Genomic DNA, 57,671 nt, shown 5'->3' with positions numbered 1-57,671 from the left:
ATGCCTACAATGAGAATGGATGCAGCGATCAGGAGTTCAACCCCTGGCAAACTCAGTCCAATCAGGTGTAGTCCTGCTCCTAGCATTGCCGACAAGATAAACGCGATTGGAATCATAATCCCTTGTCGTTTCGCGACAGCTAAGAGTGCGATCGCGACGACGAATGCAAAGTGATCCACGCCAATGAGAGGGTGTGCTAGCCCCGACAGAAAGCCTTCAAAGAAGTTCCTCGGCATTTTTCCGTCCATCGCATGGTGAGCCATTGCGGGAGATGCAATCAGCAAAACACTGGCGATGCTTAGAAGAAGGACTCGCTTTGGTTGCAGAAGTTGACTGAAGGAAGCTAGTCTAGAAACCTTGCTTTGATTGATCATTCTGACCTCATGTATCGTACTTAGGATGTTATTGAATTGCAGAGAGAGCAGTCTTCTCTTGAGCAATCATTTCAGCCGTTCGCTGCTCTAGTTCTTCTGGCGAAATCAGATCAGAGTCTAACGTTAATCGCTCTAAAGCCAATAGCCAACGCATGTAATAGTCCCAATCCGGATCGTCTTTACAGTGAGTTGCTTCCCACTCTGCGATCGAAGTAATTAAGCCTTGGCGAAAATCTTCCCACTCATAGTGTCCTTTTTTAGAGAGCGCGATCGCCATCCCAAACGCGCGTCCTTCCCAAGGCCTTGCAAATAAAAGTTCTCCATTGCTGCGAGGCGGAGCATTCGGATCAACTAGCATACTCGCAGCCGCAAACTGCTCAAATTTGACCTGCATTTAACTCTCCCTCCGCTTTCTAAGCGGGAACAACAACTTTAGCTGCCCCTTGCATTGATTCAGGGGTAATGATGGCAGCAAGCTGCTCCTCTGTCCAACCCTCGGTTCCATCTGGGCGTTCTGGAACCACAAACCATCGGATTTGGGCGCTCGTATCCCAGACTCGAATTTCAGTCGATTCGGGAATGTCTAGCCCAAATTCTTGCAAGACTTTGCGAGGTTCGCGAATTGCTCTCGCTCGAAACGTCGGATCTTTGAACCAGTAGGGCGGCAGTCCTAATACAGGCCACGGGTAGCAGGAACACATCGTACAAACAATGAGATTGTGAACGTCATCAGTATTCGCAACTGCTTTCATGTGTTCACCTTCTGCACCTGCCATGCCACGCGGAAAATTCATCAATGCGATCGCAGACGGCGTATCTTCGAGCAATTGCTGCTTAAACTCTGGATCAACCCAGGCTTTTGCAACAATTTTGGCACCATTAAACGGTCCCATATCTTTCTCAAAAAACTCGATTACCTTGTCAACCGTTGCACTGGTAATGACCCCTTTCTCAATTAGCAACGACTCTAACGCTCTCACACGAGCAGCACTATAAGTTTCGCGATCAATGCTATCAGCCATGTCTCACATCCTTAATCAAACAAAATCAAGCGCACCCAAATTAAGCCGGATCTTCTAGATAGCCTTCAAAAATTTGGACGTAAATCCATGTTTTTGGCTCGGTCAAATTGCCCCAAATTTCGTGAGAATCAAATTTGACGTTGTAGATGGGCATCGGATCGCCGACTCCATCGCCTGTTGGGAAGTAATAGTTATAAGCCCCTTCATAGACCACATCAATCACTCCCTGCTTCGTGCGGAGGTAGCCTGGTAGCTTGCAGTGATCGGTTGGAGGTGGATTTCTGACCGTGACCACATCGCCAACCTTGAACTTCGGCTGAATGGCAACGTCACACTTCGGCGAATCTCCAACCCGCAAGTATTCCATCACTTGATCGTCGATCGCAGGTTCTTCTGCTTGAGGGAGCGGTGCATCTAGCTGTTCTAGGTAAGCTGCTGTTTTTGAATCCAGTTCTTCTTTAGAAACATAGCCAGATTCAACAAAGAAACCAGAGATGCCACCGAGCCACTTTTCGTAGTAGCGGTACTTGAAATAGTCGAAGGGGTTTAAACCTTCAGCACCTTTGCGAAGATGTCCCCACGTCCAGAAACTCTTAAACTGAGTCGGAACTGTCTTGACTGCTTCTAGATGATTACTTAACGCCATCATTGCCACATGAATGCCAAAGATGCGCTCTTCCCAAGGTTGCACAAAGACTCGCTTTTCAAAGCTAGAAGGTTCAAGTCCCTCAAGTCCACCCAGGTAGTGCTGTAGCTTCATTTTTTCGTTTCTCCTAATTGAACACGCAAAGGTGAATCACGATTTATCTAAACGCGGGACTGCTCTCTGGCGGAGATGGGTTGTGTGGTCATCGCATCTCCCCACATTTCGGAGAGATAGCCGAAGATTCCGCCTAAAATCATTGCTGCTGCTGCGACCAGTGCTGGATTTTCTAGTCCTGGAGTTGTAATCGCTTTCCCAGTTGCAATCGTAGTTCCAACGGTCGAGGCAAATCCCCAAACGATGGCAGGAATCGCCCTAAGTAGAGGAACTTTGGAAGCCTGCACCATCGCTGCACTGCCGATACCAACGCAGATCGCCGCGATCAAAGGATTGCTTCCCAAGGCTGAAATCGAGAGCAGTGTCAAAGATGCGATCGCGATTCCGGTGAGGTTAGAAGCAATGCTCTGCTTTAAGCCAGAAGATTTGCCCCCTAAGATAAAGAAGGATGCCCAAGCAATGAATGTCACCCACACGGGGACAAGAATCAATGTTGCTGTGAGATAAGTATCCAATGCTCCTAAAGCACCAATACTGACACTGTACGCATCTAGCTTTTTCATACCCTTACTCCCTGTTTGTGAATGGTTTAGAGAACCTTACCTAAGCGAAACTTAGGACAGACATGATTGAAATCCACTTTTCAGTTCTGATTCCGGCAACTCCCGCCCGATGAAAACCATCTCATTTCGGCGCAGTTCGTCAAATTTCCACGGGCGTCCCGGTCTTCCTTCTAGAAGCATATGAACCCCTTGCAGCACAAACCGTCGATCTTCATCGTCTACATTCAAGATGCCTTTCATCCGAAAAATATTTTGCCCTTGCATCTGAATGAGTTGATTGAGCCAAGTTGTGAGCTTATCGCCATTGACGACCCCCGGTTCAACGATTGAAATCGAGAAAACAGTGTCATCATGCTCATGCGCGGCTTCATTGAGAAACTCTGGATCAATTGATAAAGCATTCTTGAGGTCAAAAGCTTTGACTCCTAAAATCGAGTCAATTTCTACATCACAGTTGTGAGTTCGATAGATCTTGGCAAAGGCATTCATCGATCGAATTCGGTTTTCTATTGTTTCGATTTGTTGAGGAGAAACGAGATCAATCTTGTTGAGTAAGATAACATCTGCAAAAGCGACTTGTTCTTGAGCTTCACTGCTGTCCCAATGTTCCTCAATGTGTTTAGCATCGACAACCGTGACCACTGCGTCTAAGTGAGTTTTAAATCGCATGGTTTCATCGACGAAAAATGACTGAATCACAGGTGCTGGATCAGCTAATCCAGTTGTTTCAATCACCAAATGATCAAACTTTTCGCGCTTCTCCATCAAGCTGCCGATAATGCGAATTAAATCCCCCCGGACTGTACAACAAATGCAGCCATTATTCATTTCTAATATTTCTTCATCTGCATTCAAGACAAGCTGACCATCGATTCCCACATCTCCAAATTCGTTCACAATCACAGCAACCTTTTTGCCATGTTCATAATGAAGAATGTGATTGAGCAGTGTCGTTTTTCCTGAGCCAAGATAACCTGTAATGATCGTAACGGGAATAGAGCTACTCAGCATACACAAATGCCTATAATTGCGAGCGGTTGAACGACTAAGTGGCTTGAAAGAATTTACTAACTGCGCCTTTTGCTTTGCTGTATCTTACGCCTATTGATCTCATTAATGCTGGTTGAAAAAAGTAGTGGCTGAGACAAAAGAATTAGAAGGTTAAATTGTGTCTAAGATGAACAAAAAATTCAACTTTATTCATCATGAAACAATAATTTCTCCTTTCAGTTCTGATAACAAAGCCTTCTTTAAAAACTTTATCTCCTGATTTGACTGCAAGTTTTATTTCTCAATGTCGAAAAGCTTAATTGAAGCAATAAATAGAAGTCAAAGCATTTTTGATATCGTATCTATCATCAAAATAGATAGATACGATACCTTCTCTTTGTCCATTGTCTGAAAAAATCCTGTTTACTACCATTCACACCCCTTTTCCTGGACTTATGGAACGAAAGCGTCAAAGCAAGATCAAGCTGGCGCAACTTCATGCTTTTATTGCAGTTGCAGAACACAATAGCTTCAGTGAGGCGGCTCTTGAGTTGGAGGTGGCGCAGTCAGCCGTAAGTAATGCGATCGCAGCACTCGAATCAGATCTCGGGATTGTTTTATTTTCTCGTGGGCGTTATGGTGCAGAACTGACTCCCGCCGGAGAGAGGGTGCTTACCCATGCTCAACAGATCGTACATCTGCAAGGACAAATCTTGAAAGAGGCAAATTTGCTGCGGGGTCTTCAAGGAGGCAAGGTGCGCCTGACCTCGATTCGCAGCGTTGCAACTCACCTGCTTCCAACAATTATTGCCCAGTTTCAACGACAGTTTCCAGGAATCACGGTGAGTGTGATCGAGCAGTTTGATGAACAGAGCATTGAGGATGATTTGTGTAAAGGACATGCTGACATTGGGTTTACAGATGACTTGATGACGGATGAGTTTGAAACTTGGGAGTTTTTGCAGGATGAGTTTGTGGTGCTACTTCCCTTGTCTTACACAGAACCACCCTTCAAGTTGGGGTGGGAGCACCTAAAATCCTATCCCCTGATCGTCGCGACGAATGGATTCACCTCTGACAAGTATGCTTACGAACACTGTGCGAGATTTTGCAGATCGATTCAACCTGTCTATCAAGCGAAATCTGACTCAACTGTTGTCAATATGGTTGCCCAAGGTCTAGGCGTTGCGATTCTGCCTCGTCTAGCGGCTGAACCCATCCCGCCCAATGTTGAAGTTCGTAGCTTGCCGATCCCCTTTTTTAGAACCATTCGGATGGCGATCGTCGCAAATCGTCCCCTTTCTCCTCATGCCTTTGCATTCATGGAATCCTTGAAATCCTCGACAGGTTGCTTCAACTCATCTTCTCTAGGACGGGCTAGCTAGTACAAATTCTGCTCCCGATTTGCACAATCTACAGCTTTCACAAGCCGAACTATCAACCCTCTCTAACTTCAATCCACTCAGTCGTTTCCAGACTCTACTAGGATAGAATGTTAGCTACTATCGCTTTGTTTTAAATTGAAATGAGCATGATTGAACCAGTCATCCGGCAGCAGTATGACCAAATGTCGGCGATCTATGATCAACGCTGGAGCCAATATATTTCCAATACGCTCAATTTTTTGAAAGCTTGGGCAGAGCTTGCCCCAACTGACAAAGTGCTGGATGTCGCCTGTGGTACTGGAGAGTTTGAGCAGTTGATTCTGACCGAACACTCAGAACAAAAGATGGTCGGAGTAGATATCTCTGAAAAAATGCTAGCGATCGCACAACAAAAACTGCAAGCTTATCCAAACGTCACGCTTTCTCTAGCATCTGCGGAACACTTACCCTTTGCGGATCAAAGCTTTGATGTCATTGTTTCTGCAAGTGCTTTCCATTATTTCGAGAATCCCGCGATCGCGCTTGCAGAGATGAAACGGGTACTGAAACCGAATGGGAAAATCATGATTCTCGATTGGTGTAAAGACTATTTACTTTGCCGGATCTGTGATCTGATCCTAAAAGTCACTGATCCGGCGCATCAGCAGTGCTATACCCAAGCTGAATTGCACGGTTTCCTGAAGGCTTCAGGCTTTGACATTACTCGTGCAACGAAAGTTCGGTTTGGTCTAGTCTGGGGAATGATGGTCGCAACTGCTTCGCCAAAGTTAAACTAGCACCAGGATTGTTCGTCGGGTGGATTGTGCAGCAATTCTCGAATATTTGCTTCGATTACGCGATAGCCCACATTGCCATTGAGCCTTTGTCGCCCTTCGTTAAAGATCAGCGTTGGACTCACTTCAACCGTATGCTCTTTTACTAAGTCAAGATCTTTCGAGAGTTGGGCATAAGCTTCCCCACTATCAATTTGTGCCTGAATCTCTGAGATCGGCAGTCCCAATTTCTCGGCAATTTCTAATTGAACTGCGCGATCGCCAACATTTGCCAAGTGCGTGAAGAACTGTTCTCGGAACGTCCAGATTGCTTTTTCAAAGACCTTTTCTGACTTTGGAATGATGCCCTTGAGTTCGAGTAACTGAATCGCGTGAAGAAACAAGTGACAAGAGGTGGAGGATGGAGGAACTACTGCTGTCCAAATCTCAGGGTGAACGGTAATGTGATTGAACTTTCCCGCCACATCTTGAACATGCTGACTATATCCTTGGAAGCCACCTTTATCCCGCCAGCGTTGCTCTAACTTTTCCCGAGCATTACCAAAAATGGGAACGAAATGATACTCGATCGCAATCTTGTCTTGAAAATTCGTTTTCAGTTCATCTAAACGAACTTGAGCGATGTAGGCCCAAACGCAAAGAACATCTGAGAAGTAAGAGATGCGAATAGGTTGCATGAGCTTCTCCAATAGCAGTCATGATTACTCTATGCTTTTAATGCTGATCGTAGCAACTGACGGACGGCATCAAAATGGCGCTGCAATCGGGTAGGCTCACTGTATAAGCGCCCAAGCAATAGCGCACCTTCGATCATGACGAGTAATTGTTCTGCTAAACTATCGGGGTCGATGTCCGGCTTGAGCTGATTTTGTCCGGCTTTCAGCGATCGAGCAATGGTAGCTTGCCATTCGTCAAACACTTGCATGAGATGATGCTGAAACGCGACATCTTGCTTGACGACTTCTACGATTAAATTTCCTAAAAAGCAACCTGCGCAATCAGGTTCAGCTAAATGTTTGGCTTCAAGTTGATCAATCATCCAAAAGACTTGAGCGATCGGATCATTCGAGGATGCTTGCGCGGGGTCAAGCACAGCAGTTTTGATCTGATTCCATTTAAAGTCAATCAGCGCATGAGCCAATTCATCTTTTGACCCAAAGTAGTTGTAGAAACTACCCGAGGACATGCCGCTCGCTGCGAACAGTTCCTTCAGTCCGGTTGACTGAAAACCTTGATGATGAATCAGAGCCTCAACAGCAAACAAAATATCTTCACGGGTACGTTTCAGATTGACCATGCGCTTGTCATTGAACGACGGTTAGCTTCTCCAATATTATGGCAGACACGAGCCTCGCTGCTTTCGTTTGAGCTATTTAAGACTTCAACGAGAAGAGCGAGTTACCTTTCCTGATTTACCACTTCTTATAGGGTAAGAACTTTCCGTTCATGATCACTTTGACGCGATCGCCTTTTGGATCTTCGATTTTTTCGATGTCTAACGTGAAGTCGATCGCGCTCATGATTCCATCTCCGAATTTTTCGTGGATGATCTCTTTCATCGGCATTCCGTAGACTTGCATGATTTCGTAGAACCGATAAATCAAGGGGTCGGTGGGAACGATCGGACCTAATCCTTTTGACGTAGAAGCCGTGAGTTCTGGTACGAGATCTTGGCTCAAATCCAACGCATGGAGTAACTTGCTTGCTTCGTCTTCAGAGGCAGTCGCTTGCCCATAAAACAGGGCGGCAATCCAAACTTCGTCACGGTTGAGAATCGTTTCTAAATCCGTGAAACTGATGCCTTTTGCTTTTTTAGCTGCAAGCAATTTCTGAGTCATTGCCGGAAATTCGGTACTTGACATAGTTCAATTTCTCCAAATCACAGATCAATCGTCTAGTTACACTTCAAAGCGCTTCAGCAGATCAAGATCAGCTACGGTTTTGGAGCCGGGATTCTTCGATCGCGCGCGTTTCACGAGATAAGTGGTGTTCGAGTTCTGCTTTCAGTTCATGGTAGCGCGGGTATTGGTCTAAGGCTTCACGACTGCGCGGACGGGGAAAGGGAACATCCAGAACTTCAACAATTTGGGCAGCGGGTCCACGGCTCATCATTACAATTTTGTCAGACAGCAATAAAGCTTCTTCGATACTATGCGTGATCAGAACGACCGTTTTGCGGTGCTGCTCCCAAATCCGTTCGATTTCGTCTTGTAAAAAGCCTCGCGTTAGTGCATCAAGTGCGCCGAAGGGTTCATCCATCAACAGAATTTGGGGATTGATCGACAAGGCTCGGGCAATGCCGACGCGCTGCTTCATCCCACCCGATAATTCATGCGGATGCTTGTGCTCAGCACCATGCAGTCCCACCAAGTCGATGTACTCTCGAACAATGTCTTTTTGCTGCGCGATCGAGAGATTCGGCTGCACCGTTTCAATGGCAAACCGAATGTTCTCAGCCACTGTCATCCAAGGCATCAGAGAATAGTTCTGAAACACAACTCCACGATCGGGGCCTGGACGATCGACCGGAACCCCATTGAGTAACACTTCTCCATGAGTGGGCTGTGTTAATCCAGCGATGATGTTGAGCAGGGTAGATTTCCCGCAGCCTGATGGACCAATAATCGAAACGAATGTATTGGGTTCAATCGTGAGATTAATCTCCGAGAGTGCAATGAAATCCGAAGAGGATCGCTTGAGTAACTTGTCTTGCCAGGTTTGCCGACCTGGAAAGACTTTGAATACATCCTTGAGAACAAGCTGAGCGCTAATTCCGGTTGTCGAAGTGGATAAATCAGTGTGCGAAGAAATCATAGCCCCTAGTGCCCTAATACAGTGTTGAGTCGTAGTTCGAGAAAGTCATGGAAGCGCTTGAGAGATGCCTATTGGGTTCGTTGTCCAAATGACACCCAGTTATGCAGTAGCCCGAGTAGACGATCGAGACAAACTCCTGCCAGTCCAATCACGACGATCGCGGTAATGATACTGGTGACATTGAGATTGTTCCACTCTGCCCAAACAAAGCTTCCTAGCCCTGTTCCGCCGACAATCATCTCGGCTGCTACAATCACGAGCCAAGAAATCCCAATACTAATTCGTAAGCCAGAAACAATACTGGGCGCAGCGGCAGGCAGAATGACCTTGCAAATGGTACGCCAGCGGGAAGCCCCAAGTGTTCGAGCGACATTGAGATAGTCGGTTGAGACGTTACTCACCCCAAATTTTGTATTGATCAGCGTCGCCCAAATGCTACTAATCGCGATTACAAACAGCGCTGTGCCCTCCGAACTTTTGAGGATGCCTAACCCCAGGGGAAGCCATGCAAGTGGAGAGACAGGACGTAGAAGTTGGATGAATGGATCAACGGCTTTAGAAGCAACGTCAGATAATCCAATCAAAATTCCTAGCGGAATCGCGATCGCGGAACCGAGTAAGAATCCCAACAGTACCCGCTGTAGGCTAGCGAATAGATGAGTTCCAATGCCTTTGTCATTGGGACCGTTATCGTAAAACGGATCGGAAATCCAACCCAAAAAATCTGAGATCGTGCGACTTGCAGGAGGCATCACCGGAGAAAAAATTTGATACTGTACGCCCAGTTCCCAGATGATTAAGATCCCAGAGAGCAATAGCAAAAACAGAATCAATGCCTGAATATTCTGATTTTCAAACCAAGGTTTGGACTTTTGCTGTTTTGATCCGAGCGATCGCGAGTTTGTGAGAGATGAGTTTGCCATGGCACTTACTAGACTCCAAATTGCTTCACTTGATCTTGAACATAGCTATCGACCTTGGCAGGATCAAAGGTGTCAAACTTGAGCGTTTCTACTCTAGTGGGTTCTGTCGGAGGAGTCTGTCCTAGCTCTTTTGACAAGTCTCGGGCTAAGTCAGTCATGTAAATTTGGTCAGCGATTTCTTGGAACTTAGCTTTGTCGGTCGGCATTAAGTCCCAACGTACCATCTGGCTGGAAATCCACTTCGCGAAGCTCTTCCAAGGATACGGATCAAACTTAATGCGATCGGGAACATCCAAGGATTCACCCAAACCATTGTCAAATTTCCCGGTCATCACAGCTTTGAGCACTGGCTCTGGCTGATTGAGATATTTCCGGGCTGCCATCTGTTGAGAGACACTTTCCCGGTTCTTCGCATCATCGGCATACGCGGCAGCTTCAATGATCGATTTATTGATCGTGCGGAAGGTGTTGGGATTCGCATCAATCCATTTCTGACTCGCTGCAAAAGCACAGCAAGGATGACCATTCCACAGGTCTTTGGTCAGCATGTGAATGAAGCCGACTTTCTCAAAAATAGCGCGTTGCCCAAAGTTGTCGGGCATTAAAAAGGCATCGATTTGTCCGGCTGCCATTTTTGCAACAGAGTCAGGCGGTGGAACAATTTCCAGCTTGACATCTTGATCTGGGTTCAAGCCTCCAGAAGCGAGGTAGTACCGCATCAGCAGATTGTGCATTGAATAGGGGAACGGCACCCCGATCGTCATTCCCTTAAAGTCTGCTGCACCTTTTACTCTGTCCTTGTGCTTCATCGCGACTGCGATCGATTGTCCATTGATGTTTTCAATGCTGGCAAGTTTGATCGGAAAGACCGAGGAGCCTAGCCCTAATGACATCGCGATCGGCATCGGAGAAAGCATATGATAGGCATCGAGTTCACCTGCGATCGCCGATTCTCGCACTGCTGCCCAGTTTGGCATTTTCTTCAGTGTGACATTTAAGCCGTATTTCTTGTAGATTTCAGCAGATTCAGCAACCAAAATGGGAATCGAGCAAGCAATGGGAATAAAGCCGATCGTCAAGTCTTTCTTCTCTAAATTTCCGGTGGTTGCTGTCGTGGAAGAAGTCGTGTTCTGCTGATTATTACCACCCGCGCAACTGGTTACAGTCACAACCGCAGCAGCAGCAGCAACTTTAATGAGAAAGTCACGACGACGGAACCGACTCAAGCGAATCGCATCCCCTAGAAACTCGGTTGCATTGGGACCAAATGCTGCTGCTAGCGCTTCGTCGAGTCCACCAGCGAGTTTGATCAGTTCATTACAGAGTTGGCGCTGTTCTGGAGGAGCTTGATCGATCGCTTTTAATAAAATCGCTTTACGAAACTCAGCATGGGTCAATGCTTGACCAAACTGCAAAGCATCTTCTGAGTAATGCCCCATTTGCACTAAGTCATCGACCAAGTCCACTGGATCTTGAGGCATTCCCTCGATGAATTTCCAATGGTCTTCTGCAACATGAGTCCCGCCACATGGACAAAACATTGAGCTTGTCAAAGGATCGAGAGAATAAGTCCGATCGGATTGAGAAAGATCCAGAGAAGTGGGCATACAGTATGAAAAATATATAGTGAATCAGAGTAGAAACATCTTACAAACTTGATCAAAGAAATAGTGTAGTAATGAATACGAAATAGTTCATAAAAGCAAATTAGATGTATCTGTGAAACGGGAGTCTTCTTATCATAAATAAATTTTTTATAGACAGGCTTAATCTCTTAAATTCCAAATCAGATCGCCGAAACCAGCCTTCTAATTCGGAAGCGCTGAATTTGAAAAATTCTTGCGATTTTTTCTGATGAAAATATCGCAAAACCTGTGAAAATAGGGTATTTGAAAAGATAATTTTGTCTTTTCAAATACCCATCTTGCTTAAAAAAATAGTTCTGTTCTAGCTGATCTTGTCGAGATCATGCAACATTTTTTTAAGCTGTTTAAGCGCAGGAGTGACAATTGCGACGAAGTAAGCTTCTCTCAGTTTTCGTTCAACTTTTGAACCGTGAAGATAGGCTCTTGCGCCAGCATGTAACATCGCTGATTGAGCTGCTCTTAAAGATAATTCTGAGCCAAGAATTCTGGCTTTAATGACTTCCTTAAACAGCGATTGCTCAATTTTCTCTTGACCTACTAACTCATCTGCTAAAGCATAAGTTGTCTGCCGAGCCGTTTCTAATTCTGCGGTTAATTCCTCAGCTTGATCGGGTAAAAATTGATTGACATGTCCATAGCGTTGATTCGATCGCTCAATCAAATCAATGCAGCTTTCGACGAGTCCTAATCCCATACCGACCTGAGTCAAAACAAAGCCAGGACGAATCCGAGCAACATAATTCTCACAAGGTGCTGCCAAAATCCATTCATCAGGCACAAACACATCGCGAAAGACACAGCTAAAGGTATTACTTCCTTCTAGTGCAATGAAATGAGCATTGCACCGAAGCGTTAAGCCTTCTAGCTCATCCGATACGATCGCCATCAGATAGTCATCGCTGTCTGCCATCTGAGCCGCAATGCCAAAGTAATGTCCTGCCCCAATGTTCGACACCCAAGGCAACATGCCATTCAGCTTGTAGCCGCCAGCAACTCGTTCTGCTATCAGCGCAATTTTCTCAATCCCGGCAAAGTGCTTCATCGGGTTCGATAGTCCTGTGCCTCCCAAGGCTTGTCCAGTTGCAACTAACGGCAGAATTTGCGTTTTCAAATAGTCGTTGTCGCTATTTTCCATGTACCAAGTGCAAGCAACTTGGCACCAACTCATAAATCCTGTGCAGAGACACTCCTGCGAAATTGCTTCGATCGCTTGAATTGCCCCGCGCAATCCAGTCCCAACTCCGCCATATTTTTGGGACACTGCTTGCCCAAAGCCTCCGACTTCTCCAACCCGGTGCATAAATGCACGCGGATATACGCCTTGTTGATCGATCGCTTCAACTTGCGGTGCGAGATCTGATGCGATCGCGCTCTGCAACTGGGCGAGCATCAAATCAACCGATGCAGATGTCTCACAACTGGGATCGACTCTCGAATGGATCATTGAATCAGTCATGGGATCGATCGTCGAATCGATCATTGTCCTGGAAATTGCTTGCATATTCTTGATGACTTCAATAATGGATTCTGACCTGATCAGATTGGATTTTTAGTATCGAACCTGATCAGGAACCGAGTCGGTCAAAAGCATTACTTCAAGGAAACATCCATATTGACCGGGAGCCGCAACGTGTTCGCAACAGGCGACCAAACATTAGAGTGAGCAACCAGATCGTCTAATTCCTCGCGGCTAGCATCGCCTTCTAAATCGACTTTGACGCGAATATCGGTAAAGCCCAAGCGCTTGTCCGATAAGTCACCGATGCCCCAAACGCCCGTAATATTGATGTCTCCTTCAAGTTCAAGCTCTAGCTTTGTCAGAGTGATTCCTCGCATGGTTGCATTGGCATGGATGCCCACCGATAGACAAGAGCCAAGACATGCTAACACTGCTTCAGAAGGGTTCGGTGCAGTGTCTTCTCCTAAGAGTCCAGGCGGTTCGTCAATCACGTGCGCGGGCAAATCCCGAACATAGGTCAAATTGCGAAATTGACCTTCGCAGACAGTCTTCACTTTGAGCGCTTTCACAACCGTCGGGTCAGCTTTAGCGGTTTCGGCTAATTTGTCGAGTCCGACTTTGCTAATCGGGCGGAGGGGAGTTTTGACCTGAGCGGTGACAGTCGTATCAGCCATAGCGATTTCATCTAAATAGAATGTTCTATCTAATTGAATCAGAGATGGCTTGGCGAATCGGTTCGTTTCGTTACAAAATTGCATTCATGACACTGAATTCTCAAAAATTGCCAAAATCCCCAGAGCCGTCCTTAAACTTCAGTTGGTTCACTTGAACCAAGGTATCGAGCCGAAGGATGGTTCCGCTTTGCAGTCGCAAAAATTCTTGCTTGTTTTGGGAATACACATCGACGATTTGAGCTTCGAGAACAATTTTCTGATGGGCAGCATCCTGGTAAACGATCGTACAAGACTGATGACGCATTGCCAGTAATACAAGCTCGTCATACAAATCGCAACGAATAGGCTGATAAGGTTGCATCGGATTAAAGCGGAACAACACTGTTAAAAGGCTAAATGATTTGGCATCTGAAGAGGTTAAAACTTGCTCTGAAACAGAATGAGTTTTGTCGGTTCGAGTTCACCCATCAGAAGGCAAACTTCTCTTCATTTGACAGTTCAGTACTTTGCCCAATTCGTCAAAGAACTCCGTAGGTCATCACTTCGATCGTCGTATGTGTTGGGGACGACTTCCAACTTATAACAGTTCTTGGGAGGATAAGTGTTACTGACTTCTAATCAAAAAATATGCCTAGGGCAAAACAAACCGCTTCGAAGTTCCACCTCGACGACCCCCAGTACTATCTCAACCGAGAATTGAGTTGGCTAGAGTTTAATCGCCGCGTTCTGCATGAAGCGATCGATATACGCACTCCTCTACTAGAGAGAATTAAATTTACGGCGATCTTCAGTGCCAATCTTGATGAGTTTTTCATGGTACGGGTCGCCATTTTAAGAGAACAGGTCGAAGCGCAAGTTGGCACGTTAACGCCCGATGGTCGTACTCCCGAGCAACAGCTTGCTGAAATTAGCCAACAGCTTCGTCCTATGCTGGTTCAGCAGCATCAGCTATTTGAACAAGACTTACGCCCACAGTTAGCCAAAAACAGCATTCATATTCTTAATTACATCGATCTCAGTCAAGACCAGCAGACTTATTTACACCAGTACTTTGAGAAACGAATTTTTCCAGTTCTGACCCCGCTTGCGGTTGATCCTGCCCATCCTTTTCCGCAGATGTCGAACCTCAGCCTCAATCTAGCGGTTGTTATCAAAGACCCAGATACCGGAGAACAGGACTTTGCTAGAGTCAAAGTTCCAAGCAATCTGTCTCGATTTGTGACTTTTCCCAAAGAGTTACAGCAATACAAAGGAGAGTCATGTTTGTGGCTCGGGGTTCCCCTAGAACAAGTAATTGCTCATAACTTATCGCTATTATTTCCAGGAATGGAGATTCAGGAATACTATCCCTTTCGAGTCACGCGGGATGCTGACTTGGATGTGCAGGAATATGAAGCGGATGATTTGCTGCTCGCGATCGAACAAGAATTACGGAAACGACTGCGAGGCGGCTCGGTCTTACGACTGCAAATTCCAACCTCTACCTCTGAGTTTGTCCGCCAAAAATTGATGCAAGGCATGAGTCTAACCGAACTAGAAGTGTACGAAACCGAGGGACTGCTTGGGCTAAAAGACTTAATGGCATTGACAGCAATTCCTTGCCCATCGCTGAAAGATTCGCCTTGGACACCAGTGATTCCCGCGCGGTTGAAAGGGCTAGCCCCCCAATTAGACACTCGAATTGATGCGGACGATCGTGGCGATGGGCTAGATATCTTCTCTGTCATTCAACAGCAGGACTTACTGGTACATCATCCCTATGAATCGTTTACCGCTTCGGTTGAAACGTTTATTACCCATGCGGCAACTGATCCAGATGTTCTAGCGATCAAAATGACTCTTTATCGTACCTCTGGGGATACCTTACCCAAAGCGCTCATGCAGGCAGCAGAGAATGGTAAACAAGTGGTCGTCTTAGTCGAACTGAAAGCACGATTTGATGAAGAAAACAACATTAACTGGGCGCGTCGATTAGAAGACGCAGGGGTGCATGTTGTTTATGGCTTAGTTGGATTTAAGACCCATACGAAAGTCGTGCTCGTGGTTCGCCAAGAAGCGGATCAAATTCGTCGCTATGTTCATATCGGCACTGGAAACTACAGCCCAAAAACCGCAAAACTCTACACGGATTTAGGATTGTTGAGTTGTCGTGAGGATCTTGGTGCCGACTTAACTGATCTCTTTAACTATCTCACTGGGTTTTCCAAACAACGATCGTATCGGAAATTGCTGATTTCACCCATGACCATGCGCGATCGCATAACGGCAATGATTCGGCGTGAGATCCAACATTGTCAACAGGGGCAACCGGGTCGCATCATTGCTAAGATGAATTCCCTCACGGATGTTGAGATGATCCGCACCTTATACGAAGCATCACAAGCGGGTGTGCAGATTGACTTGATTGTGCGCGGGATGTGCTGTTTACGTCCTGGTATTTCAGGAATTAGCGAAAATATTCGAGTGGTGAGTATTGTCGGACGATTTCTCGAACACTCTCGAATCTTCTACTTCCATAACAATGCGGAGACTGAACTCTATTTAGGAAGCGCGGATTGGATGCGACGCAATCTCGATCGACGAGTGGAAGCTGTCACGCCCATAGAAGACCCATCCATTAAGCACACCTTAACAGACACTCTGCATCTGCTGCTGTCGGATACTCGCCAAGCTTGGCTGCTTCATGCCGATGGTCGCTATACCCAATTACGCCCGCAAGAAAATGAGGCAGAGTGTAGTGCCCAACAACGGCTGATGGAACTGACTCAACATCATTAATCAATAGGATTAGCTCACAACGCGAGTCTAGATGCCATAATCTGAAGACAAGCTGACCAGAGCAGGATTTTTGAAATCTTTCGGAATCTCTGGCAAGCTTTTGTTTTCCGGTGCGCCATCTAGCCTATTTTCTATTGAACCAATGTCGTTGTCACAGTCGTTCGGTTCCGATGATCATTCCGTTCAGCCATCATCTGACTTCATCTTAGTGTGTGGCTTGGGGAGTTTGGGTCAGCAATGTGTGCGCTATCTCAAAGAATTTGATGCGCGTGTGATTGCGATCGAAGAAGCGAGCAGCAGAACTTGGGAACTTCCAGAACTGCCAATCCTGCTAGATGAATTCGTGATTGGAGATTGTCGGCAACTCGAAGTGCTAGAGCGAGCGAAAATTGCTCAATGCCGCGCGATTTTACTGGTGACGAGTAGTGAAACTGTCAATATCCAAGCAGCTTTGGCAGCGCGATCGCTCAATCCAGCTATTCGATTGGTGATTCGTTCTGACCAGCAAAATCTCAATCAGCTTTTGGGACAGCAACTCGGTAACTTTGTTGCATTTGAAGCTACTCAGCTTCCAGCACCTGCGTTTGCTTTGGCAGCATTACACCAGGAAACGATCGGATTATTTCGATTAGGCAATCAACTGGTGCGAGTTGTTCAACAGCAAATTGAACCAGAGCATCCTTGGTGCGATCGACGCAAGATTTATGAGCTAAACAACTCAACTCGAACGGTTCTCGCTCACAATCAAGTCTCACCTCGTTTCTATCAGTGGGAGCAAGAACAGACAATTTTTTCAGGAGATACGATCGCTTACGTTGAAGTAAATGAAATTCCACATCATCGATTACCTGATAGGTCGTGGAGGAGAATCAAACTATCAATTGCTTTAAAGGCACTGATCAGTTCACTACAGAAACAGAATTTAACGCAACTCCTATATCAATTCTGGCAAGATAGTAATCAAACTCAGAAAGTCACGATCGTTTCAGGTGCAACAATTGGTGGATTAGCGTTATTAGGCACGCTACTGTTTTGGTTGAACTACCCTGACATTACGCTACAAGACGCATTCTTTACAACAGCAGTCTTATTACTCGGCGGTTATGGTGACTTATTTGGGCAGGTCAAACTAGAGCTACCGATTCCGTTGAGCTTAAGACTGTTTAGTTTGCTGCTCGCGATCGCAGGTACTGCCTTTGTTGGTGTATTATATGCTCTCTTAACGGAACGTTTGCTCACTGCAAAATTTCAACTTCTCAAGCGCCGTCCTCCAGTTCCGAAAGAAGAACACATTGTCATCGTTGGTCTCGGACGAGTCGGACAGCGAACGGCAACCCTGCTCCAGGAAATGAGACAATCCTTGGTTGGTCTCAACAGCACCAATCTCGATCCGACTATTTTGCCGACGATGCCTTTATTAACGGGTAAACTGACCAGCACATTAGCAAAAGCAAATTTGCAAACCGCAAAAAGCGTAATTGTGTGTACCGATGATGAAGTCGCAAACTTAGAAATCGCATTAACAGCTTGCCAACAAAATCCAGGGCTGAATTTGGTGATTCGGGTCTTTGATCCTCGCTTTAGCAAGAGTATCGCCCAACTCTTACCTTATGCAAAAGTATTGGGCGCTTATCGCTTGTCTGCGGCAGCATTTTCAGCCGCCGCATTTGGGGAAAATATTCTGAGTCTATTTCGGCTCAATCAACAAACAGTTCTAGTAACCGAGTACCAAATCACCGAAACCGACACGCTACACAGACATCTTCTTTCAGATGTGAGCTACGGCTATGGCATCGTTCCTATTTTGTATCAATCTGCCCAACATGAGCCTGAACAATGGATGCCTTCGGGGGATATTCGAGTGGGGAGCGGCGATCGCTTAGTCGTGTTAGCCACAATGGAAGGATTGCGAAATGTAGAACAGGGGAAAATGACGGCGAAAACCTGGCAGGTGCGGGTTACAAAAGTCCTGACTCAGGATGCACAGTTTGAAGCAACAATGGCGATCGCACGAATTTCGGGCTGTGAGATTGACGCAGCAACCCACGCTCTGAAGACCTTACCGACAACACTCCCGATTGACCTTTACCCCCATCAAGCCCAACGTTTAGTGCTGCAACTTAGACGAGTGCAAGTCGTTGCTGAAGCATTCCCCAATTCCTCAAGTCATGATTAGAAGGTCTGATGTTCTGCTTTATGCTCTAGAACGGCGACGGTTCCACTTCAGCAACTCAATCAGCAAGTAAACTCCTAGCGAAGTTGCCAAAATCACGCCCCATTCACTTGGCTGTACTGGAGCCGTTCCGAACACTTGGTTCATCCACGGAGCATAGGTAAAGAGCATTTGGAGTGCAATCATCACCCCAACTCCTAGCAGTAAAATCGGATTCGAGAATATCCCTAACTGAAACATCGAGTACGAGAGCGATCGACAATTAAACAATAAGAAAATCTGACCAAATACGATCGCATTCACTGCGGCCGTACGAGCCGATTCGATACTTGCCTGATTGCGAATCGCAACTTCATAGACCACAAACGCGAAAATACAAAGGAGGATGCCTGCCAATGCGATAAATCGCACCATTGATGGTCGTAGTAATGGAGATCGAGGTGGACGCGGCGATCGCGTCATAATCTCTGGTTCTTTCGGTTCAACTGCTAGTCCTGTACCGAGTAAAACGGCGGTCGTCGTGTTAATCCACAAAATTTGCAGCGGTAAAATCGGTAAAGTAATCCCCAACAAAGTCGCGACAAAAATGACTAATCCTTCACTCAGATTGGTCGGTAACGCCCAGACAATAAACTTGATAATGTTATCGTAAACGCCTCGTCCTTCTTCTACAGCCGCTTCGATTGTGGCAAAGTTGTCATCTGTCAAAATCATCGAAGCAGCTTCTTTTGCAACTTCCGTCCCTGTAATTCCCATTGCAATGCCAATATCAGCTTGACGCAAGGCAGGCGCATCATTCACACCGTCTCCCGTCATCGCAACCACATGCCCTCGGGATTGCAAAGCTCTGACTAGGCGTAATTTCTGTTCTGGAGTCACTCGTGCAAACACAGCCGTATGTTCTGCGATCGCTGGAAGTTCTTGATCGGATCGCTTGGAAATCTCAGTTCCGGTCATGGCGGCTCCGGTGCGATCTTGGGGCGGTGATTTTGCGAGTCCAATTTGTTCTCCGATCGCGGCGGCTGTGCCAATATGATCTCCGGTGATCATTTTCACTTTAATGCCAGCATTTCGACAGGCTTGAACAGCTTGAACAGCTTCTTCGCGAGGCGGATCAATCATGCCTTGCAATCCTAAAAAGGTTAAGCCGTGATCTAAACTTTCATGCGTCAGAGAGGGCGGAACAGTTGGCAGGTCTAATTTTGCAAATGCTAAGACTCTTAATCCTTGGGTGGTCATTTGCTCGACACATTGATGAAGTCGATCGACTTCTAACGCGATCGTGTCTCCCGATGCAGACAATTCTCCGGTGCAACGAGGAAGCAGGCTTTCTACAGAGCCTTTAATATAGATCAATGCCTGATCTGCAACCGGATGTAAGGTTGCCATATATTGATACTGTGACTCGAACGGAATACTATCGTGTCTGGGCAACTCTTGTGCAAGCGTATGACGATCTAACCCTGCTTTGTGAGCAACGGTAATCAGCGCGGCTTCAGTCGGATCACCAACAATCGTCCAGCCTTGATCTTCCTCAACAATGCGAGAATCATTACACAAGAGTCCTGCTTTCAAACATTCGATGAGCGCTTGATTTTCACCTGAAGTCGAAAGCTCTCCTTTTGGTGCATAGCCAACGCCTGACACCCGGATGACTTGATCTCCTGCATAAATTTCTTGCACGGTCATTGCATTCTGCGTCAAGGTTCCAGTCTTGTCAGAACAGATTACCGTTGTGCTACCCAAGGTTTCGACTGTTGGGAGTTTGCGAATGATGGCATTGCGTTTTGCCATGCGATTGACCCCGATCGCTAACGTGATCGTGACCGCAGCAGGCAATCCTTCAGGAATTGCGGCGACTGCTAACGCAACGACGCCTAAAAAATTATCGTCCAAAGAGTAGCCTCGCAGTGCACCTGCCACAAATGCGATCGCAGATGCTCCCAAGACGACATACATCAAAGTCTGACTGAATTGGTTAATTTTACGAGTCAGAGGAGTCGTGAGGACATCGGCGGAAGAAATGAGTTCGTTAATATGTCCGATCTCGGTTCGATCTCCAGTGGCAATCACGACTCCCGTTGCCGTTCCATACGTAACCAAGGTGGAAGCATAGGCAAGATTTAAGCGATCGGCTAAAGCAGTTTCGAGATCGAGTTGTGAGATCGTATTCTTTTCAACCGGAACAGATTCACCCGTCAGCGCAGATTCATCAATCTGAAGATCGCGCGATTGCAAGAGTCGCAAATCTGCTGGTACTTTATTCCCAGATTGAAGTGTTACGAGATCACCTGGAACTAATTCAGTCGCTGGAATTTGTTGCTTTTGCCCGCCGCGAATAACAGTAGCATCACTTTGCGCCGTTTGCGCGAGCGCTTGCATGGCTTTGATCGCTTTGTATTCCTGAGCAAACCCAATCAAAGCATTGATCACAACTACTGCTAAAATCACCCACGTTTCAACCCAATCTTGCAATAGGGCAGTAATTCCAGCAGAAACTAACAAGATATAGATCAGCGGCTGATTAAACTGTTCGAGCAGCAAAATGAGCGGGTTTTTTCCGGCTTTCTGCGTCAATTGATTCGCACCATATTTTTGCTGACGCTGTTCTACTGCTAGAGGATGCAATCCCTGATCCGGATGAGTTTCCAACCGAGTCACCACTTCAGGAGGAGGAAGATGATGCCAGTCTGAAGCAGATTGTTCAATATCGGACGAAGACTCACGCGTGATCATAGTTGCTCGTTAAGGCAAAGTACAACAACTCTTCTTTTGTGGAGAGAGTTTAGCCTCAAGACTATCTTGGGGCTAAAATTGCAACCTCAGCCTTAAGACTTAGGCATTGCTCAGCCAAAGACAGATGTAATTCTAGAAGGGCAAATCACTTGCGAAAATTAGTCTTTCTGGAGTTACACCTGCCTTACAGCAGATACTCAAAATTCTTCTGTATGATAATATCGCTGAATTTAGTCAGTGAAGAGTAGGATTACCTTGACTCAATCGCAGGACAATTCATCGATCGCGGCACTTCAACGAGTGCTGCAAGGTCTAAGATCGCATCGGTACGTAGCGCTTGGAGCAGTGTTAAGTCTGATCTTGCTGACGATCGCAACAGCGGTCACTCCGCAGATTTTTCGATGGGGAATTGATCAAGGGATTGCTGCGAAGAATTCTACTGTCGTCTGGGAAAGTGCAGCCCTGATGGTCGTTGCTGCGCTCGCGCGCGGATTGTTTAACTTTGGGCAAACATTCTGGTCAGAATCGACTTCACAAGGCGTGGCGTATGATCTACGCAATCAGCTTTTTATTAAGCTGGAAACGCTGAGTTTTAGCTATCACGATCGCGCGCAAACCTCACAACTGCTGACTCGTGCGACGAGCGACATCGAGCAGATTCGGTCGTTTATTGGCACAAGCTTGATTCAAGTCATTGGAGCCGTCATCACACTGGTGACGATTTCAACGATTTTGCTGATTATGAATTGGCAATTAGCGCTGATGACGCTCGCAGTTTTGCCGATCGCGGCTTGGATATTGACGCGGTTTTTCACTCGGAATGGCAGTGTGTTTCAGCGAGTCCAAGAGCAACTCGGCGACCTCAATGCTGTTCTGCAAGAAAATCTAATCGGTGTGCGGGCTGTCAAAGCTTTTGTGCGGGAGTCCCAAGAGGCAACTCGCTACACTGCATTGAACAATGAACTGATTGCAGTCAGCATGAAAACGCTGTATGCGATTCGGAACACGTTTCCAATCATTTTTCTGCTCAGCAATTTGATTACAGTTGTGGTGATTGGCTATGGCGGCGCACAGGTGATTCGGCAACAATTTTCTATCGGTGAACTCGTTGCGTTTAATTCATACCTACTCTTCATTCTTCAACCGATTTTACTGATTGGATTTGCTGCACCTGCGATCGCTCAAGCCGCAGCTTCTGCCCAACGCGTCTATGAAGTGCTGGATGCAGAAGTCGAAATTCGCGATCGACCGAATGCGATTCCGTTTCGGACTTGTGGGGGCAGGATTACATTTGAGAATGTGTCATTTCGCTATCCAGGCGCAACAGTCGAAGCCTTGAAAAATGTTTCTTTTGAGACGAAGCCGAACGAATTGATTGCAATTCTCGGCATGACTGGATCAGGAAAAAGCACGATCGTCAATTTGCTCCCTCGATTCTATGATCCAACCGAAGGTGCAGTCCGCATTGATGGGCATGATGTTCGAGAATTTAACCTGATGAGTCTGCGATCGCACATTGGCATTGTGTTTCAAGAAACAACTTTGTTCTCAGGGACATTGCGAGAAAATATTGCGTATGCAAAGCCGGATGCGACCCTTGCAGAAATCATTGAAGCAGCGAAAACAGCCCAAATTCATGACTTTATTTCAGAGCTTCCAGAAGGCTATGACACGGTAGTGGGCGAGCGGGGAGTTGGATTATCCGGAGGACAGCGCCAGCGAATTGCGATCGCTCGCACGTTACTCACCAACTATCACATTCTGATTCTCGATGATAGTACTTCCGCCGTCGATGCGAAAACTGCTACACAGATTCAAACAGCACTCGATGATTTGATGGAGCAAAAAACTTGTACTGCCTTTGTCATCGCGCAGCGGATTACAACCGTTCGCAATGCCGATCGTATTTTACTAATGGATCAAGGGTTGCTCGTCGCACAGGGAACCCATGAAGAACTCATGCGAAACAGCCCATTGTACAGCGCGATTTTAGAATCTCAGGTGAAACCAACATGAGCAGTGCTTTTGGAGCAACCGAAAAGTCTACCCGCCAAGTGTCTACACTGCGGCGATTTTTACGGTATGTTCGACCCTATCGAAAACAAGTTCCGATCGCATTATTGTGCGTATTGATTGGTGCTGCATCTCAAGCTGTTGGACCATTCTTTATTGGATGGTCGATCGATCATTTAATTGCACAGGGCAATCTGCAAGGGTTACTTCTCGCTTTACTCGCCTTGACTACGATTTACGTGCTCGGTATCCAAGCCATTCGGGAGCAGATTGTCCGGGTCGGTTGGATTGTGCAGCATGTTCTTGCGCAATTGAGGCAAGATATTTTTACTAAGGTACAAAGCTTACCCTTGAGCTATTTCGATCGCAGTGAAGCAGGCGATTTGATGAGTCGGTTGCTCAATGATGTAAGTACCGTCAACCAAGCCTTTGGTCAAACGATCGCGCAAATGTTGGGGAATTTGTTTAGTTTGATCGGCATTATCATTGCGATGTTGTCAATCAATCTTCAGCTTGGATTAGTTAGCAATTTTGTTGTGCCGTTGATGATTCTCACGACTGCGCTCTTTTCACGATGGGCGCGATCGCGATTTCGAGTTACACGTAAAACGATCGGGGAACTCTCAACCAAGCTCGAAGAAGATATTGGAAGTGTCCGGGAAGCGCAAGCATTTAACCGGGTGCAGTTGAATATTGACGAATTTGATCAATTGAATGCGGCAAATCGCGATGCCAATATTGAAGCTGTTGCGATTACGGCTGCATTTTTACCTTCGATCGATTTTCTCAATACTCTAGCAACTGCGGGTGTCCTTGCCTATGGTGGGTATTTAGCCGTCAGCGGGCAAGCAACTGTTGGAGTCGTCACGGCATTCTTGATTTATGTGCAGCAGTTCTTCAGACCGATTCAGATTTTGAGCCAGTTTTATACTCAGGCACAATCGGCTTTAGCAGGACTGGAACGAATTTTTAGTTTACTGGATGAACCCTCGCAGTTAAACGATGCACCGAATGCGATCGAGATGCCCCCGATTCAAGGTGAGGTCAAATTCCAGAATGTTGCTTTTGGCTACACGCCTAACCAGCGCGTTTTGAATCAAGTGAACTTGCTAGCAAAACCTGGACAAACGATCGCGCTCGTCGGTGCGACTGGAGCGGGAAAAAGTACCATCATTAATTTAATTCTGCGCTTCTATGATGTGACCGAGGGAGCAGTGCTGATTGATGGAATTGATGTTCGATCAGTGACTCAAGCGAGTTTACGTCGTCAGATTGGCATTGTTTTACAAGATACGGTCTTGTTTAGCGGCACGGTTGCCGAAAATATTGCGTTTGGTCGTCCAGATGCCACTCACGCTGAGATTGAATCTGCCGCCCAGATTGCCAATGTGCATGAACTGATTACTACCTTACCCAAAGGGTATTCGACCTATCTCGGTGAGCGAGGAGCAATGCTCAGTCAAGGTCAACGCCAGTTGATTAGTATTGCGCGTGCTGTGTTGATTCAGCCTCGGATTTTGATTTTAGACGAAGCAACCAGTAGCATTGATACGCGGACTGAGGCACTGGTACAAGATGCGATCGCTCGGTTATTGCAAAATCGAACGAGTTTTGTAATTGCTCATCGACTCAGTACAGTGACTCAAGCAGATCAAGTGCTGGTCGTACAAGGTGGACAGATTGTAGAACATGGAACCCATCAAGAATTACTAGACCAGCAAGGGATCTATGCCAATCTCTATGCGTTACAGCTTGGGTCAACGACACCCGTGAATACAGCACCTTAAGTCGATAGCCAAACCCGCAAGAGCGAGATCAGTTGATCTAAATTGAGCGGCTTTGTAATGTAATCTGACGCGCCTGCTGCTAAACATTGTTCTCGATCGTCTTTCATTGCCTTTGCCGTCAGGGCAATGATGGGCAGCGATTTGAAGCGGGGTTGTGCTCGAATTGCACGAGTCGCATCGTACCCATCCATTTCTGGCATCATAATATCCATCAATACAAGATGGATGTCTGGATTCTGATTCAAGACTTGCAGCCCAGTCCGACCATTCTCTGCATAGAGGACTTCCATGTCATATTCTTCTAGCAGACTCGTAATCGCAAAAATATTGCGGACATCATCATCGACAATTAAGACTTTTTTTCCAACCAGAATTGCATCAGAGGGCTGCAATGACTGAGTGAACGATTGAGATTGAACTGATTTGAGTTGAACTTGATGGAGAAAGAGCATCATTTCATCAGACAAGCGCTCGGGCGATCGCGCATCTTTGATAATGATGGTTTCGGCGAGTCGCTTCAGTCGAGCTTCTTCTTCAAGCGTCAATTCTTTTGCGGTATAGACAACAATTGCCAAGGTTGGATAATGAGTTTTGATGTCTTCAAGTAACTCAAATCCGTCTCGATCCGGCAGCATTAAGTCTAAAACAGCACAATCAAATTCTGTCGATTGCAGCATTTCTAAAGCTTGTACTCCGGATCGGGCGATCGCAATTTGTACCTGATCCTGTTTGAGCAATTCACATAGACTTTCAGCCTGCGTTGGATCGTCCTCAATGATTAAAAGCTGCTTGACTCGATCAGCTAAAAACTGTTTGAGGATCGAAAAAGCCTCATTCAGTGCAGTTAGCGTAGCGGGTTTTTGCAAATATGCGATCGCACCAAGCTGTAAACTGCGCTCTAAATAGTCATCTCCTGACAGCACATAGACAGGCAGATCATGTTGAGGATTTGATCTCAAGTAGTTTAAGATACTCAATCCGTTGCCATCCGGCAGGTAGACATCCAGCATCATTGCCACAGGTTGAAACTGTCGTAAAAGTTCAAGCGCTCTATCACTTTGCGTCGCAATTAGCCCCTTAAAGCCTTGTTGATGAGCGATTTCTAGCAAGCTGTAGGCAAAGTTTAAGTCATCTTCAACAATCAGCAAAACAGCATCCTCCGGTTGCAGTGATGCGAGATCGTCTGCAACGACCCTAGTCATAGAACGCTCACTGGTCTCAGGCACGATCGCAGGCTGCACCGTTTCAACAATCGGCAAATAGAGCGTAAACGTACTGCCCTGATTTTCTTGACTCGTAACCGTCAATCTTCCCCCCAAAAGCATGGCGAGTTCTCGACTAATCGACAGTCCTAATCCTGTCCCACCATACTTACGACTGGTCGTTCCATCGGCTTGCTGAAATGCCTCGAAAATCGCAGTCTGCTTATGAGCCGGAATCCCAATTCCGGTATCTTTTACTGAGAATGCAATCTCAGAGGATTCAGCCGCTATGCTGATCTCAATGCTGCCTCGTTGAGTAAACTTAAAAGCATTCGATAATAGATTTCTGAGAATTTGTTGAAGGCGTTTTGGATCGGTCGTAAAGTTGGTTGGCAGGTGCGGATCGAGCGCGATCGTAAAGTCTAATCCTTTACTCAAAGCGACCTGCTGAAAGATTTGTTCGAGGGCTATCTTCAAATTGGGGAATGAGATGGGTTGTAGCTCGATCGACAATTTACCCGATTCAATTTTGGCAAGGTCTAAAATATCGTTGATCAGATCGAGCAAATCATTGCCCGCCGCATAAATGGTTTGGCTATATTCAACTTGTTTTGCTGTCAAATTACCATCGCGGTTCTCGCTGAGCAAATTTGCCAGAATCAATAAACTATTGAGCGGAGTTCGTAGCTCATGCGACATGTTGGCGAGAAATTCAGATTTATAGCGTGAACTGAGTGCAAGTTGTGCCGCTTTCTCTTCTAGCTCTACATTCAACTCTTGCAACTGTTCATTGGTCTGCTGTAATTCTTCTTGCTGCTCGCGTAACTGAGCTTCAGAGACTTTCAGTTCTTCTGCTTGTTCTTCTAATCGGCAATTCGTATCTTGAAGCTCAGTTTGCTGGCGTTGTAGCTCTTGCGTCAGCGCTTGAGACTGTGCGAGTAATTCTGTTGTCCGAGCAGTTGCCGCGATCGTTGTCAGCACGACGCCCAAAATCTTACTTGCCTCATCAAGAAAAGTCAGCGAAATTTCACTAAACGGCTGAAATGAAGCAAGCTCAATCACTGCGACTACTTCAGACTCAAACAACACAGGCAGAACAATCAGTTGCCGAGGAGAGGCATTGCCTAAGCCGGAACTAATTTGAAGATAATCACTGGGAATATCACTCAGCAGTAAAGATTTCTTATCGATCGCACATTGCCCAATTAGCCCTTCTCCCAGTTGAAGCTGGGGTTTGAGTTGTGCTGAGGCTTGACTTGCATAGCTGCCAACTAATTTCAGCACAGGCACGCCTGAGTCTTGCTCGAGCCAGTAGAATACGCCTTGTTGCGCTTCTACCAGAGAACAGAAATGAGAAAGCACGCTTGCCGCAGTACTGGTTAGATCTCGTTGCCCTTGCAGTCTCTGGCTCAGTTCTGCCACATTCGACTTGAGCCAAGTTTGAGCAGCATTATTTTGCTGTGCGACTTCTAACTGTTGCCGTCGCTCCTCAGCCAGTTTCAGCGTTTTCAGCAGGTTTTCGACTCTGGGAACAAGTGGGGGTAACGTCAGTGCAGCAGAGATTGAAGCGAGTGCTGTCAGCAGTTTGATATCACCTGATAGCCAATACATCGGATTCCAGAGTGTGACGACCTCCATGAAATGGGTTGCACCACAGGCGACGATAAATGCACCAAAAACGAGAAAGATCCAATGAAAGGGAATTTCTCGGCGGGTTCGATACACGAGATACGCAAGCGTCGCCGAAATCGCGACGTAGCAGATCCCAATAATCGTATCGGTCGCAACATGGAGCCAAACTAATTCTGGTTTCCACAAATAACAGTGACCGTGAGGAATAAATCCAGCAGCGGTCAGCAAGTTCTGGGCGAGTCCAGGATATAACAGCGTAGCGGCAATCGCAAACGCGATCGCGAGGGTAATGTAAAGAGAATTATTCTCCTGGCGACTCTGTAACATCTATCCGATGGGTGAGAACTGAGGTGATTCCTTCAAGGATATCGCAATTCACTCGTTCCACTGATCGAGATCAAAACCTCGCGTCCACGCACGATCGCGAACATTGCTCTCAAGATAGTAAAACACCTCGACCTAGCACTACTTTGTGAAGGTAATAGTACCTGCCCTAGGTCTGAACGTACTGCACCGCAAAGTTCAAGAAATATACAGGTAAAGTTGCTCGAAAAATCGCATTCGCAACGACAAAGCAAAGTCGATCGACTGCTGACACTGAATAAACCAGTAGGGTTTGTCCGAATAAGCCATCATAATTTCCTCAAGTGTCTCTGCATGGGCATCGTCCACCTCCATATGAAGCTTAAAGAAATAAAGATGTGTTTCTGGAATACCCGCTTTTAGCAGACCTTCTACAAAGATGCCGTACATTCGAGGCACAATCGCTTCTGTTCCTAGTGAAAGAAATGCGCTGCTTAAGGAGGCAGACGATCGCAAACAAAAATCTAGATACTCTTTGACGAACAAAACCGTTGAATCTAAATATTGAATTTGAGAAGTATCAACATTCAACCCTTCTCGAAGAAACTGGTGAAAAATCTCTGTGTGCCGCTCGTCTGGATTAGTTCCACCGCTCTCTTCCCAAAGATTATCAATCAGTTTGACCCGCAACGCATCGAACTCCATATTTGCCATTAGCCCGGCAAGGTAGCGCGTGAAATTTTGAGAGTAGAGCGAGTATTGGGCAAAGATCAGTTGAAAATCTGATTGAGAGAGGCTACCGGAGCGACAAGCTTGAAAGAGCGAGTTCTGCCAGAACGGATGCGACTGCATGAATTGATTGAGCGCCATTCTAGCCTCAGCAGGAGTGCTTGGTGGCTCACATGCCCCAGACTCTACGGATGCTAAATCTTGTCGAATCGAAACAACCGATTGCCCAACTTCACGATTGAATTTCAGGATCGTTCGCTTGAACGGGGGAAGAGCATTGTGCATAGGGGTTAGGGAGATCTAGATGAATGAAACAAGGACAAAGCATACTTACAAAACTGATCAATCAAACGGAAACAGAATCGGATTCAAACTTGTTCGAGCCACATCCGTAGCAATAAACGTTTCTGATCAGGCTCAGCATAATCTTGATAGTTCGTTCGGTTGTGAGCCACTTTGAAGTTGTTGACCCACAGGATGTCTCGCGCTTCGAGCTTAAATTGCAGAACCAGATCTTCAGCGCATAAAGTGCGATCGAGCGCATCGAATGCTGCCGTCTGCGCTGCATCCAGTAAAGCTCCTGCTTTTTGATGACCCCGCTCAATCCAATAGCGCATATAGCGAAACGTTAAACCGCGCCGTCCTTGGTGAGAAAAGATAGGAAACTGGTTTTTTCGTAAGTTTTCTAACGAAAACGCAGATCCTGGGGTAACAATATCGCGAATGTAGTCCTGATGAAGAAGCGATATTGCCTTCGGATCACTTGCTGCTAGGCGCTGATAAACAGCAGGGACACTCACCACTTGCGACTCTCCACCCGATAGCGCAGGACGAAGACACATCAAACCCACAACATCTGGCAAACAATCGATCGCGCTGCTGTCAGTGTGAAAAGACGTTTCGGCATTCGTCTGAGAAATAGGAATTCGGCTAGTTTGATACGATCGCCCCAAATCTGTTACGTCATAAACCAGACCATAGCGATCGATGGGTTTACCAATTCGTTGACCCAATGCCAGGTAGAAGTTGCGGCAGACCAACTCACTAAAATTGAGGGGAACGCCCCGCAGCAAGACGATGCCACTCCCATCAAACAGTTCTTTTTGAATGGTGCGGGCAAGCTGATCGAGGTGTTGCAAACCAGCAGACGGATCTGCAGATGCCCGATGAAATTCTTGGAAAACGACTGCCGGAATTGTCAGTTGCCATTGAGACGATCGCAGCATATCGGCTCTTGTCCAGTCCTGATCACGGATGAGATCGACCTGGTTCTGAGCCTTAGTTAAGGATTGAATCATGGAAGTTATGATGAACGGGTCACTCGCATCAGTAAGTGGAGCGGAATATCAACAACAGGCTCAAAGAAAGACGAATCTAGCTCAAGTAACTCAGGCGTAACGGTGAGTTCTTGCAGTTCAGGCATGGCTGTGAATCCAGCCGTTTTTAGGGCTGTAAGGTAGTCTGAGAAGACTTTATGAAAACTACGCACATCTAATGCAATTCCATCGCGCCGCCAAATCTTGCCACTGAAAGCATGGTCGCGTCCTGAGAAGTATCCTTGAGATTCGGAGTCGAAGTAGAATGGCGCAGACTGACGGTGAGTGAATGCTAGCATCGGATGGGGAACGACAAAGATAAAATCTCCCCCGACAATCAGTAACCGATGAACTTCTTGCATCACACAGAGCATTTCATCGATCGAAAGATAGTTAAACAAAAAGACTGCAACCGCTAGGTCAAAGCTCTCTGTCTTTAATGCTTTTAGGTCAGTTGCGCTACCAGCCTGATACTGAATACCTAGAGGAGATTGGCGCTCTTGAATTTGGGCGCGCTCAATCATCTCTGGAGAAATATCAATGCCGAAAACGGATGCTGCTCCTCGTTCTTTGAGTTGTCGCGCACAGTATCCTTCTCCACACCCTAAATCCAGAACTCGCTTTCCAGTAACGTTCCCGCAAAAATCCAAGGTTGGTGGACGAGCGGTAAAGTCCGAGAGAATCGTCGGCTCATGTCTGACCCAACTAGGCGCACTTTTATCGTATATCGCCTGAACGGTTGAAGGTGGCTCTCGCATAACGCTTGAAATTTCTAATTATTTTTACGTAATCTAAAAACATACTTAAGACCATAACTCAATAGATTTACGGTGTCTAGGCACTCTTCAAATATAATCTTCACAATATGATAAGTATTATCTATAGTTCAATCGACTTGGATGCAGTTTCGCTAAACGCATGAAACGGCAAATTTACTGAATTATCGATTCAAGAATTCAGTACAGCAACAGTAGCCGCCTTTGCTCTGTCCAATCACAGGCTCAATAGCACTACGGCACTTGAACAATCGCAGTACTTTCCTAGTAGACAACCTGTCTGCGGATTCAGAAGCAATGACTTCGATTGTGCTACTAACTATTCCTATAAAGCCGAATCGTAAACTTTGTCATCGGCGCTGTGTTTTTGATGTATTTACAGCTGATAACCGGAGAGCTTTTTTACCCCCTTGATGGTCTTTTCAAACATCCTCTAACTCTTGCTTTATTTTTTCCTTCAGCATGATGTTCTAGAGATCCTGCACTTCTAGTATGAGCGATCGCTATTCTTCCTCCTCAGCAGGAACTAGCATAATGTCTTCGTAGAGAAGCTCGATCGGGAATTTGTAATCAAGACTAGTCAGCTCAATTTCATCTCCTTCAGCATAAGCAGTCAGTTCCCATTTCTCTTTCTCATTCAATCGGAAAATCTCAACATTGATAGTATCAGAGCTAATTAAGACATATTCTTTTAGGCTTTTCAGTTGGCGGTATTTTGCGAACTTTTTACCGCGATCGTAAGATTCAGTAGTGGGTAAGAGGACTTCAGCAATCACGCAAGGATGTTCAGCAAATTTTAATGCAGTACGATCGCGCTCATCGCAAGTCACAGTTGCATCAGGATAAAAGAAAGGACCTTTCTCGCTGATTCTAAGTTTTGCGTCAGAACTAAAAACGCGACAGCCATGCCCCCGCAAATGGCTTTTTAACACAGTAACAAAGTTAACAGCAATTTCACTGTACGGAAGTGTTCCGCCTGTCATCGCGTATACTTCACCCTCTAGATACTCATAGCGAATTTCCTGCCGTTCTTCCCATTCGAGATATTCTTCAGGACTCAAAGAGAATTGGGGACTCGCAACCATAAGAATCTCTCCGCCGAGATCAGATGTTTCTACTTTAACGGCTTCTACTTCTTGATAAGCTATGGATTCAAGAAAAAGAAACAATTCAGCACTGCCAATATTCCTAATATTCTTACTGTGTCGTTGATTCAAATGCCTGATTCAGAAGCTAACGGTTGTGCGGAGTGTACCCACATCAATTGGATCGTTGCTGGCATTGTCATCGAGATTAAGGAGCGAAAGATTTAGATTGAGCGAGTTTGATCGTTGGAAACATTCCTAAAGCTATTTCTGCCACCATTATGCCAAAGCGAAGAAACTGATACCCAATCAATTTTTGATCGCGACACTTGATGTCCTAGCGAATTCCATTCACAAGGCATTGGTCGCAAACATTTTTCAATTTGGTATGAGTCATAGACAGTCCAAGATTCAATCGATGCGACCTTCAACCTGAGGGCGATTATCTCAGCACCAAAGACGGTTGCTTCAATCGATGCTCGCAGTGTTCCAAAATCGCTTCTGTAAAAGGCTGACGTTCCGGAAATTGCGTACTGAGGTAGATATGCCGGACTAACGTCAGAGTAGTATACACTTCGATCGCATGATGAGTTGCTTCACCGCTAATCTGAATAAAGCGATCGCTAAGTGCAGCTTGCTGAGTTGCTAGAGCATTCGGATCACCCAATAAACGCAAGCTTTGTTCAATGAGATGTCCATTGAAATTGCCAATATCAAGCTCTGTGTCACCGCCTGCAAATAGATCAAAATCTAGCAAATAGAGCCGTGACCCATCGACTAGCACTTGATCCGGGTAAAAATCGCGATGAATGCCGCAGATCAAATTCGATGAAATTGAACTGGCTAAGCGATCGCATTGAGCTAAAACTTGTTCTAGCCGGGTTTGCCAGTGAGGGTATTGCACGATGACTCGAGATAAGCGATCGTGCAAAATCGCCATTTCTTCCTCAATGCCATGACAACGTTTCGGCAGAATCCAAGCGCGATGGAGTTTGTGTGCTGCATCTGCAATCCCTTTTGCAAGTTCTGTTCCTGCCGCTGTTGAGATGACCTCAGTTGCTAGAATGCCAGGGACTTTGCACTGAAGCCACATCCGCCATTGAGGAACCACCCCGATCGGCTCTGGCACAGAAATCCCATCGGTACTATCCTGTCCAAATCCGTGATCCCAGAGGAGTTGCTGCAATCGGTAGCAGGATCGATCGAGTTTTTTCGATCGTACTTTCGCGATCCAGGTCATAGATCGTACCTCACCTGCATGCTCGATTAAGACATCGTACTCAATCAAACAGCGTCGTTGAGGTTTGTAGCGAATCACGCGAATCGCTTGTATCTCTATTGCTTTAAGCCGCTCTGAGCGGTAGAAAAGCTGAGTTTGGAATTGCTGTTGGACTTGTACTGGATCAAATGCAGTCGCTAAAAAACTCAACTTTGGATCAGCAAGAATGTGGAATGGGTCTTGAATCGCGATCGACATAACAGACAAAACCTAAATTGAACACTAAATCGAACACTCAAGGTTAGATGCAGCAGCATACTGTCGTTCAGTTGCTTGCAGTCGATAAAGAGCAGCGTAGCGATCGTTGAGTTGCATTAAGGCTTCATGGGTTCCTCGTTCGACTAATCGCCCTCGCTCCATGTAAAAAATAAAATCAGCACGGGCAGCAAGTTCTAAATCATGCACAATCAAAAAGGTCGTGCGTCCAACTGACAAACGTTCTAAGGCATCGATTACTTCTTGCTCGTTTGCTTTATCTAAGCCCGTCGTCGGTTCATCTAAAATCAAAATCGGAGCCTGACGAATGGCGGCTCGTGCGATCGAGAGCCGCTGGCGTTGTCCACCCGATAGTGTTACACCCCGTTCGCCCAAAATCGTGTCATAGCCTTGGGGCAAGTTCAGAATAAACTCATGGGCATTTGCAAGTTTAGCAGCCGCGATCACATCGGCTTCGGTGGCTGTCGATGCCCCATAAGCAATGTTATCCCAAACACTAGCAGCAAAGAGTAAACTATCTTGCAAGACAACACTCATCTGAGTGCGCAAAGACTCCAGGGTATAACGGCGAATGTCTTGATTATCAATCAAAACTGTGCCTTGATCCGGTTCGTAGAGGCGTAGTAATAATGTTGTTAACGTCGATTTGCCACTGCCAGAATAGCCTACAATTGCAACGCGCTGACCCGGTTTCACTGTAAAACTAATGTCTTGTAGAACCGAATAGCCTGGCTCATACGCAAAGCTCACGTTGTCAAACTGAACGGCTCCAGCCAATCGAGGGGCTGGTTTTGCTTCGGGCAAGTCGTAGATGTCTGGGGCTTGATCCAGCAGATCGAGAATGCGATCGCCAGCGGCAGAAGCTTTTGCCAATCGTCCAATATACTTGGCAAAGTCGCGCACGGGCTTAAAGGCATTTTTCAGATAAGTGAGAAATACAAGCAGATCTCCCGGAGTCAGCGCGTTCCTCAATACTAATTCTGCTCCACGCCATAGCACAAGCGCGGTTGCTGTCGCCAGAAGCACTTCTACCGTACGTTCTAGTTGAGCCGATAAGCGCTTTGCCTTCACGCCTTCTTTCAAGCTTTTCTGATTTTGATGCGTGAAGACTGTCGTAAATTTATCTTGTAACGATAATGCTTGAACTAATTTGATGGCTCCGATGGACTCGGCGGCGGTCGCTGCCATAGATCCTTCTCGTTGCCGCTGCTGTTTGGAGACAGCACGAATGCGTTGGGTGAGCCGAAAGGTAGAAAACCAGAAGATCGGCAATAAGGTTAGCCCTAGTATCGCGAGTTGTGCATTCAGCCAAAACATTACGCCTACCATGCCTAAAAGAATCAGGCAGTTCGCGAGCAGGGGCAGCAATGCTGTAACAACGACCTCTTGAAGCACGGCTACATCACTGATCACCCGAAGGGTTAAGTCTCCACTGCGCGTACGACTGTAGAACGATAAAGAGAGCGTTTGCAAATGGGTATAAAGCACACTGCGAATTTCAGTGAGCACCCGATTTCCTGCTAATGCAAATCCCACCGTGCTCCAATAGGCAGCGATACCTCTTATTCCAGCGAGTGCCACGATTGCGATCGCGCAAAGCAACAACAGCGATCGCGTATCTAAAGCCCCAATCAACGGCACAGGATGCAAAACGGCTCCACCTGCTTGTTGAACAAAAAGCTCATCAAAAATGAACTTGAGCGGCAATGGTTCTAGCAATCGCAGCGCAATTTCGCCAAACAATGCCAGCATCGAGAGTGTGATCAAAGATTGCTGCTTGCGAATGTAAGGCGAAAACCGTTTCAGGATTCGCCCGATGCCCGGAATCACCACTTGAAGCTGTTGAGCAGGATTCATCAAGCAACCTCCAGCGTTGAAACCGTTTGCTGCATGAAGCCGACGATCTGCTGTGCTACTCGTTCCCAAGTATGCTCTCGCAGAACAGTTGCTCGTGCTCGTTGTCCTAGTTGCAGACGTAATGATGGAGATTGATAGAGTTCAGCGAACTGTTGGGCTAACTGCACCTGATTCCCTGGCTCATACAGCAGCCCATTGACATCAGATTGAATCAATGTCTGGATTTCTCCAATCCGGCTGGCAACGACAGGTAATCCGGCAGCCATATACTCATACACCTTGAGCGGCGAGAAATAAAAATCAGGATAGTCAGGATAAGGGGCGACGGCAACTTGCATTGATGCTAGCAGTCCTGGAATTTCGGTTGGAGCAACCTTGCCTGTGAACTGCACGGCTGTGTGGATATTGCGATCGAGTAGATCTGCTTCTAAACCAGCACGTTCAGGGCCGTCTCCCACGATCAAAAGTCGCGTTCGAGGAAACTCATCGTAAAACTGAACAAAAGCTTCGACTAAGGTGGGCAACCCATGCCAAGGTTTCATGGTGCCGACAAAGCCGATCGTAAAATCGTCGCTCGGTTGAGTCGGAACTTGCGGCTTCGTGAACCGGTCAGGATTCACACCATTCGGAATAACCTGCACCTTTCCCTGAGTTTCCCGATAGTGCTTGAGATAGTTCGCAACTCCTTGGGAAACTGCAACAATGACATGAGCGGCGCGAAATACTCGTTGTGCAACTGCTTCTGCACTTTCGCGATGGACTAAGCCTCGATGAGTCGCTTGTTCTTGAATTAAAGGGGCATTGACCTCCAATACTGCCGGAATGCTATGACTGCGAGCATATTCCATGCCAGTAAAGCTCCACAACGAGTAGCGCTCATAGACGGCATCAAACGGTTCTGCTTGCTCTAATGCCAGTCGTAGCTCCAGATTGAGAGAGAGTAAGGTCAGTTCGCGTTGTCCGGTTTGGCGCGGTTCTACGGCAGCTTGACTCACCGCTCTCGGTAATGTAGGCAAGGTGTGGCAAGGAACAGCAGCAAAATCTGCTGGAGGTTCTCCGCCCCAGCGCATTGCAAATAGTTCTACTTGATGTCCTTGTTGCAGCAGTGCTCGAATCACTTCTTGTACATGAATCGAACACCCTTTACACCCAAATACGGGAATGCCTGGATCAGCACAAACATAGGCAATTCGCATTGTCATTCCTCCTACGTCACAATCGGATTTACTGAGATCGCGGCTCGAAACAAGGTTCGTAACTGAGCCGCATTGCGATGAATATCAAATTCTTGCTCAATCAGTTGTCTCGCTTGTGTTGCAAGTTGCACCCCGAATTTCGGGTTTTGTAGCAAATGCGCGATCGCATCCGCAAGCGCGATCGCGTCATGCTGGGGAACGCTTAATCCGGTCTTTTCGTGACGCACTACTTCTGGAATTCCTGCCACATCCGTAGAAATACAAGGCGTACCCAGTGCCATTGCTTCGAGTAACACAGTCGGTAAACCATCTTGATTACTATCCCTGCCAACGACACAGGGAGCCACTAACATCGCTGCGGATTGCACGTGCTGCACTAGTTCACCTTGCGGACGTGGGCCTAAGAGTTTAACTTGGTCTTGCACCCCGGACTGGAGAATTTGACGCTGTAAATTCGCTTCTTCTTCGCCTGTGCCGATAATGTCGCAGGTAAAGGAGATCCGGCGATCGACGAGAATTTTGCACGCCTCAATCAGTACTGCAAAGCCCTTTTTCTCGATCAAGCGTCCGACTGCCAGAATCTTAGGGTTGCGCGGGTAGGGAGCCGCAAACGGAAAGCGCTGTAAATCGAGTCCATTGTAAATTCGCTGCACTCGGCTTGCGGCAGAACCGTAGGTTTGCTGAAGATAGTTGAGGTTGTAATCACTCACTGTCACGACAGCATCAGCATCGTTCAAGAGTTGCTGATACTTGGTGGGAATCACACTGTTGTGAAAGATATCTTTCGCATGAGTCGTGAAAGAGTAAGGAATTTCGGCAAAGTAACTTGCTAATCGCGCCACGATCGTGGCAGAGGTCGCAAAATGTGCGTGTAGATGCGTAAAGCCTTGTTGCCGAACGATGCAGGCAAGCTGCACCGCCCTGTAAACATGATTGACCTCTTCTTCTTGGGCAACTTCTAGTTTTTGCCAAAAATTCGGTAGGATTCTACTCGCATCGTTGAACTGAGTCCACAAAGCAATGCCTGTTAGATCGTATGCAAACAGGTAAGTGACCCGCGATCGCACTTGAGCAATGATGTCCTGAAAGTATCCATCAACGGGTGGATAGAGTGCAAAAATTTGTAAGTCTAATCCAGCCGCTTCATGGGCGAGAATCTCCGAAACAACAAAGGTTTCAGAATAGCGCGGGTAGCGCTTCAAGACATATGCGACTTTTGCAGAATCGGGAACAGAACGGCAAGTATTCATTTTCTACTATGAGGCACAATAAGCAGATGCGGGCAATGCTGATTGGGTTAAGACAGCCATCACGAATTCGGGCAACCGATTTAAGCCATTGAGATCAATCGGCGATCGCGATGTTGCGGGTGTTGTCGGCTGATGCGCTAACCAATTGGTCAGGGCTGTTGGACTGAGATGATCTGGATGCAACACATCAATCCAACCTAGGTCTTGTAACCGTTTTGCTCGAATCCATTGTTCCAATCGGGGCTTGACGCGCGGCACAATCAGCGATCGCTTGCCAAACGACAGCAATTCGCAGGTCGTATTATAGCCGCCCATCGAAACGACAGAATCCGCCTGCTGCAATAGTTGAGTGGGTTCTTCGAGATACTCTACGATCCGTAAACGAGGATGAGGTGCCGCGTACGTTTGGAGAAGTTGTCGATCGCTAGCTGACATAAACGGACCTGTTAAAATCACGCCATTTGTATCCGGCGGAAAAGTTGCTTGAGCGAAGTGCTGCGCCAATGCTGCACCATCCTGTCCGCCCCCCACCAAACAGAGCGCTAATTTTCCCCCTGGCAAACCCAGATCATTGATAACCGTTTCGGGTGATGCAAGATACTGCAAGCGTTGACGCTGATCGAAATAACCCACGTAGCAAATTTTATTGGCAACCGTTCGCGAAAAACGATATTCCTGGGTGAGATCAAATACGGCTGGATCACCGTAAACCCAAACGGCATCATAGTATCGCGCGATCGCTTCTTCGTTTGAGGCACGCTGCCATTCTCGTTGGACGATCCTCGGCTCATCCAACACATCCCGTAGTCCTAACACCATGCGGGTTTGACCCTGAGATCGCAAGTACTCTAGGGTCGGATTGAGTTCTCGCACCGCTCCGCGTGGCACGTTATCCACAATCAACAAATCCGGTGCAAAGGCTTTGAGCGCGGCTTGAATCACCTGCGATCGCATTGCAATTAAGGCTTGCAGCGGCATCTCTAAACGGCGGGGTTGGTACTGTCCCTCGCCATCCTTGTGCAAAGCAGGCAATGACAAATAATCGATATTCGGTGGGAGACTGGTACTGTGCCCTTCTTCCATTCCACTGATCAGGAGAATCGAGGCTTGCGGGAGTGATTGAGCCAGTGTCTGAGCAATCAGCAAATTGCGGCGCTTGTGCCCGAGTCCCATCGTGTCATGGGAGTAAAGCGCAATGCGGAGTGGAACGGATCGCTGAGAAAACTGTGACCAAGCATGTGATGTCATAAAATTGAATAACGATGGGTTGCACTGATGCTTGTAAGATTCGTTTTATCGATGGGTAAGGGGGATACTCTCTCAGCATGAATCGAGCAGAGATGACAAAAAATAACCAAAGGTAAAACCTTCATTAACCGTAAATTAACGTGGCGTTCACCCTTGTGTCATGAGCCTTCTGTGAGAAATGGATGAGAAGATTCTCATGAAGCTGTTTTCGTGAAACGATTGAATCTTGAGAACCAAGCTGCCAAGCCCCTCAAAATCGATAAAGCTATGGAATTTAAAGGCTCCTCTACGTCTGACTCAACGAAGCGACGAGTCCCGACAGTGATATCGAAGAATCCTCACTCGACCATCAGGCAATTTTTGGGGCAAAAACTGTTTTGGGCTGCCCGGACTCGCATCTTGTTTTGGTACACCGCGATCCTGCTATTTATTTTTTTAGTTTCGATTCCCGCCTTTCGCTATCTTCTGGCGATCGCAATTGATCAACGGGTCAGCCAGGACGTGAGTGAAAAAATTGAGGTCTTCAAAAATTTGCTAGAGGGGGAACTGTTGGATGAGCATAACGTCGAAGTAGACGACCCAGAGCTAATTAAGAACGACAAGCGGTTTCAAACTCCTTATTCCAAAGAAGAGTTAATTGATTTTTTTGATGCGTACTTAGCACGGCAAATTGTAGAAGATGATATCTTCCTGCTCACGTTTGTGGAGGGGAGATTTTACCAATCAAGCCCTAGGGCTAGACCCACTATTTTCAAAAGTGATTCCGCGCTCATGAAACAGTGGAAACAACAGACGACAGCGACGCAAGGAAGATTCTCGATCAATGATCCCAAGAGCGGAGACGTTGTTTATATGCTTGAACCTGTAAAGGTGCGAGGTCAAACTCTGGGAGTACTGGTTATTGCTCATACAACTCGTGGAGAGGAGGCAGAGACCATTGAGGCGGTGGGTGTCGTGGTTAGGGTCGTTGCGGCATTGCTGCTACTAGCATTGCTGCTCGCGTGGTTAGCATCAGAGCAAGTCTTATCGCCCCTACAGTCGTTGAGTTATGCCACTCGCAGAATTAGCGAATCCGATCTAAATCAGCGCTTAGAAGTGCAAGGTACAGGACAAATTGCAGACTTAGCACATTCGTTTAATGCCATGATGGATCGGCTAGAGGCATCCTTTATCAGTCAGCGCAACTTGATTAATGATGCGGGGCACGAACTCCGTACTCCGATCACGATTATCCAAGGGCATTTGGAACTCATCAGCGACGATCCAATCGAACAGCAGGAAACGCTGGCAGTGGTGAGAGACGAATTGGATCGAATGACGCGACTGGTGAATGATTTAATTCTGTTAGCCAAATCAGAGCGTCCGGATTTCTTGCAGGTTGAGCCAGTTGATCTAGATGGGTTTACTGAAGAACTCTTCTCAAAAGCACAGGCATTGGCGGAACGCAACTGGGCGCTAGAAGGCAATGCGACAGGGATAGCGATGTTCGATCGCCAGCGCATGACGCAGGCAATCATGAATCTGGCACAAAACGCAACGCAGTTTACACAAGCGCGTGACACGATTACTCTCGGTTTAGCGATCGCGCAAGGGGATGTGCACTTCTGGGTACGCGATACTGGCGAAGGCATTGCTTTGAGCGATCAAACCCGGATTTTCAATCGTTTCGCCCGTGCTGCGAACAGTCGGCGGCGCTCGGAAGGATCTGGACTAGGATTATCTATTGTCAAATCGATCGCCGAAGCGCACGGTGGCGAAGTCACGGTTCGGAGCCAACCGGGGCAAGGGGCAACCTTTGCGATCGTCATTCCCCTTCAAATCGAGGAGAAGTAATGCTCATGCAAATTTTAATTGCAGAAGATGAACCGAGAATTGCAGCATTCATTGAAAAAGGCTTACGTGCGAATGGATTTACCACGACGATCGCATCCACAGCAAGCGATGTGCTGAACTTGGCAGTCAAGAGCGACTTTGATCTGTTGATTCTGGATTTAGGATTGCCCGAAAAAGACGGGCTAGAAGTGTTAGAAGAACTGCGCGGACAAGGCTGTCAGATCCCGATTGTGATCCTCACGGCACGAGACGATATTCAGGATAAAATTGCAGGCTTAGAAGGTGGGGCGGATGACTATATGACGAAGCCCTTCCGGTTTGAAGAACTGCTAGTCCGGGTAAAGCTGAGACTGCGGGGACACACGAACACCGCAGCGCCAGAGGAGACCATTCTCAGTGCCGGAAATGCTGTTCTAAATTTGCGAACGCGCAAAGTGCAGGTGGGAAGCAAAATGATTGAATTACCCGCGCGTGAGTTCACGTTAGCTGAGATGTTCTTTCGGCATCCCGGTCAAGTGTTAAGCCGCCAGCAATTACTCGATCGTGTTTGGGGCTATGACTACGATCCTGGTTCCAATATCTTAGATGTGTATGTGGGTTATTTGCGAAAAAAGCTTGGGGGCGAATTGTTTGAAACCGTCCGAGGTGTGGGCTATCGCTTGCGTGCCTAAGCGTGTTTTCATCTAACATTCATTGAGTTTTGATGGAAGATGTCGATGCTTCAAGGAGAACACTTTTTCTGCCTAGCTCAGATGTTTCTGCTTTAACAACTGCGACTTCTTGATAAGCTATGAATTCAAGAAAGAGCAACCTGTCCAACCATGAAATTACAAGTCAAAATTTGTGGAATTACCCAAACCGATCAAGCGATCGCTATTGAAAACGCAGGTGCAACTGCGATCGGGTTTATCTGTGTTCCGGGCACACCTCGCTACATCGCTCCGGAACAAATTCGATTGATTACTCAGCAGTTAAATGTCGAACGAGTGGGTGTGTTTCTCAATGCGGATATCGATACCATTCGCGAAACCGTTGAGATTTCAAATCTCAACGTCGTTCAACTGCATGGCAAAGAATCCCCAGAGTTTTGTCAAGCCCTGCGATCGCTCAACGTTAAATTAATCAAGGCATTGCGGATACGATCGCAACAAGATCTCGCACAAGCTCAGAACTATCATGCTCATGTGGATGTGCTACTCCTTGATGCTTACCATCCACAGCAAGCAGGCGGCACTGGATTAACGATCGACTGGACAATGCTCAAAGAATTCAATCCCACTTGTGAATGGTGGTTAGCAGGCGGATTGAACCCAGAAAATATTTTAGAAGCCCTTGCCTTAGTTACCCCGCATGGCATTGATCTTTCCAGCGGATTAGAAAACGCCCCAGGTGATAAAAACCTAGAGCGTGTCCATCAACTATTCACTTGCTTGAAGAGTTACCAGAATGAAGGCTGGTGACGAATCAAGTTCAGATACTCCTCGCGAGTCTTCTGATCATCTTGAAACACACCGACCATTGCACTCGTCACTGTCCAAGAACCAGGCTTTTGCACCCCACGCATGACCATGCACATGTGCGATGCTTCCATCACCACTGCAACACCTCGCGGTTGTAGCACTTCTTGCAGAGCCTCAGCAACTTGCCGCGTCAAACGCTCTTGAACTTGCAGGCGGCGAGAATACATCTCTACAATCCGCGCTAGCTTACTCAATCCCACAACCTTCTCATTGGGAATGTAAGCAACATGTGCCCGACCCATAAACGGCAGCATGTGATGTTCGCACAAGCTAAAGAAATTGATGTCGCGCACCAACACCATTTCATTGTGACCTTCATCAAAGATTGCACCATTGACTAACTCTTCAAGCGATTGGTTATAACCGCTCGTCAAAAAGCGCATCGCATCCGCAACCCGTTTGGGTGTTTTCAGTAAACCTTCGCGCTCGGGATCTTCCCCCACCCCGACTAACATTGTGCGTACCGCATCCATCATCTGTTCGCGGGTTTCATCACTAGGAGGCGTAATTTTAGCTTCCTGACCGTTCTGTGTATTGCGATCGGGTCTGGATTCTAAATTCTTGGAGCTAAATCCGTTCGGTGTGGCAAGAGTCATAATGAATGTTGCAAAAAGTAAGTGTGCAAAAAGAGAACCAGCTAAAACGTCCCGGCATTGGGCATGAGAATCATCTCTTCTACCACAGCCCGATCGTTCATTGTTGCCGCCTGCAAAATCGCATCCGCTACAATGTCAGGCGTTAACATTGCAGCACGATCGAAGTCGGCATGAACCGTCTCGGTATCCCAGATGGCAGTATTGACTGATCCAGGCGAAATGGTTACAACTCGAATCCCATGTGCTCGTTCCTCGGCAGCAAGGGTTTTCGAGAGTGCTAAAACTCCAAACTTACTGACGCAATACGCGCCCCAGTTTGGAAAAGTCTGATGTGCTGCGATCGAGGCAACGTTGATAATCGTGCCGCGTTTGCGCGATCGCATACCGGGTAAAACGGCTTGCACACATTGGAAAACACTGGTGACATTGAGATCGATCACCCGTTGCCAATCGGATAATGGCATTTCACCCAAAGTTCCGGTGTATGCCATTCCTGCATTGTTGACCAGAATGTCGATCGTGCCAGCTTTAGAAATCAACTCTTCTAAGCGCGATCGCACAGTCGTTACATCAGCTAAATCAATAGCATAGGCTTGGGCATCGACCCCAAGCGATCGCGCTTCTTGTGCCACTGCATCCAATTTGGATTGAGAGCGGCTGACCAAGACCAGATCAATTCCGCTACGCGCGAACGCTAGAGCAGTTGCCTGACCGATTCCGCTACTCGCCCCGGTAATCAGGGCACGTCGATTGATGGAGGAAGTCATGAATCCCCAGTTAAAACCTCAATAGATGGAAAACTTTTCTCAATTTGCAAACGTTCTAGATCTCGGTGTCATTGCGATGAAATAGGCGCGCACGCAGCTTGAATGAATCTGTGGCGAACATGGAAAAACAGCTTAAATGAACGGCGTTGGCAAATGAATGAGAATGAGCCAGTTTTTTAACAAATCGTTACGTTCTCAATTATATCGTGGTGTGACGCGGTTTGTGAGGGGGAATTGGATTTAGGTGGATGAGGGTGGGGAGTAGGGAGTGGGGAGTAGAGCCACTCCCCACTCAAAAACTCTAAACGTGAGTCGGCATCCCCGCTTCTGTAAACACGCCGATACTGCGGAATTTTTGATAGCGCAGTTCGCGCCGTTGTTGGGGAGTCAGTTGATCTAATTCGGCTAAATTTCTCAGAATTGCGGTTTTTAGGGTTTCGGCAGCTTCTAGAGGATGATTGTGCGCGCCCCCGATCGGTTCTGGTAACACCTCGTCGGCAATGCCTAGTTCTTTCAAGTCGGGTGCAGTGATTTTTAGGGCTTCGGCTGCTTGTGCTGATTTTGTTGAGTCTCGCCAGAGAATCGTTGCACAAGTTTCGGGTGGAGCCACACTATAGACGGCATGTTCAAACATCAGCAGGCGTTCTCCAACCCCGATCGCGAGTGCTCCTCCCGATCCGCCTTCGCCAATTACACTACAAATAATCGGCACTTCAAATCCAAACATCTCACGCAAGTTATACGCGATCGCTTCTCCTTGTCCGAATTGTTCTGCTTCGAGTCCTGCCCAAGCTGCCGGAGTATCAATGAAGGTCAAAATCGGCATACCAAAGCGATCGGCGTGTTCCATTAATCGAATCGCCTTACGGTAGCCACTGGGCGAAGCCTGACCAAAATTCCGTCGAATGTTGTCTTTGGTGTTGCGTCCTTTTTGTTGACCGAGCATCACAACGGGGCGACCGTTGATCCGACCAACTCCTCCGACGACGGCAGGATCATCATGCCCACCGCGATCGCCATGTAGCTCCATCCATTCGTCACTAATTGCCTGAATATAATCGAGCGTACTGGGGCGACGGGGGTGACGGGCGACTTGCAAGCGCTGCCCAGGCGTGAGGCTGCTAAAAATTTCTTTGCGAAGCTCAACGGCACGGGCTTCTAACAAGGCAATTTGATCAGACAAATCCACCTCATTTTCTTCTGCCAATTCCCGAACCTGAGTAATTCGGGCTTCGAGTTCAGCAAGCGGCTTTTCAAAATCAAGCAAAATTGGACGACGATCGGCAGAATTGGGCATAACTACACCACTCCAAGACTGTGGAGATGTGAGGGATTTTCTTTGGTCTAGCGTAGCGGTATTCGGACAGATTCACAACTCAGAGCGTTGTGCAGTCAAATTTGCTACACCTTCATTACTGTACAGAAATTATTCATCCACATCTGAAAATATTGATGTCGAAATCGTTCAAATCCTGCAACATTGACTAAAACTTGCTTGAGTTTTTGGCGATCGTAATAGCGTTTATGATCGCGAATTTCGGCTTCATCGATAATTCCGATGCGATAGGAAAGAAACTCTAAAACAGGTTGTGCCCAAACGGAAGGAACCGTTAAAACCAGTCTCCCACCCGGTTTGAGTACCCGATGAATTTCTTTTAAAATTGCCTGCTCATGCTCGATATGCTCTAAAACAGCCAGCATGGTGACGGTATCAAAACTCGCATCAGCAAAGGGAAGTTCTTCCCCCAGATGGACTTGCACGGCTTTGAGCTTATCCGTTTGAAATTCTGCGACTTTGAAATCGACGCCATAGCCTTTTTGAATTCGCGGCTCGATCGCTCTTAAGAAAGCGGCATTGCGACCGCAACCGACATCTAAGACGATCGCGTTTTCGGGAATTTCTGCGATGACTCGTCGCAGCCGCAACCAACGCAACAAAGGTTCTAAAAGAGGCTCACGCTGCTTTTTCAACTTTCTACTCTCCTACTTGAACGGGAATGTCTAGGGCTTTGGTTTTGGCATCGAACCAAGTGACAGATTCTTGAACCATTGTGAGCCGCAAGGTGTACTGACCTGCGCGATTGGGTGCTGTAATTTTAGCGTTCAATGCTACCGCTTGATTGGGCGGCAGGTCAAAGGGGAGGGGCGTGCGATCGTACTCGATCGGCTCACTCTGAGACTTTTCATTGATCCAGCGATAAGAGAAATTGACTGGAGTATTGCCACTTCTGAACCAGGTAAAATCACCTGTGTTACGAACGAGAACTGGCAAGGTGATCGCAGATTTGACTCTCATCTGGGTCGGCGGAGTCGTGATGATGCGAATCGCTTGGGCATAATCGGGCAAGGGGCTATTCGGCGGTACTGGAATCACAAAGGAAGTAAACCCTCCGGATTGAAAGGTTTGAATTCCCGCGATCGACGAAGCAGGCAGATCTCGACCCGGTTGATTGTTTCCTGTAGTCGCCTGAATCAGGCACAATCGACCTTTAGCTTTTCCACCTGAAGCGGTATGCAGCCACTCCAGTAAGCCCGACAGAGGAATATTTTGTCGCATTGGTAAGCCAGGAGGATCAGCACCGCTATAACCATTAATCACAGGCACATTGGCTCGCATTCCTGCCCACATTGCCTGGGTTTGCTCATTGTAAAAGGCATCTTTGCCGCTTAAAGCAACATAGGCAAAGCTACAGTCTTTCTGCATTAAAGATTGTAGTTCTGCTTCAGGTTGCAAGACTGCCATGCGATCGAAGCTTTGCGGAGTCCAGACGATTTGTTCAGGTAGGGTGAGCAGAATCAAGCTTAGGGCGATCGCAGTTCTAATCTTTGGATTGGCAAAGCGATGTTTTAAATAAGCATCCACACAGAGCAGAACGCCGAGCAGTAGATAGAAATACATCATCAGCGCAATCCGAGATACGGCTCGAACGGAGTTTGCGCCTGGAATCAGTTGGGCAATGAATTTCCATAGAGAGTAATCAAAGACTGAAAGCGAAAGCAGGAAAATGATGCCAAAGGTGAGCAGACAAGCTTGAGCAAGTAGTTTTCGCTCTGGATCAAGGACGTGAGCCTGTGCTTTCAAAACATAAAGCGCAAATCCGGTTACGCCTAAGATGACAAAGCCGAGAAAGATCTGATGCTCATGAACCATCGGCGTATGGGCTGAAAGTGGAAACAGCCACGGTCGCCACAAACTTCCATCTGCGGGCAAGAGCCAAGATTGCAGTCGCGGCAGCATCGATGCAATTTCTGAATAAGGCTTTTTGCCGATGACCTTACTAATTTCCAGGTAAGGCAGAAAGAGTGCTATCACTGCACCACTCCAAACCAAAAGCGCGATCGCAGTTTCTTTCCAGGTTCGTTTGAGAAATTCCGTGATGCGCGTCTTAAAGTCACGATCGAGCCAAAACATTACAGGCAAGAACACAAGTAAACTGAAGACGAGAAACCAACCTAGATAGACTGCTGCCAAGAGTTGCAGATAGATCAAAGTCAATGCCCAACGCAATCGATTGGAGGTCGGCTTCTGAATGAATCGCCAAACACAGAGAAATGCGATCGGGGTAAAAAACTGAGGAAAGAGTTGATGATGTCCGAGTTTTGCGGCTCTCGGCAGTCCAAATGCAAATAAAAAACCTCCGAATCCAGAGAGAACAGGACTGACCCGCAAGCGGCGCAAGACAATCACAAAGGCAGCAAAACAGAGCCAAATGATGGTGATCATCCAGAGTTGAAAGGCGTGATCTGGATTCAATACCGATCGAAATAACCAATAAATCGGCGCACAACCAAATAAGTTTTCTGAAAATGCTAAAGCATTTTTGAAAGGATAGAAAAAAGAAGGCGACCAGAGCGTTCCTGTATAGTTACGATTCACTAGAAGCTGAAAGGAATGCTCCAAAAAATAGTGCAGGATGCGAGTATCTCCGCGCTCTGCTTGAATTTTGGTGAAGCCACTGAGGATGGTAGGTGAATACATCATCAGGGTGCCAATCAAGCTGATGACGATATAGAAAAGGCTCGTCATGAATTTGCGATCGGGAGCTTTTGATAAAGTCATAACTGCTAGTAACGCTGATCAATAGACGTAACCGTTGCTTCAATTGCTTGAGTTGACTGTGGCAGATGGGTCGGCATCTCGCTGACTCCTTCAGCAATCAAAGAAAATCTCAGGGTGTACGTTCCAGGTTTGGACGGGAACGTGATATCTCCGATCGCTTCTGCGGTTTTTCCACGTCGGGGCTGTCCAGAGATAAATAGGCGATATTCCAGCACGTTCTGCTTGAGAATATCAGTAAATAAGACCCGAACTCGGGCTTCTCCTAAATGGCTTGCCCCGGTTTGATAGCCAAACCAGCGAGATGTGCCTGTATTTTGTACGATCGCACGCACGCGAATTTTTCCGCCCACTGGAATCGAGAGCGTGTCCGGTAGAGGATTTTTTTCTGCATCTCGAAGCTGGAGAATTTGACCAGCTAATCCAGATGTATAGTTGGGCTGACGAGTGGGGTGCGTGATCCGAAACATCAGACTATGGGCATGTCGCTCGATTTGGCTGTCTGGATGCTGCCACAGTTTTCCTTCTGCATCAGTTAATTTCGATGAGAACGGGTCATATTCGATCACCGTCGGAATTCCATCCCAAAAACATGCACCAAACACGCCAACAACTTGGACAAAGACTGAGAAGGTCAATAACCCGGAAACGATCAAAATTTTCAAATTCAGCAGTTTACGCCGGGAAAGAGCATCTGCGATCGCATAGTTCACCGAAAAGCATAGAATCGGCAGCAGATCCGTTAAGAAACGATAGCCATAAGACGCACCTGCCCACCACATTCTAAAAAAGCAATATTGCAACAAGAGTGGAATACAGCTTAAAAACAGCAGAATCAATAATTTTTCATCTTTTTGTTTCCAGCGCCGAAAGATCTGTATAAATCCTGGAATTGCCAAAATTAAGATTGGACTATAAACAAATAAACCTCGACTCGGACTAAACAAAAGCCCCGTAAATCCTGCAATAAACTGTTCAAATGTCAGTGTAAAAAGATTAGAAAACGTGCCATATCCGCCTGTGAAACTTTTAAAGTAATAGAGATTCCAAGCAATACTAATTAGGGCAGAAGATAACCCTAGAACTGTAAAAAATGCTTGGCGCCGATACAGCGCGATCGCATAAACCACGATCGATAATAAAAACACCAAATTCGTCGGGCGAATCCCTAACATCAATCCGCCCAAAATTCCGGCATTTAAGAGCAAGAGAGATTTTGTCGTTGGGTCACGATTTGCTTTGAAAAAGCAGAGCATGACGGCAATCAAGACCAAATTTGTCGAGCCATGCTGCCATAAAGCTTGTGAATTAATCACCCAATGATGCGTTGCAAACGCATAAATAAAAGCAGAAATCAGTGCAACTGATCGCTCAAACTTCAGGCGACTTAATTGATAAAACAAAGCGACAGCAAAGCTTGCGATGATCGCAGCAGCAAATCTTTCTAACAGTAATCGCGTGTCAGAAAATGCAGCACTGGTAATCTCGATCGACTGAAAGCCATGACTGATCCATAACAAGAGCGCAAAGCAGACATAAATCGGAAAGCTGACGATCGCAGGTCCAATCGGATAGACCGAGACAAGATGAGCACTCTTCGACTCCCAAAAGAAGTAAGGAGGCAGACCGCCGTTGTAGTAAATTCCCTGCCTGAAGTTATCAAAATCCAATCTGCCGTTGAATAACCAATTGAAGGCAAGTAAGGAATTCGGAATACTATCCGGTGATGCGAGCGCCTGATAATTGACGATGCCCTTTGCACTCCATGAGTAGACAAGCAGGCAAGCAAAAAAAATCAGCCACGAATCCTTGAGCTTAAAGCGCTGTGCATCAAGTAAAGACTGCCATTTTATCGACATAGCAGATTATCGGTGAGGTGAGGGCTGCTGTCTGAGCGTTTGGCTAGCGTCTGAAACAGGATAAGCACGCTTCGAGGCGAATAAGTTGTATTTCATAATGCAGTAGATGGCGCGAAATCCATCTTTCCAGCCGATTTTCTTACCTTCTTTGTAGGTTCGCCCATAGTAAGAGATGCCAACTTCGTAGATACGACATCCCATGCGAGCGACTTTAGCAGTGACTTCAGGTTCAAATCCAAATCGATTTTCTTCAATCCGAATCGATTGAATCACCTCACGCCGAAATGCCTTGTAGCAGGTTTCCATATCGGTCAGATTAATATTGGTCAGCATATTCGAGAGTGTGGTCAGAAATTTGTTGCCGACCATATGCCAATAGTAAACGACGCGATGCGGCTGATTTCCCGCAAATCGTGAACCAAATACAACGTCTGCTCGACCCTCTGCGATCGGCCTTAACAATAGCGGAAATTCCTGCGGATCATATTCTAAATCTGCGTCTTGAACGATCGCAACATCTCCTGTCACCGCTGCGAATCCGGTTCGTAATGCTGCCCCTTTGCCCCGATTTGTACTGTGGTAGAGCACTTGATCAACGATCGGTTCAATTCTCGATTTCAACAGTTCTGTTGTGCCATCTGTAGAGCAATCATCGACAATAATGATTTCGAGATTGCGAATAGGAGAGGCTTTTACCGCTTGAATTACGGTCTCGATCGTGCCTCGCTCGTTATAGCAAGGAATCACAACCGAGAGTTTTAAGCGAGACAAGCGATCGAAACCGATAGTAGATCCCTCAGTACCGTGCATAGGCTGATTCAGAGTTAGGGGCTTTCACACAGCGACAGTATATCGTATCCCTTAGCACTTTACTCAAGGGATCAAGGCTTTCAGCCGAGACAGTACTGAAAGCTAGTGCGATCGCTAGTTTGGATTCGGTAGCAATAATGGACGGAATCCATGTCGAACCGATGCTTCTCCAATCTGCTCCATCTTCTCGACGGTGATGCGATTGCGACCCCAAGAGAAGTTCGTATGCAGTTTCTCGAATTCCAGCAGCATCGATTCTGCAAAACAAGCAAACAGTTGCCGTGCCGGGACATCCATATTGACAATGCTCATGATTTTCCAATCAATGTCTAATGAATGTTCCACAATGCCACCGTTGAGTACGGTCACGCCCGGATGCTGGATTTTGGTTCCCAAGTTTTTCGGGTAGCCGCCATCAATCAGCAAACAAGGTTGTTTTAACTGAGTCGGATCAATCTCCACACCTTTCGGCATACTGGCGACCCAGACAATGATGTCTGCTTGCGGCAGGGCTTCTTCTAAGCCCTGAATTTTGCCGCGCCCAAGTTCATCTTGCAAAGCTTGCAAGCGTTCTTGATTACGAGCAATCAGCAGCAATTCTGCCACATCAGCGCGTGTGTTCAACCAGCGACAGACGGCACTGCCAATATCGCCCGTTGCACCACAAACCGCCACCGTTGCATCTGACAAGTTGATGCCCAACTGTCTGGAAGCTTGTTCGACCTGGCGACACAAAATGTACGCCGTGTGAGTATTTCCGGTCGTAAACCGTTCAAACTCCAGCATGACATTCCGCACTTGTTTAATCTGTGCCAGATTGAAATTCTCAAAAATAATCGAAGAGAATCCGCCGAGTGCTGTAATATTAATGCCATTTTTTTGAGCATGTGCCATGGCGTTAATCACTTTGCGTGTCGCTGCTTTAATCCGTCGAGTTGCCAACATTTCTGGCAAAAAGCAAGATTCCACGTAGCGTCCTTCAATTTCTTGCCCCGTGGCGCTTTTGACTCGGATCGTATCGACAATCTGCGGCGGTGCACTACACCAGAAGTCCAAACCTTGATCCGCGTATTCGGGATACCCTAGTTCTCGTGCAACAGACTGAGCGTGTTCCAAACTTGTGAGATGACCAATTAAACCAAACATCGATCGTATGAAGAAGCCCGGTATCAGGCGGCGAGATGGATATGAACGGAACCGTATTCTAATTTAAGAGAAAATATCAAAAAATTGGCAATGAATTTGTAGGAGGGAGTGGGGAGTGGGGAGTGGGGTAGTGGGAAGCCTTGTATTTTGCCATTTCCCGATTCCCTCATTTCCCGATTCCCCGATTCTCCTAACTCCAGAGTTCACTGCCGCAGACTTCAAATTCGGTGACTTATGCCGCAGCTAATCCATGCGCGGACATCCGCATCACATCACGGGTCGTAAATCCAATGTTGGTGAGGGCTTCGCCGTATTGAATCATGAAGTCTTCGACGAGGGCTTCGCGTTCCATGCCGAGAACTTGTGCGTCGTCTGCAACTTGATTCAGCATTTTCCAGACTAAAGGCAAATTGGCTTTATTGGCTTCTTCCAATTCGGCTTTCGAGGCTTCAAAGTTGGCTTTTAGCCATTCTTCGCCGTAGTTGAGGTGCATGTATTCGTCTTTGATGACACCTTCAGTGATTTTGCGAGCAAAGTCGTCTGCAACAGGAATGTAGATGTTGTATGCCGAGATCGCAAAGCATTCAATAATCAGCGATTGAATCAACAGACAGGTGACGATTTTTCCTTCGGCTGCCGCAACTTGGAAGTTTTTGTGCAATTCGGAGAAAAATTCGCGTGCGAAGTCCATGTCTGGGGTGACGCTGAGATTCCGACCACAGGCTTCAAAGCCTTTTTTGTGGCGGTTTTCCATGCGAGCGAGTCCGATCAATTGGTCTTTATCATTGGGCAGCAGGTCTGCCAATTTTTGATAATTGTCGTTCGCTTCCTGTTCGCCTTCGATGACGATCGCGTTAATTCGGCTATAGGCATCTTTATAGAGTTCACTCTGGAAGTCAATCTCTGGGGTCGCCTCAAGTTGCGGCATAGATCAGATTTCTCCTGGTCATGACTACATTTCCGCGTGCTGCGGGTTAGGGTTGGGGTGGTCTGAGTAGAATTTCTCATTCTTCCCCCCTCTCACTTTACCGTCTAAGGTTGAGGATGACGCTAAGAATCGATAAAATCTATAGGCGATCGAGCATTGAAGCGCTAAAATAACCGATTCTTCAGTTTTGTGAGCGGTATGGAAGTTCAGAAGCGTCTCAGTTTGGGACTGCTGGTGGCGGGGGCAGGAGTGGTGCTGTTGCCATTAGGAGTCGTTTTTCTAACGTCGTTGCAGTCGGCGGAAGGTTCCCCAGGTTGGACACTGGAAAATTATCGCTCAGCTTGGGAAAAGGGACAGTTTTTGCTGGCATTTGCGAATTCGATTTTTGTGGCGATCGCGGTAACGCTGTTTCAACTGTTTACGTCGGCGCTGGCGGGGTATGCGCTGGCGCGGCTGAAGTTTCAAGGAAAACAGGCGATTTTATTAATCATTCTGGCGACGTTGGTGATTCCGTTTCAGATTTTGGTGATTCCGATTTTTCTCGTGTTGAAAGCGGGACATTTGATTAATACTTACGGAGCCTTAATTCTTCCAACTGCGGTGAATGGGTTCGGGATTTTTCTGATGCGGCAATTTTTTCAGGGGATTCCGATCGAGCTTGAGGAAGCGGCGATGTTGGATGGGGCGAATCGGTGGCAGGTGATTTGGCGGGTGATGTTGCCGTTGTCGCGTCCGGCGTTGGTGACGTTATCGCTGTTTACGTTTATTGGCGAGTGGAATGATTTGTTTAAGCCGTTGGTGTTTACGACGCGACCGGAGTTAAGAACGGTGCAGTTGGCGTTGGCGAGTTTTCAGGAGCAGTTTACGAATAGTTGGTCGCTGATGATGGCGGCAGTGGTGATTGCGACTTTACCGATCGTGGTGATTTTCGCATTGGGTCAACGGCAATTGATTCGGGGCATTGCGACGACAGGAATTAAGAATTAGGTTTTGCAAAAAACGACCGTGAAGATTCCCACAGATGCAATTCTTCCAGATAAAAAATGCCTGGCTATCTCGTGGTGCAGAAGCTCAGACATGACACATCAAAGTTTTTAGCACCAGCTGGATTTACGCAAGAGAACCTGGAAGGTTTGAAAGCAGCAATTCTATCGCTTGCTGACGAGGGAGAAGCGATCGCAGATAAAACCTGATTCGAGTTTGTGCGTCGGAGTCGAGATACGATCGCTGCCGCTCGTAATGCGCTCAACGCTGGATGTACGATCGTCGGTGATATCTTCCCAGTAGTTTCGGTATTGGATCAAACTCGCATTGCTCCTCTCAACTGCTTGGTTGAAATCTTAAGTGGCGGACTCCCATCGGCAACGGCTTGAAATGCGCTCGTTGAATCGTTGATTGAGAAGCCTGATTTTCATTGATTTCTGAGTCACGCTAACTATTTCGCTTGAAACGGAGTAAATTGACCTCTCAATCCTTCGACGATCGCTTTTGTGTTTGCAATTAGCATCTTCTGATAAGTTTCTCCACGACTCCCTGCTTCACCCAATCCATCGGCATAGATCTCTTCTTCAGCAACCTTGACGTTTGCCTCGTTCGCAACTGTTTTAATGACCTGCGGATTGATCGAGAGTTCAGCGTAGATAGTCGGGACTTTTTTCTCTTGGATTTCCCCGACTAGCTCTTTTACCTTCGCAGCCGTTGGTTTTTCTTCAGTACTGATACCTTCGAGGGCTGCAACAGGAATGTTATAAGCTTGTGAATAGTATCCTAGTGCATCGTGGGTTGTTACTAATGTTCTAGAAGCTTGAGGAATGCTATTGATCTGGGTTTTGATCCAGCTATCAATTTGACTAATTTCTCCGGTTACTTTTTTAGCATTGTCTGCATAGAGTGTGGCATTGTTTGGAGCAATGTTTGCAAGGTTATCGCGAATAACTTCTGCAATTCGCACTCCGTTTTGGGCATTGTGCCAGACATGAGGATCAGTCTCGGTTTGTCCATCTTCTTCAAACTGCTGAGGCTTGGGAACTGCAAGTTCGTTGACTGCAACTTTTGGAGCCGAATTCGATGAGGCTTGAATCAGTTTGATCAGAGTCGGTTCAAAATTGTAACCTCCATATAGAACTAAATTGGCTTGCTCGATCGCTTTACGATCTTCGGGAGTCGCTTGATAGATATGCGGATCTGCACCAGGTTTGACTAAACAAGTTAAATTCACTGTCGCTGCTGCAATTTGCTTGGTTAAATCACAGAGGATTGTATTAGTTGCAACAACTTTGGGTACACCTTCTAACCTGGGTGAGGCTTGCGGAGTTGAGGCGGCTTGATGAGTAGAGGGTGACTGAGGCGTACAGGCGAATCCACTGAGAGCGATTGAGATCGTTGCCATAGTCCAACGCAGCCGAAAGGGCTTATCCATACTTTTTTAAGATTTAAAGTGAACATCTTGACTCTACAATGATAATCGTTCTCACTTAACTCAAATCTAAATGAATGTTGAAGGTTCAGCAATTAGCAGTTAGTTATCGAGGAATGAGGGGGCTGGATGCAGTGAGCTTCTCAATTCGAGCGGGTGAACTCGTTGGGGTGGTTGGACCGAACGGAGCCGGGAAAAGTACGATGCTCAAAGCAATGTTGGGCTTGATTCCGATTGAGCATGGAAAAGTTGAATATTGTACTTGTCCGTTGCATCGTCAGTTGGAAAAAGTCGCCTATATTCCCCAGCGATCGCAGATTGATTGGGACTATCCAATCACGGTTTGGAATGTGGTGCTCATGGCGCGAACTCGTAACTTAGGCTGGTTTCGCAGTCCCGGTCGCCCTGCAAACGAGCTTGTCAAGTCTGCTTTGGCACGAGTTGAGATGCTCGATTTGAGACATCGTAGAATCGGAGAGCTATCGGGTGGACAACAACAACGGGTATTTCTCGCACGAGCATTAGCCCAACAAGCAGATCTCTTCTTGTTTGATGAGCCATTTACGGGTGTAGACAAGAAGACAGAGGGAATTATGCTCGATGTGTTTGATGAACTGCGATCGCAAGGGAAAATCCTGCTGCTGAGTACTCATGAATGGGGAAAATCGCTCTCGCAACTCGATCGACTGCTGTTGCTCAATCAGCGGCTCATTGCATCCGGAACGCCGCAAGAAGTGATGACGGCTGAAAATTTGCAACAGGCTTATGGAACATATCTACAGAACCCGTTCCATCAAGATTTTGATTCTACACTCGCTTGCTAAGGTAAATGATGCTACAGATACTGACAGAGCCACTTGGATTTGAGTTTATGCGAAATGCTCTAGCAATCGGGCTTTTAGTCGGTATACTCTGCCCAGTGGTCGGAAGCTACCTCATTGTGCAACGAATGGCACTGTTTGGGGATGTGGTCGCGCATTGCGTGCTACCAGGACTATCGATTTCGTTCTTTTTGGGGATTGATATTTTGATTGGGGCATTCGGTGCTGGAATCTTAGGCGCGTCTTTGATTGCTTGGATTCGATCTCAAAGTCGTGTAAAAGCTGATGCAGCCATGGCGTTAACTTTCTCGTCTTTCTTCGCGCTTGGTGTGACGCTGATTACAGTTCTAAAAAATAAGCTCGATCTAGATAGCTTTTTGTTTGGTGATATTCTCGGTGTAACGGGTGCAGATATCCAACGGACTTTAATGGTTACTTTGATCATTCTGCTTGTCGTTCGATTGGCTTATAAGGAAATGCTGTTCTATACGTTTGATAAGACGGGCGCTCAAGCAATTGGACTCCCAATCAATCTCATTTACTTTGCATTTATGTCAGCCGTTACACTTACAATCATTGTCAGTATGAAGGCGGTCGGCGTAATTTTAGTCATTTCGATGCTAGTCGGTCCCGCTTTGAGTGCTTACTTACTAGTCAAAGAACTCCATCATATGATGATATTAGGCTCAGTGATCGGAGTTTTCTCTAGTATCACAGGAATCTATCTCAGCTACTATTACAATCTGCCATCGGGACCTGCGATCGTGCTCGTTTCATCGACCCTATTCATTCTATCGCTACTATTCAGCCCCACCCAGGGCATTCTCACCCGGACTCAAAATCCTTTATCACAACGATTTCGTTAGAATGAAAACACGCTGCTGTTCAGCTTCAATCGTCGCTAGCGCCGCTTAAATCCTTGCCCTCGCGAAGATTTCCCCCAAATCAGAAGCTCACCTTGTTCTCCGCCTGCTACAAGGTAGCTCCCTTGAGGATGCCACGCGAGGCAGGAAAACCCATCTGAGACGCCTTCTAAGACTTGAGCCATTGAAGTTGCTTGCCACCATAAAATGATCGAACCGTCTTCAGAAGCTGAAGCTAATAGCATTGTATCCGGTTGAAAACAAAGTCCTTGAACGACACCCTCATGAGTGCCCAAAACGCGGCTTTCCCATCCGATCGCTTCCTCTTCATGCTTTTCCCAGACCACAATGCCCTCTACACTCGCAGAGGCTAGTAAGGGCGCATTGCTAGCGAATTGATCTGACCAAGCCAGGTCGCGAATCTTTCCTGGAAAACCTCTCATCATCCACGGTTCAGGATTTCCCCATTCTAAAACAGTGATTGTCCGATCGAGGTTTCCCGATGCCACATATCGACCACTTGGCGACCAAGCTACTGCAACACTCGCAGAAGGAACCATCAAATGATAGGGATCATCATCCCAGTTGCTTGTCATCCAAATTTTGATCCCTTGATAACCACCGAGACTGATACTCTCTCCGCTAGGATGCCAAACGATTTGAGAGACTGAAGAATCACCAAATAAGAGTGTCGTTACTCGCTCTCTAGATTCAGCATTCCAAATCTGTACTGTTTTGCCTAGACTGAATGCGAGATCATTCTGAGTAGGACTCCATTGAAGTTGATCAATCCAAGCTGATTTGTTTTTGAAGGTCTGAATCAGTTCGGGCTTTGGCTTGAACTGCCAAATATTGACTTCTCCTGACTGTCCTCCTGCGGCGAGAAATTGCCCATCATGAGAAAAGGCTAAACCATCGATCGAGTACCCTGTTGCAGCTTGCAGAACAACTGATTCAAGAGTCTTCATCGAATAGAGGAGAATTTCTCCCGCAGCAGAACACACTGCTAACTCTTCGCCATTGGGCGACCAGGCAATTCCAGTCACATAGTCAGATAGCGCACTCTGATGACGTAACTCAAAGAGCGATCGCTGTT

At 46.8% G+C, this 57,671-nt stretch carries 51 protein-coding genes (2 of these 51 only partly in view); 14 read left to right on the top strand and 37 right to left on the bottom strand.

Annotation, left to right across the window (positions count from 1 at the left end; translation table 11 throughout):
• The 6 genes in view from J0L70_RS08570 to J0L70_RS08545 are tightly spaced (at most 51 nt apart) and all read right to left on the bottom strand, a layout consistent with a single transcriptional unit that may run on beyond the window.
• Positions 1-374, bottom strand: partial view of a HupE/UreJ family protein gene (locus J0L70_RS08570; RefSeq protein WP_190652145.1) — the 5' portion only. The gene continues 316 nt to the left of window position 1, outside the view; 374 of the gene's 690 nt are visible here — the first part of the coding sequence; its start codon is at positions 372-374; its stop codon lies off the left edge, out of view.
• Between the two features lie 28 nt (positions 375-402).
• Entirely contained in the window at positions 403-768 is a 366-nt protein-coding gene (locus J0L70_RS08565; RefSeq protein ID WP_017289975.1) for a nitrile hydratase accessory protein, read from the bottom strand.
• Between the two features lie 19 nt (positions 769-787).
• Positions 788-1,396 carry a nitrile hydratase subunit alpha gene (nthA, locus tag J0L70_RS08560; protein WP_287454072.1) on the bottom strand — a complete coding sequence of 203 codons (609 nt, stop codon included), beginning with the start codon at positions 1,394-1,396 and terminating at the stop codon, positions 788-790.
• A 40-nt stretch (positions 1,397-1,436) separates the two neighbouring features.
• Positions 1,437-2,156 carry a nitrile hydratase subunit beta gene (gene nthB, locus J0L70_RS08555; RefSeq protein ID WP_017289973.1) on the bottom strand — a complete coding sequence of 240 codons (720 nt, stop codon included), beginning with the start codon at positions 2,154-2,156 and terminating at the stop codon, positions 1,437-1,439.
• 47 nt (positions 2,157-2,203) lie between these two features.
• Entirely contained in the window at positions 2,204-2,719 is a 516-nt protein-coding gene (locus J0L70_RS08550; RefSeq protein WP_017289972.1) for a DUF1097 domain-containing protein, read from the bottom strand.
• A 51-nt stretch (positions 2,720-2,770) separates the two neighbouring features.
• On the bottom strand, positions 2,771-3,730 hold the full coding sequence (locus J0L70_RS08545; protein WP_017289971.1) for a CobW family GTP-binding protein: 960 nt from the start codon (positions 3,728-3,730) through the stop codon (positions 2,771-2,773).
• A gap of 434 nt (positions 3,731-4,164) precedes the next feature.
• On the opposite strand from J0L70_RS08545, the gene J0L70_RS08540 reads away from it, so the two are divergent.
• Both J0L70_RS08540 and J0L70_RS08535 read left to right on the top strand, forming a co-directional pair.
• Positions 4,165-5,094: a LysR family transcriptional regulator gene (locus J0L70_RS08540; RefSeq protein WP_017289970.1), complete on the top strand. Its 930-nt coding sequence runs from the start codon at positions 4,165-4,167 to the stop codon at positions 5,092-5,094.
• A 146-nt stretch (positions 5,095-5,240) separates the two neighbouring features.
• Positions 5,241-5,870 carry a class I SAM-dependent methyltransferase gene (locus J0L70_RS08535; RefSeq protein WP_287454070.1) on the top strand — a complete coding sequence of 210 codons (630 nt, stop codon included), beginning with the start codon at positions 5,241-5,243 and terminating at the stop codon, positions 5,868-5,870.
• Here the strand turns inward: J0L70_RS08535 and J0L70_RS08530 are convergent.
• From J0L70_RS08530 to J0L70_RS08490, 9 genes are all read right to left on the bottom strand, one after another.
• Complete coding sequence (locus J0L70_RS08530; protein WP_287454069.1) at positions 5,867-6,544, bottom strand: DsbA family oxidoreductase; 678 nt, start codon at positions 6,542-6,544, stop codon at positions 5,867-5,869. The genes J0L70_RS08535 and J0L70_RS08530 overlap by 4 nt on opposite strands.
• Positions 6,545-6,573: 29 nt before the next feature.
• Positions 6,574-7,164: a TetR/AcrR family transcriptional regulator gene (locus tag J0L70_RS08525; protein ID WP_287454068.1), complete on the bottom strand. Its 591-nt coding sequence runs from the start codon at positions 7,162-7,164 to the stop codon at positions 6,574-6,576.
• Between the two features lie 115 nt (positions 7,165-7,279).
• On the bottom strand, positions 7,280-7,729 hold the full coding sequence (gene cynS, locus J0L70_RS08520; protein WP_017289966.1) for a cyanase: 450 nt from the start codon (positions 7,727-7,729) through the stop codon (positions 7,280-7,282).
• A gap of 67 nt (positions 7,730-7,796) precedes the next feature.
• Entirely contained in the window at positions 7,797-8,681 is an 885-nt protein-coding gene (locus tag J0L70_RS08515) for an ABC transporter ATP-binding protein (protein ID WP_017289965.1), read from the bottom strand.
• 68 nt (positions 8,682-8,749) lie between these two features.
• Complete coding sequence (gene ntrB / locus J0L70_RS08510; protein WP_017289964.1) at positions 8,750-9,604, bottom strand: nitrate ABC transporter permease; 855 nt, start codon at positions 9,602-9,604, stop codon at positions 8,750-8,752.
• 8 nt (positions 9,605-9,612) lie between these two features.
• Positions 9,613-11,211, bottom strand: a complete 1,599-nt coding sequence (locus J0L70_RS08505; RefSeq protein WP_026148863.1) for an ABC transporter substrate-binding protein — start codon at positions 11,209-11,211, stop codon at positions 9,613-9,615.
• A 340-nt stretch (positions 11,212-11,551) separates the two neighbouring features.
• On the bottom strand, positions 11,552-12,751 hold the full coding sequence (locus J0L70_RS08500) for an acyl-CoA dehydrogenase family protein (RefSeq protein ID WP_287454067.1): 1,200 nt from the start codon (positions 12,749-12,751) through the stop codon (positions 11,552-11,554).
• An 89-nt stretch (positions 12,752-12,840) separates the two neighbouring features.
• Positions 12,841-13,383, bottom strand: coding sequence for an OsmC family protein (locus J0L70_RS08495; RefSeq protein ID WP_086371059.1), 543 nt, complete (start codon positions 13,381-13,383; stop codon positions 12,841-12,843).
• Between the two features lie 100 nt (positions 13,384-13,483).
• Positions 13,484-13,744 carry a hypothetical protein gene (locus J0L70_RS08490; protein ID WP_026148861.1) on the bottom strand — a complete coding sequence of 87 codons (261 nt, stop codon included), beginning with the start codon at positions 13,742-13,744 and terminating at the stop codon, positions 13,484-13,486.
• A gap of 266 nt (positions 13,745-14,010) precedes the next feature.
• On the opposite strand from J0L70_RS08490, the gene ppk1 reads away from it, so the two are divergent.
• Complete coding sequence (gene ppk1, locus J0L70_RS08485; RefSeq protein WP_287454066.1) at positions 14,011-16,161, top strand: polyphosphate kinase 1; 2,151 nt, start codon at positions 14,011-14,013, stop codon at positions 16,159-16,161.
• 142 nt (positions 16,162-16,303) lie between these two features.
• Positions 16,304-18,337 carry an NAD-binding protein gene (locus J0L70_RS08480; protein WP_287454065.1) on the top strand — a complete coding sequence of 678 codons (2,034 nt, stop codon included), beginning with the start codon at positions 16,304-16,306 and terminating at the stop codon, positions 18,335-18,337.
• 18 nt (positions 18,338-18,355) lie between these two features.
• Here J0L70_RS08480 and J0L70_RS08475 read toward each other — a convergent pair whose 3' ends face one another.
• Complete coding sequence (locus J0L70_RS08475) at positions 18,356-21,070, bottom strand: cation-translocating P-type ATPase (protein ID WP_287454063.1); 2,715 nt, start codon at positions 21,068-21,070, stop codon at positions 18,356-18,358.
• 237 nt (positions 21,071-21,307) lie between these two features.
• On the opposite strand from J0L70_RS08475, the gene J0L70_RS08470 reads away from it, so the two are divergent.
• Complete coding sequence (locus J0L70_RS08470; protein WP_225885680.1) at positions 21,308-23,086, top strand: ABC transporter ATP-binding protein; 1,779 nt, start codon at positions 21,308-21,310, stop codon at positions 23,084-23,086.
• The gene (locus tag J0L70_RS08465) at positions 23,083-24,870 is read left to right on the top strand and encodes an ABC transporter ATP-binding protein (protein WP_287454060.1); all 1,788 of its coding nucleotides are present in this window, start codon (positions 23,083-23,085) and stop codon (positions 24,868-24,870) included. Before J0L70_RS08470 ends, J0L70_RS08465 begins: the two co-directional genes overlap by 4 nt.
• Here the strand turns inward: J0L70_RS08465 and J0L70_RS08460 are convergent.
• The 10 genes from J0L70_RS08460 to J0L70_RS08415 form a co-directional block, all read right to left on the bottom strand.
• Positions 24,867-28,031 (bottom strand): response regulator, encoded by a 3,165-nt coding sequence (locus J0L70_RS08460; RefSeq protein ID WP_268181199.1) that lies wholly within the window; start codon positions 28,029-28,031, stop codon positions 24,867-24,869. The two genes, J0L70_RS08465 and J0L70_RS08460, sit on opposite strands and share 4 nt — an antisense overlap.
• A 195-nt stretch (positions 28,032-28,226) precedes the next feature.
• A complete protein-coding gene (locus tag J0L70_RS08455; protein WP_017289952.1) occupies positions 28,227-29,021 on the bottom strand; it encodes an iron-containing redox enzyme family protein in 795 nt (264 codons plus the stop codon).
• A gap of 83 nt (positions 29,022-29,104) precedes the next feature.
• Complete coding sequence (locus J0L70_RS08450) at positions 29,105-30,034, bottom strand: TauD/TfdA family dioxygenase (protein WP_287454057.1); 930 nt, start codon at positions 30,032-30,034, stop codon at positions 29,105-29,107.
• A 5-nt stretch (positions 30,035-30,039) separates the two neighbouring features.
• Positions 30,040-30,810 (bottom strand): class I SAM-dependent methyltransferase, encoded by a 771-nt coding sequence (locus J0L70_RS08445; RefSeq protein WP_287454056.1) that lies wholly within the window; start codon positions 30,808-30,810, stop codon positions 30,040-30,042.
• Between the two features lie 521 nt (positions 30,811-31,331).
• Positions 31,332-31,913 carry a Uma2 family endonuclease gene (locus J0L70_RS08440; RefSeq protein ID WP_287454054.1) on the bottom strand — a complete coding sequence of 194 codons (582 nt, stop codon included), beginning with the start codon at positions 31,911-31,913 and terminating at the stop codon, positions 31,332-31,334.
• Between the two features lie 442 nt (positions 31,914-32,355).
• On the bottom strand, positions 32,356-33,390 hold the full coding sequence (locus J0L70_RS08435; RefSeq protein ID WP_287454053.1) for a phosphotransferase family protein: 1,035 nt from the start codon (positions 33,388-33,390) through the stop codon (positions 32,356-32,358).
• A 24-nt stretch (positions 33,391-33,414) separates the two neighbouring features.
• Entirely contained in the window at positions 33,415-35,265 is a 1,851-nt protein-coding gene (locus tag J0L70_RS08430; RefSeq protein WP_287454051.1) for an ABC transporter ATP-binding protein, read from the bottom strand.
• Positions 35,265-36,461 (bottom strand): glycosyltransferase family 4 protein, encoded by a 1,197-nt coding sequence (locus J0L70_RS08425; RefSeq protein ID WP_287454049.1) that lies wholly within the window; start codon positions 36,459-36,461, stop codon positions 35,265-35,267. Before J0L70_RS08425 ends, J0L70_RS08430 begins: the two co-directional genes overlap by 1 nt.
• 11 nt (positions 36,462-36,472) lie before the next feature.
• On the bottom strand, positions 36,473-37,711 hold the full coding sequence (locus J0L70_RS08420) for a glycosyltransferase family 4 protein (protein WP_287454048.1): 1,239 nt from the start codon (positions 37,709-37,711) through the stop codon (positions 36,473-36,475).
• Between the two features lie 6 nt (positions 37,712-37,717).
• Positions 37,718-38,959 (bottom strand): glycosyltransferase family protein, encoded by a 1,242-nt coding sequence (locus J0L70_RS08415; RefSeq protein WP_287454047.1) that lies wholly within the window; start codon positions 38,957-38,959, stop codon positions 37,718-37,720.
• Between the two features lie 210 nt (positions 38,960-39,169).
• Here J0L70_RS08415 and J0L70_RS08410 point away from each other — a divergent pair, with 210 nt between their 5' ends.
• The 3 genes from J0L70_RS08410 to J0L70_RS08400 all read left to right on the top strand — a co-directional run bounded on the left by J0L70_RS08410 (position 39,170) and on the right by J0L70_RS08400 (position 42,252).
• Positions 39,170-40,792, top strand: a complete 1,623-nt coding sequence (locus J0L70_RS08410; protein ID WP_287454045.1) for a sensor histidine kinase — start codon at positions 39,170-39,172, stop codon at positions 40,790-40,792.
• Positions 40,793-40,797: 5 nt separating this feature from the next.
• Positions 40,798-41,463 carry a response regulator transcription factor gene (locus J0L70_RS08405; protein WP_287454043.1) on the top strand — a complete coding sequence of 222 codons (666 nt, stop codon included), beginning with the start codon at positions 40,798-40,800 and terminating at the stop codon, positions 41,461-41,463.
• A gap of 150 nt (positions 41,464-41,613) precedes the next feature.
• Complete coding sequence (locus J0L70_RS08400; RefSeq protein ID WP_287454041.1) at positions 41,614-42,252, top strand: phosphoribosylanthranilate isomerase; 639 nt, start codon at positions 41,614-41,616, stop codon at positions 42,250-42,252.
• On the opposite strand, the gene folE is transcribed toward J0L70_RS08400, so the two are convergent.
• The 9 genes from folE to J0L70_RS08355 form a co-directional block, all read right to left on the bottom strand.
• Complete coding sequence (folE, locus tag J0L70_RS08395) at positions 42,231-42,908, bottom strand: GTP cyclohydrolase I FolE (protein WP_017289939.1); 678 nt, start codon at positions 42,906-42,908, stop codon at positions 42,231-42,233. The genes J0L70_RS08400 and folE overlap by 22 nt on opposite strands.
• 41 nt (positions 42,909-42,949) lie before the next feature.
• Positions 42,950-43,675 carry an SDR family oxidoreductase gene (locus J0L70_RS08390; protein ID WP_017289938.1) on the bottom strand — a complete coding sequence of 242 codons (726 nt, stop codon included), beginning with the start codon at positions 43,673-43,675 and terminating at the stop codon, positions 42,950-42,952.
• 301 nt (positions 43,676-43,976) lie between these two features.
• Positions 43,977-44,972 (bottom strand): acetyl-CoA carboxylase carboxyltransferase subunit alpha, encoded by a 996-nt coding sequence (locus tag J0L70_RS08385; RefSeq protein ID WP_190652121.1) that lies wholly within the window; start codon positions 44,970-44,972, stop codon positions 43,977-43,979.
• Between the two features lie 104 nt (positions 44,973-45,076).
• Positions 45,077-45,646, bottom strand: coding sequence for a class I SAM-dependent methyltransferase (locus J0L70_RS08380; protein ID WP_017289936.1), 570 nt, complete (start codon positions 45,644-45,646; stop codon positions 45,077-45,079).
• A gap of 4 nt (positions 45,647-45,650) precedes the next feature.
• Complete coding sequence (locus tag J0L70_RS08375) at positions 45,651-47,735, bottom strand: hypothetical protein (RefSeq protein ID WP_287454040.1); 2,085 nt, start codon at positions 47,733-47,735, stop codon at positions 45,651-45,653.
• Between the two features lie 5 nt (positions 47,736-47,740).
• Complete coding sequence (locus J0L70_RS08370) at positions 47,741-49,591, bottom strand: glycosyltransferase family 39 protein (protein WP_287454039.1); 1,851 nt, start codon at positions 49,589-49,591, stop codon at positions 47,741-47,743.
• Between the two features lie 6 nt (positions 49,592-49,597).
• Complete coding sequence (locus J0L70_RS08365) at positions 49,598-50,401, bottom strand: glycosyltransferase family 2 protein (RefSeq protein WP_190652118.1); 804 nt, start codon at positions 50,399-50,401, stop codon at positions 49,598-49,600.
• A 114-nt stretch (positions 50,402-50,515) separates the two neighbouring features.
• Positions 50,516-51,547, bottom strand: coding sequence for a long-chain acyl-[acyl-carrier-protein] reductase (locus J0L70_RS08360; protein ID WP_017289932.1), 1,032 nt, complete (start codon positions 51,545-51,547; stop codon positions 50,516-50,518).
• A gap of 232 nt (positions 51,548-51,779) precedes the next feature.
• Positions 51,780-52,475, bottom strand: coding sequence for an aldehyde oxygenase (deformylating) (locus tag J0L70_RS08355; protein WP_017289931.1), 696 nt, complete (start codon positions 52,473-52,475; stop codon positions 51,780-51,782).
• A gap of 198 nt (positions 52,476-52,673) precedes the next feature.
• Between J0L70_RS08355 and J0L70_RS08350 the strand changes: the two genes are divergently transcribed.
• From J0L70_RS08350 to J0L70_RS08340, 3 genes are read left to right on the top strand one after another with little or no spacing between them, the layout of a single operon-like run.
• Positions 52,674-53,462 (top strand): carbohydrate ABC transporter permease, encoded by a 789-nt coding sequence (locus tag J0L70_RS08350; RefSeq protein ID WP_017289930.1) that lies wholly within the window; start codon positions 52,674-52,676, stop codon positions 53,460-53,462.
• A gap of 56 nt (positions 53,463-53,518) precedes the next feature.
• On the top strand, positions 53,519-53,668 hold the full coding sequence (locus J0L70_RS08345; RefSeq protein WP_287454037.1) for a hypothetical protein: 150 nt from the start codon (positions 53,519-53,521) through the stop codon (positions 53,666-53,668).
• A gap of 9 nt (positions 53,669-53,677) precedes the next feature.
• Entirely contained in the window at positions 53,678-53,848 is a 171-nt protein-coding gene (locus J0L70_RS08340; protein ID WP_017289928.1) for a hypothetical protein, read from the top strand.
• A gap of 62 nt (positions 53,849-53,910) precedes the next feature.
• On the opposite strand, the gene J0L70_RS08335 is transcribed toward J0L70_RS08340, so the two are convergent.
• Positions 53,911-54,864 (bottom strand): metal ABC transporter solute-binding protein, Zn/Mn family, encoded by a 954-nt coding sequence (locus J0L70_RS08335; protein WP_287454036.1) that lies wholly within the window; start codon positions 54,862-54,864, stop codon positions 53,911-53,913.
• Between the two features lie 104 nt (positions 54,865-54,968).
• Here J0L70_RS08335 and J0L70_RS08330 point away from each other — a divergent pair, with 104 nt between their 5' ends.
• Positions 54,969-55,715 carry a metal ABC transporter ATP-binding protein gene (locus J0L70_RS08330; RefSeq protein WP_190652114.1) on the top strand — a complete coding sequence of 249 codons (747 nt, stop codon included), beginning with the start codon at positions 54,969-54,971 and terminating at the stop codon, positions 55,713-55,715.
• 47 nt (positions 55,716-55,762) lie between these two features.
• Positions 55,763-56,578 carry a metal ABC transporter permease gene (locus tag J0L70_RS08325; protein ID WP_242044557.1) on the top strand — a complete coding sequence of 272 codons (816 nt, stop codon included), beginning with the start codon at positions 55,763-55,765 and terminating at the stop codon, positions 56,576-56,578.
• Between the two features lie 35 nt (positions 56,579-56,613).
• Here J0L70_RS08325 and J0L70_RS08320 read toward each other — a convergent pair whose 3' ends face one another.
• Positions 56,614-57,671: the 3' portion of a WD40 repeat domain-containing protein gene (locus tag J0L70_RS08320; protein WP_287454031.1), read on the bottom strand. It continues 19 nt past the right edge of the window; 1,058 of the gene's 1,077 nt are visible here — the last part of the coding sequence; the start codon falls outside the window, past its right edge — the gene reads right to left on this strand; the stop codon is at positions 56,614-56,616.

The sequence above is a fragment of the Leptolyngbya sp. UWPOB_LEPTO1 genome (assembly GCF_017302695.1).
GTDB classification, from domain to species: Bacteria; Cyanobacteriota; Cyanobacteriia; order Leptolyngbyales; family Leptolyngbyaceae; genus Leptolyngbya; species Leptolyngbya boryana.
The sequence above is the reverse complement of the archived record's forward strand: the minus strand, read 5'-3'. Positions and strand labels throughout refer to the sequence as shown.

Excerpts from the sequence above, each read along its gene's own strand:
- J0L70_RS08480 (WP_287454065.1), top strand. The coding sequence starts at position 16,304 with ATGTCGTTGTCACAGTCGTTCGGTTCCGATGATCATTCCGTTCAGCCA.
- J0L70_RS08455 (WP_017289952.1), bottom strand. The coding sequence starts at position 29,021 with ATGCACAATGCTCTTCCCCCGTTCAAGCGAACGATCCTGAAATTCAAT.
- folE (WP_017289939.1), bottom strand. The coding sequence starts at position 42,908 with ATGACTCTTGCCACACCGAACGGATTTAGCTCCAAGAATTTAGAATCC.
- J0L70_RS08400 (WP_287454041.1), top strand. The coding sequence starts at position 41,614 with ATGAAATTACAAGTCAAAATTTGTGGAATTACCCAAACCGATCAAGCG.
- ntrB (WP_017289964.1), bottom strand. The coding sequence starts at position 9,604 with ATGGCAAACTCATCTCTCACAAACTCGCGATCGCTCGGATCAAAACAG.
- J0L70_RS08465 (WP_287454060.1), top strand. The coding sequence starts at position 23,083 with ATGAGCAGTGCTTTTGGAGCAACCGAAAAGTCTACCCGCCAAGTGTCT.
- J0L70_RS08460 (WP_268181199.1), bottom strand. The coding sequence starts at position 28,031 with ATGTTACAGAGTCGCCAGGAGAATAATTCTCTTTACATTACCCTCGCG.
- J0L70_RS08390 (WP_017289938.1), bottom strand. The coding sequence starts at position 43,675 with ATGACTTCCTCCATCAATCGACGTGCCCTGATTACCGGGGCGAGTAGC.
- ppk1 (WP_287454066.1), top strand. The coding sequence starts at position 14,011 with ATGCCTAGGGCAAAACAAACCGCTTCGAAGTTCCACCTCGACGACCCC.
- J0L70_RS08450 (WP_287454057.1), bottom strand. The coding sequence starts at position 30,034 with ATGATTCAATCCTTAACTAAGGCTCAGAACCAGGTCGATCTCATCCGT.
- nthB (WP_017289973.1), bottom strand. The coding sequence starts at position 2,156 with ATGAAGCTACAGCACTACCTGGGTGGACTTGAGGGACTTGAACCTTCT.
- J0L70_RS08355 (WP_017289931.1), bottom strand. The coding sequence starts at position 52,475 with ATGCCGCAACTTGAGGCGACCCCAGAGATTGACTTCCAGAGTGAACTC.
- J0L70_RS08345 (WP_287454037.1), top strand. The coding sequence starts at position 53,519 with ATGCCTGGCTATCTCGTGGTGCAGAAGCTCAGACATGACACATCAAAG.
- J0L70_RS08415 (WP_287454047.1), bottom strand. The coding sequence starts at position 38,959 with ATGACATCACATGCTTGGTCACAGTTTTCTCAGCGATCCGTTCCACTC.
- J0L70_RS08385 (WP_190652121.1), bottom strand. The coding sequence starts at position 44,972 with ATGCCCAATTCTGCCGATCGTCGTCCAATTTTGCTTGATTTTGAAAAG.
- J0L70_RS08405 (WP_287454043.1), top strand. The coding sequence starts at position 40,798 with ATGCAAATTTTAATTGCAGAAGATGAACCGAGAATTGCAGCATTCATT.
- cynS (WP_017289966.1), bottom strand. The coding sequence starts at position 7,729 with ATGTCAAGTACCGAATTTCCGGCAATGACTCAGAAATTGCTTGCAGCT.
- J0L70_RS08445 (WP_287454056.1), bottom strand. The coding sequence starts at position 30,810 with ATGCGAGAGCCACCTTCAACCGTTCAGGCGATATACGATAAAAGTGCG.
- J0L70_RS08335 (WP_287454036.1), bottom strand. The coding sequence starts at position 54,864 with ATGGCAACGATCTCAATCGCTCTCAGTGGATTCGCCTGTACGCCTCAG.
- J0L70_RS08440 (WP_287454054.1), bottom strand. The coding sequence starts at position 31,913 with ATGGTTGCGAGTCCCCAATTCTCTTTGAGTCCTGAAGAATATCTCGAA.
- J0L70_RS08545 (WP_017289971.1), bottom strand. The coding sequence starts at position 3,730 with ATGCTGAGTAGCTCTATTCCCGTTACGATCATTACAGGTTATCTTGGC.
- J0L70_RS08350 (WP_017289930.1), top strand. The coding sequence starts at position 52,674 with ATGGAAGTTCAGAAGCGTCTCAGTTTGGGACTGCTGGTGGCGGGGGCA.
- J0L70_RS08490 (WP_026148861.1), bottom strand. The coding sequence starts at position 13,744 with ATGCAACCTTATCAGCCTATTCGTTGCGATTTGTATGACGAGCTTGTA.
- J0L70_RS08360 (WP_017289932.1), bottom strand. The coding sequence starts at position 51,547 with ATGTTTGGTTTAATTGGTCATCTCACAAGTTTGGAACACGCTCAGTCT.
- J0L70_RS08495 (WP_086371059.1), bottom strand. The coding sequence starts at position 13,383 with ATGGCTGATACGACTGTCACCGCTCAGGTCAAAACTCCCCTCCGCCCG.
- J0L70_RS08535 (WP_287454070.1), top strand. The coding sequence starts at position 5,241 with ATGATTGAACCAGTCATCCGGCAGCAGTATGACCAAATGTCGGCGATC.
- nthA (WP_287454072.1), bottom strand. The coding sequence starts at position 1,396 with ATGGCTGATAGCATTGATCGCGAAACTTATAGTGCTGCTCGTGTGAGA.
- J0L70_RS08475 (WP_287454063.1), bottom strand. The coding sequence starts at position 21,070 with ATGATCACGCGTGAGTCTTCGTCCGATATTGAACAATCTGCTTCAGAC.
- J0L70_RS08330 (WP_190652114.1), top strand. The coding sequence starts at position 54,969 with ATGTTGAAGGTTCAGCAATTAGCAGTTAGTTATCGAGGAATGAGGGGG.
- J0L70_RS08370 (WP_287454039.1), bottom strand. The coding sequence starts at position 49,591 with ATGTCGATAAAATGGCAGTCTTTACTTGATGCACAGCGCTTTAAGCTC.
- J0L70_RS08525 (WP_287454068.1), bottom strand. The coding sequence starts at position 7,164 with ATGGTCAATCTGAAACGTACCCGTGAAGATATTTTGTTTGCTGTTGAG.
- J0L70_RS08500 (WP_287454067.1), bottom strand. The coding sequence starts at position 12,751 with ATGCAAGCAATTTCCAGGACAATGATCGATTCGACGATCGATCCCATG.
- J0L70_RS08430 (WP_287454051.1), bottom strand. The coding sequence starts at position 35,265 with ATGAATCCTGCTCAACAGCTTCAAGTGGTGATTCCGGGCATCGGGCGA.
- J0L70_RS08425 (WP_287454049.1), bottom strand. The coding sequence starts at position 36,461 with ATGCGAATTGCCTATGTTTGTGCTGATCCAGGCATTCCCGTATTTGGG.
- J0L70_RS08565 (WP_017289975.1), bottom strand. The coding sequence starts at position 768 with ATGCAGGTCAAATTTGAGCAGTTTGCGGCTGCGAGTATGCTAGTTGAT.
- J0L70_RS08325 (WP_242044557.1), top strand. The coding sequence starts at position 55,763 with ATGCGAAATGCTCTAGCAATCGGGCTTTTAGTCGGTATACTCTGCCCA.
- J0L70_RS08540 (WP_017289970.1), top strand. The coding sequence starts at position 4,165 with ATGGAACGAAAGCGTCAAAGCAAGATCAAGCTGGCGCAACTTCATGCT.
- J0L70_RS08435 (WP_287454053.1), bottom strand. The coding sequence starts at position 33,390 with ATGTCGATCGCGATTCAAGACCCATTCCACATTCTTGCTGATCCAAAG.
- J0L70_RS08365 (WP_190652118.1), bottom strand. The coding sequence starts at position 50,401 with ATGCACGGTACTGAGGGATCTACTATCGGTTTCGATCGCTTGTCTCGC.
- J0L70_RS08505 (WP_026148863.1), bottom strand. The coding sequence starts at position 11,211 with ATGCCCACTTCTCTGGATCTTTCTCAATCCGATCGGACTTATTCTCTC.
- J0L70_RS08550 (WP_017289972.1), bottom strand. The coding sequence starts at position 2,719 with ATGAAAAAGCTAGATGCGTACAGTGTCAGTATTGGTGCTTTAGGAGCA.
- J0L70_RS08375 (WP_287454040.1), bottom strand. The coding sequence starts at position 47,735 with ATGACTTTATCAAAAGCTCCCGATCGCAAATTCATGACGAGCCTTTTC.
- J0L70_RS08515 (WP_017289965.1), bottom strand. The coding sequence starts at position 8,681 with ATGATTTCTTCGCACACTGATTTATCCACTTCGACAACCGGAATTAGC.
- J0L70_RS08530 (WP_287454069.1), bottom strand. The coding sequence starts at position 6,544 with ATGCAACCTATTCGCATCTCTTACTTCTCAGATGTTCTTTGCGTTTGG.
- J0L70_RS08420 (WP_287454048.1), bottom strand. The coding sequence starts at position 37,711 with ATGAATACTTGCCGTTCTGTTCCCGATTCTGCAAAAGTCGCATATGTC.